The sequence below is a fragment of the Streptomyces macrosporus genome (assembly GCF_039533145.1).
Taxonomy (GTDB): domain Bacteria; phylum Actinomycetota; class Actinomycetes; order Streptomycetales; family Streptomycetaceae; genus Streptomyces; species Streptomyces macrosporus.
Genome location: NZ_BAAASZ010000020.1, coordinates 674,024 through 720,602 on the forward strand (window position 1 = coordinate 674,024; position 46,579 = coordinate 720,602).

Consider the following 46,579-nt stretch of genomic DNA (forward strand, 5'->3'; position numbering starts at 1 on the left):
TACCACGACGTCCTCTTCGCCCACCAGCCGGAGGAGATCGACGACGCCTTCGCCGACAAGGACCGGCTCCTGGAGCTGGCGAAGCAGGTGAAGGGGCTGAGCGGCCCGGACTTCACCCGCTGCGTGCGCGAGGACGAACACCGGGAGTGGGTGGAGCGCTCCAACGAGGCGTTCCTCGCCTCGGGCCACGACTCCACGCCCACCGTCCTGCTGGACGGCGAGGACCTCTACGGCGACCCGAGCGCCCCACTGACCCCGGAGAAGCTGACGGAGAAGGTCGAGGCGGCGGCCCGGAAGGCGTGACACCGGGTGACACCGGCCGTACGGGCGGGGTGGCGCGCGCCACGCGGGTGCGTTACGGACCCGTTGCCGGGCAGGCTGCCGCCGCCCGCGCCCGGCACGGTAGCGTTCGTGGAGCCATGGACACCCTTGCCTTCATCCCCAGCCCATCGTCCGGCGAGATCCTCCTCGGACCGATCCCGCTGCGGGGCTACGCGTTCTGCATCATCGTCGGCGTCTTCGTCGCCGTCTGGCTCGGCGGGAAGCGCTGGATCGCCCGTGGCGGACAGCCCGGGACGGTCGCCGACATCGCCGTGTGGGCGGTGCCGTTCGGCCTGGTCGGAGGCCGCCTGTACCACGTCGTCACCGACTACCAGCTCTACTTCGGCGAGGGCCGGAACTGGGTCGACGCCTTCAAGATCTGGGAGGGCGGCCTCGGCATCTGGGGAGCGATCGCGCTCGGCGCGGTGGGCGCCTGGATCGGCTGCCGCAGGCGGGGCATCCCGCTGCCCGCGTACGCGGACGCCATCGCGCCCGGCATCGCGATCGCCCAGGCCATCGGCCGGTGGGGCAACTGGTTCAACCAGGAGCTGTACGGGCGTCCCACGGACCTGCCGTGGGCGGTGAAGATCGACAACGGCATCGACACCGGCACCTTCCACCCCACCTTCCTGTACGAGTCGCTGTGGTGCGTGGGCGTCGCCCTGCTGGTGATCTGGGCGGACCGCCGCTTCCGCCTGGGGCACGGCCGGGCGTTCGCCCTGTACGTCGCCGCGTACACGGTGGGGCGCTTCTGGATCGAGTACCTGCGGATCGACCAAGCCCACGAGTTCTGGGGCCTGCGCCTGAACAACTGGACCTCGATCGTCGTCTTCCTGGGCGCGGTGGCCTACATCGTGATCTCGGCCAGGCTCCGTCCGGGCCGCGAGGACGTGGTGGAGCCCCGGGCGGCGAAGGCCGCCGACCCGGAGGACGTGACGGACGCCGAGGACGCCGAGGACGCCGAGGGCGCCGACCCGGAGGGCGCGAAGGCCGCGGACCCGGAGGCCGCGAAGGGCACGAAGGACCCGGAGGCCGTGAAGGACGCGGAGGAGACCGCCACCGAGGACGGGAAGTCCTCGGGAAACGGTGACGGAAAGCCCGCCTCCACCAAGCGCTGAGCGCCCCGCCACGGCCCCGGCCCGCCTTCCGGCGGAGCCGGGGCCGTCCGCGTATCCGAGGAAAACCGCAGCTCAGAGAGGTAAGTACGGCCTTCCTTGCCGGCGCGGGCGGATCTTCGGGCGTACGGTCGAGAGGGTTCGACCGAACCCGGAGACAGCGAATGAGGAAGCGAACGGGGAGGGGTGGAGCGGATGTCGCCCAGGGCCGGAGACGATACCGAGATCACGCTGCGGCCCGGAGCGCCGAACTCGGCCCACACCGCCAACCACACCCACCGCGACGTCAGCGGAGGCTGGCTGCGTCCGGCGGTCTTCGGCGCCATGGACGGTCTGGTGTCCAACCTCGCCCTGATGACGGGCGTCGCGGGCGGCGACGTGGAGCGGCACGTCATCGTCATCACCGGCCTGGCCGGACTCGCCTCCGGAGCGTTCTCCATGGCCGCCGGCGAGTACACCTCGGTGGCCTCCCAGCGCGATCTGGTCGTGGCCGAACTGGAGGTCGAGCGGCGCGAGCTGAGGCACAACCCCGAGGACGAGCGCCGCGAACTCGTCGCGCTGTACCGGGGTCGGGGCCTGCCGCACGAGCTGGCGGAGGAGGTCGCCGAGCACCTGTCCAAGAACCCCGAGCAGGCGCTGGAGATCCACGCCCGCGAGGAGTTGGGCGTGGACCCGGGCGAGCTGCCGTCGCCGATGATCGCCGCCGTCTCCTCCTTCGGCTCCTTCGCCGTGGGCGCCCTGCTGCCCGTCCTGCCCTACCTCCTGGGGGCCTCCGCGCTGTGGCCCGCCGTGGTGGTCGCCCTGCTGGGGCTGTTCCTGTGCGGCGCGGTGGTGTCGAAGGTGACCGCGCGGCCGTGGTGGTACAGCGGGCTGCGGCAGCTCCTCCTGGGCGGCGCGGCGGCCGCCGTCACCTACGGGCTCGGTACCCTGTTCGGAGTGGCCGTGGGGTGACCCACGGCTCGGAGGGGTCCGGATGTGACCCGTTTCACTCCCGAACGGGTGGTATCCGTGTTACCCGGCGGTTTCAATCGTGTCACCGCAGGGCATGAGACCGGAGCGCTTCTGGCAGTGTCGCCGGCGCCACCCCGACCCCCACACCGGTCTCGAAACCGTACAGGCGGGTCCGCCCCCGCCAGAGTGTCCACATGATGGACCGAATGTCCATGCTTCGGAAAAGCGGCCATCATGTAACCTGCACGAAAATTTGTACGCAGAGGGCCAACGTCGTCCCTCGGCACGGAGCACTTGCCACGACGACGACGGGAGAGCCGATGCGTGCTGCGCCCCTGACGGCCCACCCTGCCAAGCAGGGAATGTACGACCCGCGCAATGAGCACGACGCCTGTGGCGTCGGCTTCGTGGCGACCCTCACCGGAGAGGCGAGCCACCGCCTGGTCGAGCAGGCCCTCACCGTCCTGCGCAACCTGGAGCACCGCGGCGCCACCGGCTCCGAGCCGGACTCCGGCGACGGCGCGGGCATCCTGGTCCAGATCCCGGACGCCTTCTTCCGCGAGGCCACCGACTTCGACCTCCCCGACGCGGGCGCGTACGCCGTGGGCACGGCCTTCCTCCCGGTGGACGAGGCGGAGGCGGCCGACGCCGTCTCGCGCGTCGAGAAGATCGCCGCCGAGGAGAGCCTGACCGTCCTGGGCTGGCGCGAGGTCCCGGTCGCCCCCGACCTGCTCGGCGCGACCGCCCGCTCCACCATGCCCGCCTTCCGCCAGGTCTTCGTCTCCACGGAGGGCGCCGACACCGGCCTCGCCCTGGACCGCAAGGCGTTCGTGCTGCGCAAGCGCGTCGAGCGGGAGACCGGCGTCTACTTCCCCTCGCTCTCCGCGCGGACCATCGTCTACAAGGGCATGCTCACCACCGGGCAGCTCGAGCCCTTCTTCCCCGACCTGTCGGACCGCCGCTTCGCCTCCGCCATCGCGCTGGTGCACTCGCGGTTCTCGACCAACACCTTCCCGAGCTGGCCGCTGGCCCACCCCTACCGCTTCGTCGCGCACAACGGCGAGATCAACACCGTCAAGGGCAACCGCAACTGGATGCGGGCCCGGGAGTCCCAGCTGGTCTCCGACCTGTTCGGCGACAAGGACCTGGAGCGGATCTTCCCCATCTGCACCCCGGACGCCTCCGACTCGGCCTCCTTCGACGAGGTGCTGGAACTGCTCCACCTCGGCGGCCGCTCGCTGCCGCACGCGGTGCTGATGATGGTCCCCGAGGCGTGGGAGAACCACCCCTCCATGGACCCGGCCCGCCGCGCCTTCTACCAGTACCACTCCACGATGATGGAGCCCTGGGACGGCCCCGCCTGCGTCACCTTCACCGACGGCACCCAGGTCGGCGCCGTCCTGGACCGCAACGGCCTGCGCCCGGGACGCTACTGGGTCACCGACGACGGACTGGTCGTCCTCTCCTCCGAGGTCGGCGTCCTCGACATCGACCAGGACAAGGTCGTCCGCAAGGGCCGCCTCCAGCCCGGCCGCATGTTCCTGGTGGACACCGCCGAGCACCGCATCATCGAGGACGACGAGATCAAGGACAGGCTCGCCTCCGAGCACCCCTACCAGGAGTGGCTGGAGGCCGGGATCATCGAGCTCGGCGACCTCCCCGAGCGCGAGCACGTCGTCCACACCCACGCCTCGGTCACCCGCCGCCAGCAGACCTTCGGCTACACCGAGGAGGAGCTGCGCGTCCTCCTCGCCCCGATGGCCCGCACCGGCGCCGAGCCGATCGGCTCGATGGGCACCGACTCGCCCATCGCCGCGCTCTCGACGCGCCCGCGGCTGATCTTCGACTACTTCACCCAGCTCTTCGCGCAGGTCACCAACCCGCCGCTGGACGCCATCCGCGAGGAACTCGTCACCTCGCTGATCTCCTCGCTCGGCCCCCAGGGCAACCTGCTGGAGCCCACCGCGGCCTCCTGCCGCAGCGTCACCCTGCCCTTCCCGGTGATCGACAACGACGAACTGGCCAAGCTCGTCCACATCAACGCCGACGGCGACATGCCCGGCATGAAGGCCGTCACCCTCTCCGGCCTCTACCGCGTGAGCGGAGGCGGAAAGGCCCTGGCCGACCGGATCGACGAGATCTGCGCCGAGGCCGACGCCGCCATCGCCGACGGCGCCCGGCTGATCGTCCTGTCCGACCGCCACTCCGACGCCGAGCACGCTCCCATCCCGTCGCTGCTGCTCACCTCCGCGGTGCACCACCACCTCATCCGCACCAAGCAGCGCACCCAGGTGGGCCTGCTGGTCGAGGCCGGCGACGTCCGCGAGGTCCACCACGTCGCCCTGCTCATCGGCTACGGCGCCGCGGCCGTCAACCCCTACCTGGCCATGGAGTCGGTCGAGGACCTGGTCCGCGCGGGCACCTTCCTGCCCGCCGACACGGACCCCGAGACCGCCATCCGGAACCTGATCAAGGCGCTCGGCAAGGGCGTGCTGAAGGTGATGTCCAAGATGGGCATCTCCACCGTCGCCTCCTACCGCGGCGCCCAGGTCTTCGAGGCCATCGGCCTGGACGAGGAGTTCGTCGACACCTACTTCCACGGCACCGCCACCAAGATCGGCGGCGCGGGGCTGGACGTCATCGCCGCCGAGGTCGCCGCCCGCCACGCCAAGGCCTACCCGCCCTCGGGCATCGCCCCGGCCCACCGCAGGCTGGAGATCGGCGGCGAGTACCAGTGGCGCCGCGAGGGCGAACCGCACCTGTTCGACCCGGAGACGGTCTTCCGCCTCCAGCACGCCACCCGCAACCGCCGCTACGACATCTTCAAGCAGTACACCCAGCGCGTGGACGAGCAGTCCGAGCGCCTGATGACCCTGCGCGGGCTGTTCTCCTTCAAGTCCGACCGGCCCTCGATCCCGGTCGAGGAGGTCGAGCCCGTCTCGGAGATCGTCAAGCGGTTCTCCACCGGAGCCATGTCCTACGGCTCCATCTCCCAGGAGGCGCACGAGACCCTCGCCATCGCCATGAACCGGCTGGGCGCCAAGTCCAACACCGGCGAGGGCGGCGAGGACCCCGAGCGGCTGTACGACCCGGCCCGCCGCTCGTCGATCAAGCAGGTCGCCTCCGGCCGCTTCGGCGTCACCAGCGAGTACCTGGTCAACGCCGACGACATCCAGATCAAGATGGCCCAGGGCGCCAAGCCCGGCGAGGGCGGTCAGCTCCCCGGCCCCAAGGTCTACCCGTGGGTGGCCAAGACCCGGCACTCCACCCCCGGCGTCGGGCTCATCTCCCCGCCGCCCCACCACGACATCTACTCCATCGAGGACCTCGCCCAGCTCATCCACGACCTGAAGAACGCCAACCCCGCCGCCCGCATCCACGTGAAGCTGGTCTCCGAGGTCGGCGTCGGCACGGTCGCGGCGGGCGTGTCCAAGGCCCACGCGGACGTCGTGCTGATCTCCGGCCACGACGGCGGCACCGGAGCCTCCCCGCTCACCTCGCTCAAGCACGCGGGCGGCCCCTGGGAGCTGGGCCTGGCCGAGACCCAGCAGACGCTGCTCCTCAACGGCCTGCGCGACCGCATCGTCGTCCAGACCGACGGCCAGCTCAAGACCGGCCGCGACGTGGTGATCGCCGCCCTCCTCGGCGCCGAGGAGTACGGCTTCGCCACCGCCCCGCTGGTCGTCTCCGGCTGCGTGATGATGCGCGTGTGCCACCTGGACACCTGCCCGGTCGGCATCGCCACCCAGAACCCGGTGCTGCGCGAGCGCTTCACCGGCAAGCCCGAGTTCGTGGTGAACTTCTTCGAGTTCATCGCCGAGGAGGTCCGCGAACTCCTCGCCGAACTGGGCTTCCGCTCCCTGGACGAGGCCATCGGCCACGCCGAGGTCCTCGACGTCGGCCGCGCGGTGGACCACTGGAAGGCCCAGGGCCTGGACCTGGCCCCGCTGCTCCACGTGCCCGACCTCCCCGAGGGCGCCGCGCGCCACCGGGTCGTCGCCCAGGACCACGGCCTGGAGAAGGCCCTGGACAACCAGCTGATCAAGCTCGCCGCCGACGCCCTGTCGGCCGACACCGCCGAGGCCGCCCAGCCGGTGCGCGCCCAGGTGCCCATCCGCAACGTCAACCGCACGGTGGGCACCATGCTGGGCCACGAGGTGACGAGGAAGTTCGGCGGCGCGGGCCTGCCCGACGACACCATCGACATCACCTTCACCGGCTCCGCCGGCCAGTCCTTCGGCGCCTTCCTGCCGCGCGGCGTCACCCTCCGCCTGGAAGGCGACGCCAACGACTACGTCGGCAAGGGCCTGTCGGGCGGACGCATCATCGTCCGCCCCGACCGGAACGCCTCCCACCTGGCCGAGTACTCCACCATCGCCGGCAACACCCTCGCCTACGGCGCCACCGGCGGCGAGATGTTCCTGCGCGGCAGCGTCGGCGAACGCTTCTGCGTCCGCAACTCCGGCGCACTGGTCGTCTCCGAGGGCGTGGGCGACCACGGCTGCGAGTACATGACCGGCGGCGCGGCCGTCGTCCTGGGCCCCACGGGACGCAACTTCGGCGCCGGCATGTCCGGCGGCACCGCGTACGTCGTCGACCTGGACGCCGACAACGTCAACCCCGACGTCGCCGGCGCCGTCGAACCCCTCGACGAGACGGACCGGCAGTGGCTGCACGACGTCGTGCGCCGCCACCGGGAGGAGACCGGCTCCACCGTCGCCGAGGCGCTGCTCGCCGACTGGGACAGCGCCGTCGAACGCTTCAGCAAGATCATGCCGACCACGTACAAGGCAGTGCTCGCCGCCAAGGACGCCGCCGAGCGAGCCGGACTGTCGGAGTCCGAGACCCACGAGAAGATGATGGAGGCGGCGACCAATGGCTGACCCCAAGGGCTTCCTGACCACCGATCGCGAGGTCGCCCGGACCCGCCCCGTGGAGGAGCGGGTCAAGGACTGGAACGAGGTGTACGTCCCCGGCTCCCTGCTGCCGATCATCGGCAAGCAGGCCGGCCGGTGCATGGACTGCGGCATCCCGTTCTGCCACAACGGCTGCCCGCTGGGGAACCTCATCCCCGAGTGGAACGACTACGCCTGGCGCGGCGACTGGCAGGCCGCCGGCGAGCGCCTCCACGCCACCAACAACTTCCCGGAGTTCACCGGGCGGCTGTGCCCGGCGCCGTGCGAGTCCGCCTGCGTGCTGGGCATCAGCCAACCGCCGGTGACCATCAAGAACGTCGAGGTCACCATCATCGACAAGGCCTGGGAGGCCGGCGGCGTCACCCCGCAGCCGCCCGAGCGGCTGTCGGGCAAGACCGTCGCCGTCATCGGCTCCGGCCCCGCCGGCCTGGCCGCCGCCCAGCAGCTCACCCGCGCCGGCCACACGGTCGCCGTCTACGAGCGCGCCGACCGCATCGGCGGACTGCTGCGCTACGGCATCCCCGAGTTCAAGATGGAGAAGCGGCACATCAACCGCCGCGTCGAGCAGATGCGCGCGGAGGGCACCAAGTTCCGCACCGGCGTGGAGATCGGCCGTGACCTCGACGCCGCCGACCTGCGCAAGCGCTACGACGCGGTCGTCATCGCCGCCGGCTCCACCACCCCCCGCGACCTGCCCGTGCCCGGCCGTGAACTCAAGGGCATCCACCAGGCGATGGAGTACCTGCCGCTGGCCAACAAGGTCCAGGAGGGCGACTACGTCACCTCCCCGATCTCGGCCGAGGGCAAGCACGTCGTCGTCATCGGCGGCGGCGACACCGGCGCCGACTGCGTCGGAACCGCCCACCGCCAGGGCGCCCTCTCCGTCACCCAGCTGGAGATCATGCCCCGCCCCGGCGAGGAGCGGAACCCGGTGACCCAGCCGTGGCCGACCTTCCCCATGCTCTACAAGGTCACCTCCGCGCACGAGGAGGGCGGCGAGCGGCTGTACTCCGTCTCCACCACCCACTTCGAGGGCGACGAGGACGGCAACGTGCAGTTCCTGCACCTGGTCGAGGTCGAGTTCAAGGACGGGAGGTTCGAGCCGAAGCCCGGCAGCGAGAACAAGATCCCCGCCCAGCTCGTCACCCTGGCCATGGGCTTCACCGGCATCGACAGGACCAACGGCCTGGTCGAACAGCTCGGCCTGGAACTGGACGCGCGCGGCAACGTGGCCCGCGACGCGGACTTCCAGACCAACGTCCCCGGCGTGTTCGTCGCCGGAGACGCCGGCCGCGGCCAGTCGCTGATCGTGTGGGCCATCGCCGAGGGACGTTCCGCGGCCCGCGCCGTGGACCGCTACCTGACCGGCGCCAGCTCCCTGCCCGCCCCCATCAGGCCGACGGACCGCGCGCTGACGGTCTGACGGCCCCCGATCACCCGCCGGGTGCCGCGCGGCACGGCCCGCGGCACCCGGCGGGGCTACCCGCGGCGCCGACCCCCTCCCCGACCGGGTGTCGGCGCCGCGGCACGCCCGGCCCCGGCCCCTCGGGCACCCGGTCAGCCGTCCTGCGCCAACCGCGCCGGGAAACCGCCCGTGGCCACCGGACCCCAGCGCTCCGGCGTGATCCGCAGCAGCGACTTCCCCTGCCGCACCATCGCCTCCCGGTACTCGTCCCAGTCCGGGTGCTCGCCCGCGATGACCCGGAAGTACTCCACCAGCGGCTCCACCGCCTCGGGCACGTCCAGAACCTCCGCGGTGCCGTCGACCTGCACCCACGGTCCGTTCCAGTCGTCCGACAGCACGATCACGCTGACGGCCGGATCACGGCGGGCGTTGCGGGTCTTCGCCCGCTCCGGGTACGTCGAGATCACGATCCGCCCCTCGCCGTCCACCCCGCACGACACCGGCGACCCCTGAGGGGAGCCGTCGGCGCGGCGGGTGAGCAGGATCGCCCGGTGGCGAGGGCGCACGAAGTCCAGCAGTTCGTCGAGTCCGACACGGGTGTTGCGGGCGATGGAAGGGCTCATGGTCCGATCCTAGGAGCCGGGGCACGGACCGCCACCGCGTCCCCGCCGCCCGCCCCGCCTCAGGTGTCGCACTCCAGGACGGTGCGGCACAGCCCGCACCGCGCCCGCACCCGCCCGCGCACCGGCACCCGGATGCGCTGCAGGCACGTCGGGCAGGGGAACGACACCCGCAGCGGCGAGCACGAGTCGAAGACGTAGCCGCCCTCGGCGTCCCGGGGAGGGAACGGCGTCTCCTCCGGATGCGTCCGCGCGTACCGCCGGTCCCGGGCGTACCGGTGCCGCCCCGCCCACCCGCAGGCCGTCAGCGGCGGCCGCCGCGCGTCCCGAAGCGCCACCTCCCGCCCCCGCGCGTACGCCTCGTACGCCTGCGGACTGGTGAACCACAGCGCCGGGTCCTCCCCGAACAGCTCCGCCCGCTTGGCCAGCACGTAACCGAACTCCTCCGGCGTCAGGTAGCCCAGCTTCTGCGAGGTCAGGTCGTCCTCCCGGAAGGCGTCCAGCAGCAGCCACCCCGCCCCCAGGTACGCCGTCGCCGTGTCGGTGAGGATCTCGTTGTCCCGCAACCCGGGAAAGGACAGCCCCAGACGGTGCAGGTACACGTGCATCACCTCGTGCGCCAGCGCCGCCCCGATGTCACGGCGGTGGCTCTTGAAACGCGAGTTCAGCTCCACGAAGTACTCCGGCCCCGCCGCCGGCTCCACGTTCGCCGCGTGCTCCATGTCGCGGAAGCTCACCACCAGCCGCGCCTCCGGCAACCGCAGGTGCCGCACCAGCACCCGCGCCACCCGCTGCGCGCCCGCGTACAGCTCGTCGGCGTCCGCGAACGCCACGTCGCCCGCGGCGACACTGGTGTCGAAGGTGCGGACGGTCTCGTACGACAACCTCCGGTACAGCGCCGTGATCGACGCCCGCACCGTCGGAAGGTGCGGGAAACCGTGCTCGACGGGACTGCGCACACCCCCGTGACCACCACCGCGCACCGCCATGCGCCCACCGCCTCCCGTGGGTCGTCGGGCCGCCTGATGCCCACTGTACGGCGGCGGCACCCCGTGGCCGAGCGCGCACGCGGAAGCGCATAGAGTCGGTGACCATGACCGACAGTGAGATCGACCCGGCGGTGTACGCCGAGCTCACCCGGCTGCGCGACAGCATCGACAACATCGACGCGGCCGTGGTGCACATGCTCGCCGAACGCTTCAAGTGCACCCAGCAGGTCGGCCGCCTCAAGGCCGAGCACAACCTGCCCCCCGCCGACCCCGCCCGCGAGGCCCGCCAGATCGCCCGCCTGCGCGGCCTCGCCGAGAGCGCCAAACTCGACCCCGCGTTCGCCGAGAAACTGCTCAACTTCATCATCGCCGAGGTCATCCGCCACCACGAACGGATCGCGGAGGACACCCAGACGGGCGACGAGAGACGAGGGGAGTAGCCCCGCGCCCCGAACCCCGAGCCGGGCGGAGGCGACCGCCCACAACTCCCGTGCGCGCCACCGGGCGCGTACGGCAGCATGAACGCCATGCCCGCACTGACCCGCGACGAGGCCCGCCACCGCGCCCGTCTCCTCGACGTCCAGCAGTACGCCGTCGACCTCGACCTCACCCGCGGCGAGGAGGTCTTCGGCTCCACCACCACCGTCCGCTTCACCACCCGCGAAGCCGGCGACACCTTCGTCGAGGTACGGCCCCACACCCTCCACCGGGCCGTCCTCGACGGGCACGACCTCGACCCGGGCACCCTCGCCGACGGACGCCTGCCCCTGACCGGCCTGGAGGCGGGCGACCACGAACTGCGCGTCGAGGCCGACATGCCCTACAGCCGCACCGGCGAGGGCATGCACCGCTTCACCGACCCCGCCGACGGCCGCACCTACCTCTACACCATGTGCTTCCAGAACGAGGCCCCCCTCGTCTTCGCGGCCTTCGACCAGCCCGACCTCAAAGCCCCCTTCGCCGTCACCGTCACCGCGCCCGAGGAGTGGACCGTCCTCGGCAACGGCGTCGCCCGCCGCGTCGAGGGCGAACCCGGCCGCTGGGAGTGCGCCACCACCCCGCCCCTGAGCACCTACTTCGTCGCCGTGGCCGCCGGCCCCTGGCACTCGGTGCGCACCGAACACGCCGGCATCCCCTTCGGCCTGCACGTACGGCAGTCCCTCGCCTCCCACCTCGACGCCGACGCGGACGAACTCCTCGACATCACCCGCCGCTGCTTCGACCGCTACCACGAGATCTTCGACGAGCCCTACCCCTTCGACTCCTACGACCAGGCGTTCGTCCCCGAGTTCAACGCCGGCGCCATGGAGAACCCCGGACTGGTCACCCTCCGCGACGAGTACGTGTTCCGCTCCGCCGTCACCGACACCCAGCGGCAGACCCGAGGCGTGACCATCGCCCACGAGATGGCCCACATGTGGTTCGGCGACCTGGTCACCCTCCGCTGGTGGGACGACATCTGGCTCAACGAGTCCTTCGCCGAGTACATGGGCTACCAGATCCTCGCCGAGGCCACCGGCTTCACCGACACCTGGACCGACTTCGCGATCCGCCGCAAGGCCTGGGGCTACGACGCCGACCAGCGCCCCTCCACCCACCCCGTCGCCCCCGAACCCGACGCGGTGCCCGACACCGCCTCCGCCCTCCTCAACTTCGACGGCATCTCCTACGCCAAGGGCGCCGGCGCCCTGCGCCAACTCGTCGCCTGGCTCGGCGAGAAAACCTTCCTCGCCGGCGTCAACGACCACTTCACCCGCCACCGCTTCGGCAACGCCGACCTCGCCGACCTCGTCGACTCCCTGACCCGCGCCTCCGGCCGCGACGTCCGCGCCTGGGCCGACCGCTGGCTGCGCACCAGCGGCGTCGACACCCTCGCCCCCACCCTCGCCGAGGACACCACCGGCCGGCCCCCGCGCCTGGAGATCGCCCACACCGGCAACCGCCCCCACCGCATCGCCGTCGGCCTGTACGACCTGGCCGGCGACGGAAGCGGAACCCTGGTGCCGCGCGAACCCCTGGAGATCGACCTGGCCGCCGACGCCGACCGGCACACCCACCCCGTCGACGGCCCCCGCCCCGACCTCGTCCTCCTCAACGACCGCGACCTGACCTACGCCAAGGTCCGCCTCGACGAGGATTCCTGGCGGACCGTACGGCACCACCTGTCCGGCCTGCCCGACCCGCTGACCCGCGCCACCGTCTGGAACGCCGCCCGCGACATGGTCCGCGACGGCGAACTGCCGCCCGGCGACTACCTGGACACCGCCCGCGCCCACCTCCCCCGGGAAACCGACAACGCCGTCGTCGCCGGCGTCCTGGACTTCGCCCGCCACCAACTCGCCGACCACTACCTGCCACCACGGCGACGCACCGCCGCGCTGGAGACGCTCACCGACCTCGCCCACGCCCTGCTGGAGAACACACCGGCCGACGGAGGGGGCGGCGGAGTGCACCTGACCGCCGTACGCACCCTCGTCGACAGCGCCACGACCCCCGACGACCTCCACCGCTGGTGGACCACCGGCACCCTCCCCGGCGGCCGCCCCCTCGACCACGAACTGCGCTGGCGGCTGCTCCACCGCCTCGCCGTCCTCGGCGCCGTCGGACCCGCCGACATCGACGCCGCCCTCGAAGCCGACCCCAGCGCCGCCGGCACCGAGGGCGCCGCCCGCTGCCGCGCCGCCCTCCCGGACCCCGACGCCAAGGCCGCCGCCTGGCAGGCCCTGTTCGACGAGTCCGACACCCTCTCCAACTACCTGTTCAAAGCCACCTTCCAGGGCTTCTGGCACCCCGAACACCACGATCTGCTGAAGGACTACGTCCCCCGCTACTTCGAACAGGCTCCCGCCCTCGCCGCCCGCCGCGGCGCGGCCATGGCCGAGAACCTCGCCCGGTACGGCTTCCCCCGTCCCTTCACCGACCCCGCCACCCTGGCCCTGGGGGAGCGCTGCCTGGCGGACCCCACCCTCGTCCCCGCCCTGCGCCGCCCACTCGCCGACGAACTCGACGACCTCGCCCGCGCCCTGCGGGTGCGGAAGGCGCACTGACCCACCGAAGGCGCCGGGGCCCCGTCCGACACGGACGGGGCCCCGGCGCCTTCGGGCCGTTCATCGCTCGTCGGCGCACGGATCGCTTTTCAGGAACTCCTCGCGGTACGCGATGACGAACTTTTCCATGGCTTCTTCGCCGGCGGTGTTCTCGCCCGCCTTGACCACGAGGAAAAGATCCCGGTCGCCCCCCTTTTCGGTGCATCGCACAGTGGCCACTGCGCCTTTATCCGAGTACACGTAGGACTTGTCCGTGGCCTCGTGCTCCGGTTGCACATAGGCATGCCTGAGAGCGAAACGCCGTGTGGACCAACCCGGCTCCCAACTCTCCCGGCCGATCCGGAAGACATCCTTCCCGTCCACCGACACCTCGCAGGACCAGATGATGGTGGCCGTTTCGTCCTCCGCCTGGTGGATCCGCTTCCCCGGAGGCATGAAAGGTGCGAGCAGATCCGTACCGACATTCACGCCGCACAAAGACTCCGGTATGGAGTACTCCCTCTTCTCATTCCCGCTCTCCCCGCAACTGGTCAGCGACAGGAGCAGAACGGCCGTCAACGAGAGGAGTGAGCTTCTCGACCCGATGTCCCCTGCCCTCACGATGCGTCTCCGGAGGCTTCCCGCATGGATCCCTCGCCATAGCTGTTGCCTGCCTGGGTAGTTGCCGCTTCCCTGATGTCCAAGGCGGTATCGGAATTGGTTCCGGAGTGGTTGAGGAGCGCCCGTCCGACGATTTCATCGATCGCATCGATGGTGGCGTCCGCCCGGGCCTCGCTCATGATGCCCGCGATCACGGCACCGGGAGCGACCGCGTTGCTGATCCTCTGCTCCAGGGCCACTGTCGACCGACTCTCTCCGTTCACGACTTCGTGCACCATCATCGACGTGTACGCCTGCTGGGCACTGGTGATGGAGGCGTACGCGTCCGGGTCCTGGCCCACCTCGACGAGGAACCGCTGCACCTGGCCGGAGTCCTCGAAGACCGCCGGCACCCCCTTGACCGGAAAGTGGTCCGACGAGGCGTCGTCTCCGTACATCACCCGCTGGAAGTCGCCCATGTAATCGGCGGTGATGTTGCCGAGGCTGTCCCGCAGGGCATGGAGCGGACCCGTCTTCAGGTCCTCCAGTTCCTCGTCCCCCATGTTCTCGTTGCGGCGAATCGACTCGGGATGGTCACCGAAGTACGCCACCAGACGCTCGGTGGGCTTCGCGCCCTTCTCCGTGTGCTCGACCGGCTTGGTCGACTCGCTGTCGTACGCGCGCCCGGTGGCCGCGGCCTCCAGCGCGTGGCCGAGCGCGCCGGGGCCGTGGCAGATGCGTCTTCTTGTCCGGATCGGTGACCGTGGCCAGGGCGACCCCCACGTCGCGCTGGAGATCCCGGGCCGCCGAGCCGTCGATTTCCTCCGCCGTGCGATCAGCCGGTTGATCCGGCGCTCCAAGTCTTCGGGGTTCTTCCGCTGTTGCTCGGTGTCTCGTCTGCGCCTCGATCTCCTTGTCCTGCTTGGCGTAGGACTTCGCGCTGTAGTCGAGGTGGTTGGAGATGTGCGCGCAGGACTGCAGCAGCGTCTTGACCTGGGACTCCCACATACCGACGGTGACGCCGAGTTCCTCGCCCAGGGTGAAGTTGCTCTTCTTCAGGGTGGAGGCGGCGGTGTCGCTGGACTCGCGGGCGGTGTCGCCGTCCTTCCGCGGACGGCCGAACAACTCGTACGCGTCGTGACCGATCGCCCCCAGCTCGTCCTGGACGACCGACAGGTCGGACGATCCTCCACCGCCGCCCGGGTCGGCCTTGTTCAACCGCATCCGGGCACCCTCCTGGTTCGAGGCTTTGGCCACCAGGGCGGCCCACTCCTCGTCGAACGACATGCGTCTTCCCCCTGCCGCCTCCGACTACCAACGGTAGTCAGAACCTGGCAGTCCGAGGTGACGCGGGTCCGCCGTACCCCCGGGCAGCCCCGGGGGTACGGCGGCCGACGGCCCGGAACGTCCGGCGGCGGCCCGGGCCGCACCGGGCCGCCGCGGCCGGACCCCTCAGAACACCGGAACCCCGTCGCGCACCAGGCGCCACTCCACCGAGGCGAACCGCGCCGGGTCGATCTCCCCGGTCGCCCGCACCCACGTGATGATCGTGTTGCGGATCTCCTCCGAGTTCGCCCACACCTGCCGGGCCGACGCGATGTGGGGGAAGTTCCCGCCCCCGTTCGCCCGGTAGTTGTTCACCGCCAGCACGAACCGGTCCTCGTCCGCCACCGCGCGCCCCTCGAACGTCAGACCCGTGATCCGCGACCCCGGCTCCCGCGCGATGTCGATGTCGTACGAGACGCCCCGCACCGCGTCGTAGTTGTAGTCCGGGATGCCGCCCGCGTTCGTCAACGTCGCCGGGTCCACCTCGCCCCCCGCCGGCACCCGCGCGAAGTAGCGAGCCGAGAACTCCAGGTAGTCCCGCAACTGCGCGCCCGTGATCAGCCGCGCCTCCAGAGTGTTCTCGAAGGTGTACAGCCCCGCCACGTCCCGGATCGTCACCTCGCCCGCCGGGATCACCGCCGACCGCGAGAAGCACGCCGCCTGTGACAGCACCGGCAGCTCCGCGTACTCCGTGCCCGCCAGCGCCTCGCGCACCGTCTCGGCCTGCACGAAGTTGATCAGGTCGATGATCGGGGTGTCCCGACAGGGCGCCTCGGCCGACGACATCGGCTCGACGGACGTCCCGACGACCTGGTTGACATAGGCGACGACCTTCGCGTGCTCGTCCCCCAGCAGCCGCGTGATCGCCGGGTCCTCCTCGACCTCGTTGGAGTTCAGCACCGTCGCCGAGACCGACTCCACCTCCCAGCGGCCCCGCTCCCACACCAGGTCGAAGTCGAAGACGCTCAGCCGCTGCCCCCACTTCAGCGGCTCCGACAGCACCACCTCGCGCCCCGTCTCCGCGTTCACCACCCGGTGCTCGGCGATCTCGGCGTGCGCGTGGCCCACCAGGATCGCGTCGATCCCCGGCACCTTCTCCGCCACCAGCGCCGCCGCGTTCTCCACGTGCGGCACCTGGTCCCCGTAGGAGGACGTGCCGCCGGTGCCCGAGTGCGCCGAGACGATCACCACGTCCGCGCCCATCGACCGCAGCCGGGGCACCCAGAACGCCGCCTGCTCCTCCAGGCCGGGGAACGTCATCTTCCCCTGCACGTGCGCCTTGTCCCAGACGGCGATCCCCGGGTTGGTCAGCCCCAGCACCGCCACCCGCACGTCCCGGCCGCGCGGGGTGCGCAGCCGGCCCATCCAGTACGGCGGGAAGGCCGGGCGGCCGGACGCGGCGTCCAGGGCGTTCGCCGCCAGCAGCGGGAAGTCGCACTGCTCCTCGAACTTCCGCAGCAGCGGAATCCCGTAGTTGAACTCGTGATTGCCCAGGGCCGCCGCGTCGTAGCCGATCGCGTTCATCGCCCGTGCCATCGGATGCACCGGACCGTTCTCACCGGTGATCGGGTCGATCTTGGCGTAGTAGTACGACAGTTGGGTGCCCTGAATGGTGTCGCCCGCGTCGATCAGGAGGGTGTTGTCGCGGCCCTTCTCCCGGCGTATGCGCTTCACCAGCGTCGATATCTTGGCGAGCCCGATGTCGTTGTGGCTCTTGTCGTCGTACTCGGCGTCGGTGAAGTAGTCCCAGTTGAAGACGTTGCCGTGCAGGTCCGTCGTCCCCAGCACGGTGAAGGAGTACCGCTTGGTCGACCTCCTCCCGTCCCGGTCGTCCCCGTGGGCCTCGGCGGGCGCGGCCGCGGCACCCGCCAGGGCGAGTCCCGCCCCGGTCGCGGCGGTCCGGCCCAGGAATCTTCTGCGGTCGAGCGGCATCTGACGTTCTCCTCGGATCGTGGGGCGACGCGTGCGGGGCGGCCCGAACCGCGTACGGCAACGCGCGTAGAGTCCGTCCCGGAAGCCTCGTCTGTCAACAAGCGTTCCTCGCGGCCCGCTTGGGAGGCCGCGGCCCCGCGTCTCCGCGCGGCGGTCCGACCGCTCCGCATTTCACCGGTGGAATATGCCGCCGGGAGAACCGGAAATGCTCATCAGAGCGCTCCCCCGCCCATTTCAAAGTTGTGAACGGCCTTATGGATAACGGGCGTTGAACAGTGGAGTTCCCACAGTTCCCTACCCGCCGGTACGCCCTAGGCTCGACACCATGCGCCGCGCGAAAATCGTCTGCACACTCGGACCCGCCACCGAGTCGTACGAGCAGATCAAGATGCTCGTGGAAGCCGGAATGGACGTCGCCCGACTCAACCTCAGCCACGGCGGCCACGCCGAGCACGAGGAGCGCTACCACCGCGTGCGCCGGGCGGCCGAAGCGGCCGGCCGCAGCGTCGGCGTCCTCGCCGACCTTCAAGGCCCGAAGATCCGGCTCGGACGATTCCGCGAAGGCCCCGTACTCCTTGAACGCGGTGACGAGTTCACCATCACCACCGAGGACGTCGAGGGCGACCGCGAACAGTGCGGCACCACCTACGAAGGACTCGCCGACGACGTCTCCCCCGGAGAGACCATCCTCGTCGACGACGGCCGCGTCGCCCTGGAGGTCACCGCCGTCGACGGCCCCCGCGTCCGCACCAAGGTCACCGAAGGCGGCGTGGTCTCCGACCACAAGGGCCTCAACCTCCCCGGCGTCGCCGTCTCCGTGCCCGCCCTCTCCGAGAAGGACGTCGAGGACCTGCGCTGGGCGCTGCGCACGGGCGTGGACGTCATCGCCCTCTCCTTCGTCCGCAGCGGACGCGACATCGCCGACGTCCACCGCGTCATGAAGGAGGAGGGCCGCCACCTCCCCGTCATAGCCAAGATCGAGAAACCCCAGGCGGTGGAGAACCTCCACGACATCGTCGCCGCCTTCGACGGCCTCATGGTCGCCCGCGGCGACCTCGGCGTCGAAATGCCCCTGGAAACCGTCCCGATGGTGCAGAAACGCGCCATCGCGCTCGCCCGGCGCAACGCCAAACCGGTCATCGTCGCCACCCAGATGCTCGACTCGATGATCGACTCCTCCCGGCCCACCCGCGCCGAGGTCTCCGACGTGGCCAACGCCGTCATGGACGGGACCGACGCCGTGATGCTCTCCGGCGAGACCAGCGTCGGCAAACACCCCGTCGAGACGGTCAAGACCATGGGGAAGATCGTCGTCGCCGCCGAGGAGGACATGCTCGCCAAGGGCCTCCCCCCGCTCACCGAGAGCGGAAAACCCCGCACCCAGGGCGGCGCCGTGGCCCGCGCCGCGGCCGAGATGGGCGACTTCCTCGGCGCGAAGTTCCTCGTCGCCTTCACCCAGTCCGGGGACACCGTCCGCCGCCTGTCCCGCTACCGCTCGCCCATCCCCGTCCTCGCCTTCACCCCGGACCCCTCCACCCGCGCCCAACTCACCCTCACCTGGGGCGTGGAGACCTTCCTCGGGCCCACCGTGCAGAGCACCGACGAGATGGTCCGGCAGGTCGACGAGCAGCTCCTGAAGATCGGACGCTGCCAGGAGGGGGACAAGGTGATCATCACCGCCGGCTCCCCGCCCGGGGTCCCCGGCACCACCAACATGGTCCGCGTCCACCACATCGGAGAGGGACCCGCCCTCCGGTGACCCCACCCCAGGGACAGGGAGTCCCGGTCGCCGTCTCGCGCCAACGGCGACCGGGACTCCCCTCGAACTCGCGCGGCGCGGCTCAGCGCTTCGGGCCGATGTGCGCGTCCATCAGCGCCACGGACGCCCGGCGGGCCACGGAGACGTCGCACACTCCCGTGCGGCGACGCGCCGTTCGCCACTCGACGCCGACTCTGTCGAGGGCTTCGGTGTACAGGCGCAGGATGTCCCGGGACTTGTTGGCGAACAAATACCGCGGATACACGTAACGCTTCCGTTCGCCTCCGACGAGCCGGACCGTCCAATTGGCGACACGACAGCCGTCGGAGTGGACGAGCCCTCGAATCAGTTCCCAGGGGTGTTTCTCGACGATCCGCCGCTGCCAGGATTCGAGCGTGATGCGCCGCTCGTGTTTCCTTCCCGGCCCGTGCTGGGGAAACAGGCATTCCAGATGCCGGGAGTAGACCTTCACGTTGCGGCAGCCGGTCTTGCGGACGCGGCACACGGAGTTCCCGGGGAAAACCGCTCGCATCGCCTTCTCGCAGGCGTCGATCAGCTCCGGCCAGTCGTCCGAGCAGGTGATCATCAGATTCGGCACCCGGTGTCCCGAATACCGGACGATGTGGCCGTCTCCGAGATAGAGGCCGAGGAGGTACGCGTACGCTCTCTCGTCGAGTTCCCTGCCGTCGCAACGGGGGCAGGAGGGGGTCGGACGTCCGGGGAGGGCTCCCCGTCGGGCGCGCTCCGTGTGCAGCCAGTAGCCGACGGTTCCCTTGGGGACGTTCAGCCGACGGGCCACCTCGGCGTTTCTCATGCCTGCTCGGAGGAGGGTCAGGGCTTTCTCGCGAACCTCGGTGCCGTGGAACTCCATGGCACTACTGTGTGTGGTCGTCCCTGTTCACGAAGCGAAACGGCGAGGATTCACGAGAACGTGAGAATCCGCCTACGGTGCGATACGAGTGCCGGGTGCGGGATTCGAACCCGCAAGTCCTCTCGGACAGATGTGTTTGAGACATCCGCGTATGCCAGTTCCGCCAACCCGGCCAGACCGTCGCCCCGTGAGTGTACCGGGTAAACGGCCGTGCCATCAGCTGGGTAGTCTCGGAAGTCCCATCTTGGCCGGAAGACGAGGAGCCCAGTGAGCACCGCGGACATCCCCGAGCCCATCAGCAGCGACAACGGCGACGGCGGCGCCGGCGAGCGGGCGCACGTCCCGCCGGAGACGACGAGGGTCGTCATCGCCGAGGACGAGGCGCTGATCCGGCTGGACCTCAAGGAGATGCTGGAGGAGGAGGGCTACACCGTCGTCGGGGAGGCGGGGGACGGGCAGACCGCCGTGGAGCTGGCCCGGGAACACCGCCCCGACCTGGTGATCCTGGACGTGAAGATGCCCGTGCTGGACGGGATCTCGGCGGCCGAGAAGATCGCGGAGGAGTCCATCGCCCCGGTGCTGATGCTGACCGCGTTCTCGCAGCGCGAGCTGGTGGAGCGGGCGCGCGACGCGGGGGCGATGGCGTACCTGGTGAAGCCGTTCAGCAAGAGCGACGTGGTGCCGGCCATCGAGATGGCGGTGTCGCGGTTCAACGAGATGAAGGTGTTGTCGGAGGAGGTCGCCGACCTCACGCAGCGGCTGGAGACGCGGAAGCTGGTGGACCGGGCGAAGGGCCTGTTGCAGACGGAGTACGGGCTGACCGAGCCGGCCGCGTTCCGGTGGATCCAGAAGACCTCGATGGACCGCCGGCTGTCGATGCGGCAGGTGGCGGAGGCCGTGATCCAGGACGCCGAGGAGAAGAAGCGGCAGCGGTGACGTCGGCCCCGTGCCGTGGCCGCCGGCGCGGCGGCCACGGGGTTCGCCCGCGAGGGGGTGTCGTGGGCCGGCGGCCGTCGTGAGGGCGTCGTCCGTGGTGTGACGCGAGGGGGCGGATCGGTCGCGGAGGGGTGGGTCGGGGGGCTGTTCCGGCGGTGGTCGGGCGTGGGCCGGTGAGCGGGAAGAGCCGGAGAGGGGCCCGAGAAGGGCCGGGGAGGGGCCGGGGAAGGCGGAGAAACCCGGAGGAAAGGGACGCCGCCCGGCCCGTGTGCCGCTTCGAGCGGGTCGTGTGCCGAGATCGTCGGCGTTTCAAGTGGTCCGGCCTTTGATGATCTCTCCGTTTCTGTCCGGTCTCCGGTAAGGAGTGTTCTGTTTCCGGCGCATGGCACAGGTCACAGGGCGATCACATCTGTTCCTCTCACCTGTTTGGTCGGCTTCCTGGGCAATAGATTCCGGGCCACGCCGCACATGTGTACGTGCGGATCGCGTCGCCGGAGGTACGGCGATCGTCGTGATCTGAGCGGGCTCCAGGGGGTTCCACGTGCTCAACAAGACCATCGTCAAGCTGGCCATTCCCATGGCCGTTGGCGCGCTCGCGCTCACGGGGTGCGGCGGGGACAGCGGGAGCGGGGGCGACACCTACAAGATCGCTTTCCAGGGCCCTCTCTCCGGCGACAACGTCCAGCTCGGCCAGAACATGGAGAACGGCATCAAGCTGGCCATCGAGCAGGCGAACGCCTCGGGCGATCTCGGCTTCGAACTCGAGTACATGCCGGTCGACGACCAGGGTCTGCCGGACAAGGCCACGGCCGCCGCGCAGAAGGCGATCGACGACACGGACGTCGTCGCGGTGATCGGTCCGGCGTTCTCCGGTCCGGCGGACACCGCCGCCGAGGTGTACGGGGCGGCCGGGCTGGCCGCGGTGTCGTCGTCGGCGACGCGTCCGGACCTGACGACCAAGGGCTACGAGACGTTCCTGCGGGCGGTGCCGAACGACAGCGCCCAGGGTGCCGGGATGGCGAAGTACCTGGCGAACAAGGTCAAGGCCGAGAAGGTCGTGGTGGTCGACGACAAGACCGACTACGGCATCGGCCTGGCGGACGTGGCGGAGAAGGATCTGAAGGCCGCGGGCGTCGACGTGGTGCGCCAGAGCGTTCCGCAGAAGACCCCGGACTACAGCGCCGCGGCGAAGAACGTGGTCAAGAACAAGCCGGACGCCCTGATCTACGCCGGTTACTACCAGGACGCGGGTCCGTTCGCGAAGAAGCTGGACGAGGCGGGCTTCGACGGGGTGGCGGTGTCGGGTGACGGCACCAACGACGCGCAGTTCATCGAGCTGGCGGGCGACGCCTCGGACCAGTGGTTCCTGACCTGCCCGTGCACGGACGCCACCAAGGAGGACGCGACGAAGAAGTTCGCCGCGGACTACGAGAAGGAGTACAAGCAGGCTCCGGGCACGTACTCGGCCGAGTCCTTCGACGCCGCCAACATGATCATCGAGGAGATCAAGAAGCTCCACAAGGACGGTGGCGTGGAGCGTCAGGCCCTGGTGGACGCGCTGCGCGCGGTGAAGTACAAGGGCATCACGAAGGAGTTCTCCTTCGACGACAAGGGCGAGTTCACCAACCAGACCATCTACCTGTACCAGGTCAAGGGTGACGCCATCGAGTACCAGGGCAGCATCGACGAGCTGGCGGGCTGAGCCGGCCGGCGCTTCCGACCGGTCGGCGCGGCGGTCCCACGGCCGCGCCGACCGGTGTGACACCCGGCGGACGCCCCTCGGGCGCGCGTCCGTCCCCGTGAACCTCAAAGCCGCTTGTCTCCGGTGCTGAACGCACGGCCCGGCGGCGCATTCCCACAAGGAAGACAGTTCGATGTCCCTCAGTGAGTTCTGGGACTTCCTCGTCCTAGGGGTGGTGCTCGGCAGTCTCTACGCCGTCATCGCCATCGGCTACACGCTGGTCTACGGCGTGCTCCAACTTCTGAACTTCGCGCACAGCGAGGTGTTCATGTTCGGCGGTTACGGTGGCCTGCTGGCCCTGACCGCCGTGATTCCCGAGGAGACGCCCTCGGGTATGAGTTCGGTCGTCTACGTGGCGATCGGCATGTCGGCGGGCGCCGCGCTGGGCGGGGCGGTGGCCTTCGGTCTGGAACGCGTGGCGTACCGGCCGCTGCGCAGGCGCAACTCGCCCCGGCTCGTGTTCCTGATCACCGCGATCGGCGCGTCGTTCTTCCTGTACAACCTGGCGGGCAAGCTGTTCGGCCGCAACCCGGCGCCGATCCCGTCGATGTACGAGAACGGGACGGCGGTGTCCGTCTTCGGCGCGGAGCTGACCGTCACGCAGGTGCTGATCCTGGTGTCCGCGGTCGTGATGATGGTCGGCCTGGACTACGTGGTGAACCGCACGAAGATGGGTTCGGGCATCCGCGCGGTGGCGCAGGACCCGGAGGTCGCGGCGCTGATGGGCGTGGACATCGACAAGGTGGTGTCCCGGACGTTCGTGCTCGGCGGTCTGCTCGGCGGTGCGGCCGGCTTCCTCTTCGGCACCAACAGCCAGGTCGTGTACACGATGGGCTTCCTGCCCGGCATCACGGCGTTCGCGGCGGCGGTGCTGGGCGGCATCGGCAACGTGCGCGGCGCGATGCTCGGCGGTCTGGTGCTGGGCGTGGTGGAGACCATGACGGTGGCGCTGTGGGGTGACGACTGGCGTTACGTCGGAGCCTTCGTGGTGCTGGTGCTGGTGCTGATGGTCCGTCCGACCGGCATTCTCGGCGAGCGTCTGGGGAGGACGGCATGAGCATGAAGACCTCGACCCCGGCGAAGACCCCGGAGGGCGTCCCGGCGGCACTGTCGGCGGCGGCCCGGCTGCGGAAGGTGCACTGGTACCAGGAGCCGCGCTGGCGGCGGCTGGGCGCGCTGTTGGCGCTGGCGGTGACCCTCACGCTCATGACGGGCGAGGAGGGCAACACCCGGGACCTGTTCATGGCGCTGCGGGAGGACTTCACCGGGCCCGGACTGTGGATCTGGGTGGGAGTCGCGGTGGTGGTCTGGGCGGTGCGGGAGTTCCTCGCCGAGCAGACCGGCAGCGCGGTGAAGCGGGGCAGGGAGACCGTGTCGGGTCCGGTCGCCTCGCTGCGCGGCGTGTGGGAGGCGAACGCCTCCGTGCGGGTCGGCGTGCTGGTGGCCCTGCTGGCGCTGGCGGTGTTGGGTCCGCTGGGCCTGGAGCGGTACTGGCAGCAGGTGCTGGTGGACCAGATCGCGATCTTCGTGCTGCTGGCGATCGGTCTGAACGTGGTGATCGGCTGGGCGGGTCTGCTGGACCTGGGCTTCATCGCGTTCTTCGCGATCGGCGCGTACAGCGCGGCGTACTGGACGGGTGCGTTGCCGGTCCAGCCGCCGGTGGCGCTGAACAACTTCCTGGTGCTGCCGATCGCGGTGCTGACCTGCCTGGTGGCGGGTGTGATCCTGGGTGCGCCGACGCTGCGGCTGCGCGGTGACTACCTGGCGATCGTGACGCTGGGCTTCCACGAGATCGTCTACCTGATGGCGAAGAACGCCGAGGGCCTGACGGAGGGCGTGCGCGGTGTCAAGGTCGAGCGGTTCAGCGTCGACCTGGGCTTCTTCTCCTACGAGTGGGGGCTGGACCCGATGCCGTACTACTGGCTGCTGATCGGGTTCGTCGTGCTGGCGATCTTCCTGTTCCTGCGGCTGGAGCACTCCAAGGTGGGCCGGGCGTGGACCGCGATCCGCGAGGACGAGGTGGCGGCGGCGGCCACGGGCGTGAACACGGTCCGCTACAAGCTGATGGCGTTCGCGATCGGTGCGTCGACCTCCGGTGTGGCCGGTGTGGCGTACGCGAGCAAGGTGGGCTACTTCAACCCGGAGAACTTCGCGATCCTGCTCTCCGTGCTGGTGCTGGCCTACGTCATCTTCGGCGGCATGGGGTCGATCCCCGGGGTGCTGGTCGGAGCGGCGTTCCTGGTGTGGCTGCCGGAGTACCTGCGGGAGTGGGTGGACCCCAAGGACCGCTACATGTACCTGGGGGCCCTGCTCGTCATCATGATGATCTACCGGCCGCAGGGCGTGTGGCCCTCCCGTCGCCGCAAGCGTGAGCTGAAGATGGCGGAGTCGGGGCTCGGCGGAGCCGACGCGACCGGCCCGGCGGAAGGCAGGCAGCAGTGACCACCGAGGTGACGAAGACGGACCGGGTGCCGGCGGGCGACGCCGGGCCGGGGGACCTGGTGCTGGAGACGTCGGGCGTGACGCTGCGGTTCGGCGGTCTGACGAGTCTGGACAACGTCGAGCTGCGGATGCGGCGCGGTGAGGTCCTGGCGGTCATCGGACCCAACGGCGCCGGGAAGACGTCGCTGTTCAACTCGCTGACCGGCGCGTACGTCCCGCAGGAAGGGAAGATCGTCTTCCGTCCGCGGCGCGGCGGGGAGCACTCGCTGCTGGGCGCCAAGCCGCATGTGGTGAGCCGGTTGGGCCTGGCGCGCACCTTCCAGAACATCCGGCTGTTCGGCGCGCTGACGGCGCTGGAGAACGTCAAGATCGCGGCGGAGACGCGGCTGAAGGCGGACCCGGTGTCGATCATGCTGGGGCTGCCGAACGCGCGGAAGGCGGAGCGCGCCAGCGACCGCAGGGCGCACGAGGTGCTGTCGTTCGTCGGTCTGCTCGACAGGATCAACGAGCTGGCGGGGGCGCTGAGCTACGGCGACCAGCGGCGGCTGGAGATCGCGCGGGCGCTGGCGACCGATCCGGAGGTGCTGCTGCTGGACGAGCCGGCGGCGGGCACCAACCCGACGGAGAAGCTGGAGCTGGAGGAGCTGATCCGGCGGATCAACACCGAGCTGGGCGTGAGCGTGCTGCTGATCGAGCACGACATGCGGCTGGTGATGTCGGTGGCGGACCGGGTGATGGTGCTCAACTTCGGCAAGAAGATCGCCGAGGGGTCCCCGTCGGAGGTGCAGCGGGACCCGGCGGTGATCGAGGCGTACCTGGGGTCCGTGACCGAGGAGGACGAGGCCGCGGTGGCGGAGGTGGTCGCCGAGGCGGAGGCGGTCGCCGAAGCGGAGGCGGCGGCGGCCGGGACCGACGGGACCGGCTCCGGTGACGACCCCGGCGGCGAGCCCGGTGACGCCCCCGGCGCGGACGCCGGCGGGCCGAAGGCGCAGGACACGGAGGAACGCGAGTGAGCGGCACCACGCAGACGAAGAAGGAGCCGGAGCGCGGCGCGTCCACCTCCCCGGTGGTGCTCGAACTCCGTGACCTGCACGTGTTCTACGGCGCCATCGAGGCGCTCAAGGGCGTCAACCTGACGGTCCGCCGGGGAGAGGTCGTCGCCCTGCTCGGCGCCAACGGCGCGGGGAAGTCGACCACGCTGCGCACGGCCTCCGGGATGATCGCCCCGCGCGCGGGCCAGGTGCTGCTCCACGGGGAGCGGGTCGACGGCATCAAGTCGCACGATCTGGTGCGGTTCGGCATCGGCCACGTCCCCGAGGGGCGCGGGGTCTTCCCGCGGATGACGGTCCGGGAGAACCTCCAGATGGGGGCGTACCGGTTCAGGTCCGTCGACAAGGAGGACATGGACCGGGTGTTCACGCTCTTCCCACGGCTGGGGGAGCGCAAGAGCCAGCTCGGCGGGACGCTCTCCGGCGGTGAGCAGCAGATGCTGGCGATCGGCCGCGCGCTGATGGGCAAGCCGGAGATCCTGCTGCTGGACGAGCCGTCGATGGGTCTGGCGCCGCTGATCGTGCAGCAGATCTTCGAGATCATCAAGGAGATCAACGAGCAGGGCACCACGGTGCTGCTGGTGGAGCAGAACGCCTCGCAGGCGCTCCGGATGGCCGACCGCGGGTACGTGCTGGAGACGGGCTCGGTGGCGATGGAGGGCGGAGCGGCCGAGCTGCTGTCCGACCCCCGGGTCCGGGCGGCCTATCTGGGCGAGGGCGCCGCGTAGCGTCCCCGACCCGCGACCCGCGCGACGGTGCCGCGGCGGCGAGTGTGCCGCCGCGGCACCGTCGTGCGCGGGGGCCGGCGTCCGGGCGCGGGCGGGGGCCGTGGGAGCACCCCGCGACGGACGGGGCCCTTCCGCGGGGTCAGCTGTAGGCGCCCTCCGGGGCGTCGCGCAGCAGGCAGGTCAGACGGGCGGAGCACACGCGGCGGCCCTGCTCGTCGGTGATGGTGATCTCGTACGTGGTGGTGGACCGGCCGCGGTGCAGCGGGGTGGCGGTGCCGGTGACGACCCCGGAGCGCAGCCCGCGGTGGTGGGTGCAGTTGAGGTCCACGCCGACGGCGATCTTGCCCGGTCCGCCGTGGAGCATGGCGCCGACGGAGCCGAGGGTCTCGGCCAGGACGGCGGAGGCGCCGCCGTGCAGCAGCCCGTACGGCTGGGTGTTGCCCTCGACGGGGAGGGTGCCGACGACCTTCTCGGGGGAGGCCTCCAGGATGGTCAGGCCCATGCGTTCGCCCAGGTGCCCGGCGGAGAACAGGGAGGGCAGGTCGATGCCGAGCCCGGCCCACTGGTCGATGATCTCCTGGGGGAACGTGGTGGTGGTCGGCTCGCCCATGGGCTCACGGCTCCGATCGTCGTGTCGGTGCTGGCGCACCGCCTCCGGTGGGTGATGGATGTGCTCTACACCGTCTTACCAGAGGCCGACGGGGGCGCCTCGGACGGGGTGAGGCGGATCACCACGGACTTGCTGGCGGGGGTGTTGCTGGTCTCGGCGGTGGCGTCGAGGGGGACCAGGACGTTGGTCTCGGGGAAGTAGGCGGCGGCGCACCCGCGGGCGGTGGGGTAGTGGACGACGCGGAAACCGGGCGCGGTGCGCTCGCGTCCGTCCTCCCACTCGCTGGTGAGGTCGGCGTGGGAGCCGTCGGGCAGGCCCAGTTCGGCGGCGTCGTCGGGGTGGACGAGGACCACGCGGCGGCCCCCCTCGATGCCGCGGTAGCGGTCGTCGAGGCCGTAGATCGTGGTGTTGTACTGGTCGTGGGAGCGCAGGGTCTGCAACAGCAGGCGGCCGGGCGGGACGCGCGGCCACTCCACGGGCGCGGCGGTGAAGTTGGCCTTGCCGGTGGCGGTGGGGAAGCGGCGCTCGTCGCGCGGGGCGTGGGGGAGCGCGAAGCCGCCGGGGCGGGCGACGCGGGCGTTGAAGTCCGTGAAGCCGGGGACGACGCGGGCGATGCGGTCGCGGATCGCGGCGTAGTCGGCCTCGAACTCCTCCCAGGGGACGGGGTGGTCGGGGCCCAGGACGCGGCGGGCCAGCCGGCAGACGATGGCGGGCTCCGACAGCAGGTGGTCGCTCGCCGGGGCCAGGCGTCCGCGCGAGGCGTGGACCATGCCCATGGAGTCCTCGACGGTGACGAACTGCTCGCCGGAGGCCTGCACGTCGCGCTCGGTGCGGCCGAGGGTGGGCAGGATCAGGGCGCGGGCGCCGGTGACGCAGTGGGAGCGGTTGAGCTTGGTGGACACGTGCACGGTCAGCCGGGCCCGGCGCATCGCGGCCTCGGTGACCTCGGTGTCGGGGGAGGCGGCGACGAAGTTGCCGCCCAGGGCGAAGAACACCTTCGCCTTCCCGTCGCGCAGGGCGCGGATGGCGTTCACGACGTCCAGGCCGTGCTCGCGCGGCATGGGGACGCCGAACTCCTCCTCCAGGGCGTCCAGCAGGGCGGGCGCGGGCTTCTCGACGATGCCCATGGTGCGGTCGCCCTGGACGTTGCTGTGGCCGCGCACCGGGCAGACGCCGGCGCCGGGGCGGCCGACGGCGCCGCGCAGCAGCAGGAGGTTGACGATCTCGCGGATGGTGGGCACGGCGTGCCGGTGCTGGGTCAGGCCCATGGCCCAGCACACGACGGTGCGCTCCGAGGCGAGGACCAGCTCGGCGGCGCGGTCGATGTCGGCCGGGTCCAGCCCGGTGGCGCGCAGCACCTCCTCGGGGTCGCCGGCGCGGACGGCCGCCGCGAACTCCTCGAACCCGTGGGTGTGTTCGCGGACGAATTCCTCGTCCACCCCGCCCTCGGCCGCCAGGACGCGGCGGCACAGCTCGCGGAAGAGCGCCTGGTCGCCGCCGATGCGGATCTGGAGGAACAGGTCGGTCAGCGGGGTGCCGCCGCCGACCAGGCCGCGCAGGGTCTGCGGGTTGTCGAACCGCTCCAGGCCCGCCTCGGGCAGCGGGTTGACGGTGATGATCCGCGCGCCGTTCCGCTTGGCCCGCTCCAGGGCGGAGAGCATCCGCGGGTGGTTGGTGCCCGGGTTCTGCCCGGCGACGATGATCAGGTCGGCGCGGTGGAGGTCCTCCAGCAGCACGCTGCCCTTGCCGACGCCGAGGGTCTCGGTGAGTGCCGCGCCGGAGGACTCGTGGCACAGGTTGGAGCAGTCGGGCAGGTTGTTGGTGCCGAAGGAGCGGGCGAAGAGCTGGTAGAGGAAGGCGGCCTCGTTGCTCGTGCGGCCGGAGGTGTAGAAGAGGGCCTCGTCGGGGGAGTCGAGGGCGCGCAGCTCCTCGGCGACGATGTCGAAGGCCCGCTCCCAGTCGACCGGTTCGTAGTGGTCGGAGCCCTCCGCCAGGTACATCGGGTGGGTGAGCCGTCCCTGCTGGCCCAGCCAGTACCCCGAGCGGTCGGCGAGCTCGGAGACGGGGTGCTCGGCGAAGAAGGCGGGGGTGACCCGCCGCAGGGTGGCCTCCTCGGCGACGGCCTTGGCGCCGTTCTCGCAGAACTCCGCGGTGTGCCGGCGCTCCGGCTCGGGCCAGGCGCAGCCGGGGCAGTCGAAGCCGTCCGCCTGGTTGACCCTGAGCAGGGTCAGCGCGGTGCGCCGCGCCCCCATCTGCCGCTGTGCCACGCGCAGGGAGTGGGCGACGGCGGGCAGCCCGGCGGCGGAGTGCCGCGGGGCGCTGACCCGAGGAGCGTCCTGGACGGGGTCGACCTGGGGCGGCTTGCGCTTCATGACCGACGATCCTGCCACGCACCGCCGACATGCGACACCGCGCGGGACGGCCGGAAACGATTGTCGGCGGTGCGTGGCAGGATCGGGGCGTGGCCAACAAAGCATCGACAGCGACCGCAACACCGACAGAGCCGGCAGCGCCGTCCGCGCCGGCGGAGAAGCGCCTGCTCCTGCTGGACGGGCACTCCCTCGCCTACCGGGCGTTCTTCGCGCTGCCCGAGGAGAACTTCTCCACCACCACGGGCCAGCCGACGAACGCCGTCTACGGTTTCGCCTCGATGCTGGCGAACACGCTGCGTGACGAGGAGCCCACCCACCTCGCCGTCGCCTTCGACGTCTCGCGCACGACCTGGCGCACGCACGAGTTCGCCGAGTACAAGGCGAACCGCTCCAAGACCCCCGACAGCTTCAAGGGCCAGGTCGAGCTGATCGGCGAGCTGCTGGACGCGATGAACGTGCGGCGGTTCGCGGTGGAGGGCTTCGAGGCCGACGACATCATCGCCACCCTGGCCACACAGGCGGAGGCCGAGGGGTTCCGGGTGTCGATCGTCACCGGCGACCGCGACTCCTTCCAGCTGGTCAGCGACGCGGTCACGGTGCTGTATCCCACCCGCGGGGTGTCGGAGCTGACCCGCTTCACCCCCGAGAAGGTGGAGGAGAAGTACGGTCTGACGCCCCGGCAGTACCCGGACTTCGCCGCGCTGCGCGGCGACCCGTCGGACAACCTCCCCGGCATCCCCGGGGTGGGCGAGAAGACGGCCGCGAAGTGGATCAGGCAGTTCGGCTCCCTGGACGAGCTGCTGGAGCGCTCGGACGAGGTCAAGGGCAAGGTCGGGGAGAAGCTCCGCGAGCACCTGGACTCCGTCAGGCTCAACCGGCGCCTGACGGCCCTGGTGCACGACGTGGAGCTGCCGGCCGCCCCGGCGGACCTGGCGCGGGCGCCGTACGACCGCCGGGCGCTGGAGGTGGTGCTGGACGCGCTGGAGTTCCGCAACACCGGCTTCCGCGACCGGCTGTACGCCGTGGATCCGGGCGCGGCCGAGGAGGAGACGGCCCCGGAGGACGGGGTGGAGATCGACGGCACGATCCTGGGCACGGGCGAGCTGGCGCCCTGGCTGGCCGAGCACGCCGCGCCCGGCGCCGGCCCGCTGGGGGTGGCCACCGTCGACACCTGGAAGCTGGGCACGGGCGGCGTCGCCGAGATCGCCCTGGCCACCGCCGCGGGCCCGGCCGTGTGGTTCGACCCGGCGCAGCTGGACGAGGCCGACGAGAAGGCGTTCGCCGCGTGGACCGCCGACGAGAAGCGGCCGAAGGTGATGCACGACGCCAAGGCGACGATGCGGGTCTTCGCCGAGCACGGCTGGCGCGTCGGCGGCGTGACGATGGACACCGCGCTCGCCGCCTACCTGGTGCAGCCCGGCCGCCGTTCCTTCGCGCTGGACGCCCTGTCGGTGGAGTTCCTGGGCCGCGAGCCGGCCCGGCCGGCCGAGAGCAGCGGACAGCTCGCCCTCGGCGCGGACGAGGAGGCCGAGGCGGACGCGCTGATGAGCCGCGCCCGCACCATCCTCGACCTGGGCGGGGCGCTGTCCGGGCGGCTTCGGGAGGTCGGCGCGGCCGACCTGCTCAGGGACGTGGAGCTGCCGACCTCCGAGTTGCTGGCGCGGATGGAGCGCGCCGGCATCGCCGCGGACCGGGCGTGGCTGGAGAACATGGAGCAGCAGTTCGCGGCGGCCGTCCAGCAGGCGGTGCGGGAGGCGCACGCCTCGGTGGGCCACGAGTTCAACCTCGGCTCGCCCAAGCAGCTCCAGGAGGTCCTCTTCGGCGAGCTGGGCCTGCCGAAGACGAAGCGGACCAAGACCGGCTACACCACCGACGCGGACGCGCTGGCGTGGCTGGCGGCGCAGACCGAGCACGAACTGCCGGTGATCATGCTGCGTTACCGCGAGCAGTCCAAGCTGCGCACCACCGTCGAGGGCCTGATCAAGACGATCGCCGCCGACGGCCGCATCCACACCACCTTCAACCAGACGGTCGCCGCGACCGGGCGGCTGTCCTCGACCGACCCGAACCTGCAGAACATCCCCGTGCGCACCGACGAGGGCCGGGCCATCCGCCGGGGCTTCGTGGTCGGCGAGGGCTACGAGTCGCTGCTGACGGCCGACTACAGCCAGATCGAACTGCGGGTGATGGCCCACCTGTCGGAGGACGAGGGCCTGATCGAGGCGTTCACCTCCGGCGAGGACCTGCACACCACGGCCGCCTCCCAGGTCTTCGGCGTGCCCAAGGACCGGGTGGACCCGGAGATGCGCCGCAGGATCAAGGCGATGTCCTACGGGCTGGCCTACGGGCTGTCGGCCTTCGGCCTGTCGCAGCAGCTCGGCATCACCGCCGACGAGGCGCGCAGGCTGATGGACGCCTACTTCGAGCGCTTCGGCGGGGTGCGCGACTACCTGCAGCGGGTCGTGGAGGAGGCGCGGGTCACCGGCTACACCGAGACCATCCTGGGCCGCCGCCGCTACCTGCCCGACCTCAACAGCGACAACCGCCAGCGGCGGGAGATGGCCGAGCGGATGGCGCTCAACGCCCCGATCCAGGGCACCGCCGCGGACATCGTGAAGATCGCCATGCTGAGGGTGGACCGGGCGCTGGGCGAGGCGGGGCTGCGCACCAGGATGCTGCTCCAGGTGCACGACGAGATCGTGCTGGAGGTCGCGCCGGGGGAGCGGGAGGCCGTGGAGGAGCTGGTGCGGCGGGAGATGGCCGGGGCCGTCGAGCTGCGGGCGCCGCTGGACGTGTCCGTCGGCTCCGGCGAGAACTGGGAGAACGCCGCCCACTGAACCGGCTCCGCCCGCCGCGGCGGGCCGCGAACGGCCGTGTGCCGCGCGGACGGTGGGGAAACCGTACCGGCGGCACACGGCGGCGAGCGGCGGTGAACGTCCGGTGGAGCGGCCGTGTCCATCGTGAAGCCGGGCCGCGACGCGGTGGATCGGGTGCCGAACTTGCCGTAGTGTCACGTCCGTTGCCGCTCGCGGGGGAGCGGAGCGGCCGGAACACCGGGCACACCGGGCAGGGCGCGGAGGGCACGTGCCGCGCGGCAGACGGAACGGCAGTGTGGAGGGGTCTGGCAGATGACGGCTCGACTCGGGGGCAAGGGGCTCGGAGGCAGGGTCCGCAGGGGCGTGACCAGCACCGCGATCGCGGCGGCGGCGATGGCCGCCCTCACCGCGTCGCAGGGGCCGGGCCTGGAGTTCGTCCAGCCCGGCGGCAAGGACGCCACCACCTCCCCGGAGGCGCCCGACCTCCCCGCCGACGGCAACTCCCCCTACCACACCGAACTCCCGCCGCTGGTGAAGCCGGACAAGCCCGGCTCCTCCCGCGACCTGCCGGGCGTCGACGGCCCCACCGAGGCGGGCATACCCGCCACCGTCCTGGCCGCCTACAAGAAGGCGGAGCGGACGCTGAACGACGAGCGGCCCGGCTGCAACCTCCCCTGGCAACTCCTCGCCGCGATCGGCAAGGTGGAGTCCGGACAGGCCCGCGGCGGCGCGGTGGACGCCCAGGGCACCACCCTCGAGCCGATCCTGGGCCCCGCCCTCAACGGGGTCGGCTTCGCGCACATATCGGACACCGACGACGGCGCCTACGACGGCGACACCCGGTACGACCGGGCCGTCGGACCGATGCAGTTCATCCCGTCCACCTGGGCCGGCTGGGGCGCGGACGGCAACGGCGACGGCCGCAAGGACCCCAACAACATCTACGACGCCGCGCTCGCCGCCGGCCGCTACCTGTGCGCGGGCGGCCGGGACCTGTCGAAGCCGGCCGACCTGGAACGGGCGATCCTCAGCTACAACCACTCGCGGGACTACCTGCGGACCGTGCTGTCCTGGCTGGAGTTCTACCGCAAGGGCGTCCACGAGGTCCCCGACGGCGAGGGCGTGCTGCCGGAGAGCCCCGGCGCGGGCAACGAGTCCAGGCCCGCGCGGCCGGCCACCGAGCCGACCACCGGCTCCACCTCCCGCCCGCAGGACGGCGACGGCTCCAAGGGCGGCAAGGACGGCAAGGACGACGGGGAGGACGGGAAGCCCTCGCCGCGGCCCACCGTCTCCGCGAGCGGCAGCGTCAGGCCCAAGCCCACCGAGACGTCGAAGCCGACCGAGCCCGGCACCCCCTCGCCCACCGGGACGTCGAAGCCCACCGAGCCCGGCGACCCCACCCCCTCGCCGACCTGCCCGACCGACCCGGAGCCGGAGCCCACCGAGACCGGCGAGCCCACCGCCTCGCCCACCCCGACCCCGACCCCCACGCCCACGCCCACCGGGACGGACGGCACCGAGGAGCCGGAAAAGCCCGGCGAGACCGAGACCCCCGAGGACCCCTGCGGCGATCCGGAGGACGGCGACAAGGACGGCGACAAGGAGGGGGACGACGAGAAGGAGCCGGCCCCCGTCCCGTCCGCCAGCGGCAGCGTCGCCGGCCTGCTGGGACGGTCGGGCGAGTAGACCGACCGGCCCCGGCCCGCGCACCCGCACCGGCCCCGGCCGCCCCGCCGACCACGGCGGGGCGGCCGGGGCCGTCGGCCGTCAGCGGCCGGAGGCCCGCCCGCCGCGCGCCCCGGTCGTGCGCCGCGTGGGCTCCGCGGTCGTCGGGTCCTCGGGCCAGGGGTGCTTGGGGTAGCGGCCGCGCAGCTCCGCCCGCACCGAGCGGTAGCCGTCCCGCCAGAACGACGCCAGGTCCGTCGTCACGGCGGCGGGCCGCCCCGCGGGCGACAGCAGGTGCACCAGCAGCGGGACGCGTCCGCCGGCCAGACGCGGCGCCTCCCGCCAGCCGAACAGCTCCTGGAGCTTGACCGCGAGCACCGGCCGCTCCCCGCCGTAGTCCACCCGTATCCGCGACCCGGAGGGCACCTCGATCCGCTCCGGAGCCAGCTCCTCCAGCCGGGCGGCGTCCCCCGTGGCCCACGGCAGCAGGGCGGTCAGCAGCCGCCCGGCGTCCAGCCGCTCCAGGTCGGCCCGCCGCCGCGCGCCCTCCAGGGCCGGGCCCAGCCACTCCTCCGCCCGCGCCGCCAGCGCTCCGTCCGACACGTCCGGCCACGGCTCGCCCAACTCCCGGTGGAGGAAGGCCAGCCGTTCCCGCAGCGAGCGCGCCTCCCGCGTCCAGCGCAGCAGACCCGGCCCCTCGCGCCGCAGCCCGTCCAGCAGCGCGGCCCGCACCAGCGCCGGATCGGGCTCCGGGAGAGGTGAGGAGGACAGCTCGATCGCGCCCAGCCGCTCCACGCGCCGGGCGACCACGTCGCCGGCGCCGCCGTGCCGCCCGTCGGACCAGCGCACCTCCTCCTCGCGGACGTACAGCGCCCCGGCGGCCCGGCGCGCGGTGTCCTCGTCGATCACCGCGGCCAGCCGCACCCGCGCGGAGGCCGACCCCACCGGGCGGTCCGCGACGGCGACGGCCAGCCAGGGCACGTCCCGCAGCCCGGAGCCGGGGGCGAGTTCGGCGCGCGTCCCGGAGGCCATCGGACACGTCCGCTCGCCGCGGGAGCGCGCCACCCGCTCGGGGAAGGCCAGCGCCACCACCAGGCCCGCGGCGGCGTCGTCCGGCAGGCCCGACGAGCCCGGCGAGCCGGTCGGCTCCGCCGCCCGTCCCCGTCCGTCCTCCGGCAGGAGGTCCACCAGGCGCCGCGCCTCCGCGCGCCATCGGGCGGCGTACGCGTCCGCGCCGCGGCGCGCGGCACGCCAGGCGGCCGCCACCTCGTCGCCGTACTCCCGGGGCGGCTCCTCGGCCAACAGCGCCACGACCTCCGCCGCCCGCCGGGCCCCCACCAGGGGCGCCCCGTCCAGCAGGGCGCGGGCCAGCCGGGGGTGGAGGCCCAGGCGGGCCATCGCCTCCCCGCGCCCGGTCGCCCGCCCGGACCCGTCCACGGCGCCGATCGCGCGCAGCGTCTCGCGGGCCGCGGCCATCGCCCCGTCCGGGGGCGGGTCGGGCAGCGCCAGGCCGCGCGCGTCCGGATCGCCCCAGCAGGCGGCGCGCAGGGCGAACGCCGTGAGGTCCGCGACCGCGATCTCGGGGGAGGGGAACCGCGGCAGTCGCCCGTGCTCGGCCTCCGACCAGCAGCGGTACACCGTGCCCGGCGCCTCGCGCCCGGCCCGGCCCGCGCGCTGCTCGGCCGACGCCCGCGAGGCCCGTACCGTCGTCAGGGCGCTCAGGCCGCGGGCGTGGTCGGTGCGCGGCTCGCGGGCCAGGCCCGAGTCCACCACCACCCGCACCCCGGGGACGGTCAGGCTGGACTCGGCGACCGCCGTGGCCAGCACCACCCGGCGGCGCCCGGCGGAACCGGCCAGCACCGCGTCCTGGACGGCGGCCGGGGCCCGTCCGTGCACCTGGAGCACCTCGGCGTCCACACCGCCGTCCAGGAGGGCGGCCACCCTCGCGATCTCCCCGACGCCGGGCAGGAAGCACAGCACGTCGCCGCTCTCCTCCCGCAGCGCCCGCCGCACCACGGCCGCGACGTGCTCCAGCAGGGCGGGGTCCACCCACGTCCCGTGCGCGGGGCGCACCGGACGGTGTCCGGGGGGAGGCGCCCACACCACCCGCACCGGGTGGGTCGCCCCGGGCGTCTCCACCACGGGCGCGTCCAGCAGTCGCGCCCAGCCCTCGGCGTCGGTGGTGGCCGAGGCGGCGACCAGGCGCAGGTCGGGACGGAGCGTCGCCCGCACGTCCAGCAGGAAGGCGGCGGCGGTGTCCGCGTCCAGGTGCCTCTCGTGGCACTCGTCCAGCACCACCACGTCGACCCCGGGCAGCTCCGGGTCGCGCTGGAGGCGCTGGAGCAGCACCCCGGTGGTCACCACCTCCACCGCGCACTCCGGACCCACCGCGCGCTCGCCGCGCACGGTGAACCCGATCCGGCCGCCCACGCCCTCGCCCAGCAGCCAGGCCATCCGCCGCGCCGCGGCCCGCACCGCGATGCGGCGCGGCTCGGCCACCACCACGCGCCGGACGGGACGGGGGCGGCCGGGGTCCTCGGAGGACGTCAGGCCTGCCAGGGCCAAGGGCACCAGCGTGGTCTTGCCCGTGCCGGGCGGCGCGCACAGCACCGCCGCCCCGCGCGTGGTCAGGGCGTCCTCCAGGGCGGGCAGGACGGAACGTACGGGCAGCCGGTGGAGGGCGTCGGTCCGCAGGGGCATGCCCCTATCCTCGCAGCGCTCCCCGGGCCTCAGTCGCGCTCGCAGACGAAGATCGCCGTGCCCGGGATCAGCCGTCCGCGCAGCGGCGACCAGCCGCCCCACACCTGCCGGTTCCCCTCGGGCCACTCCGGTTCGACCAGGTCCACCAGGCGGAACCCGGCGGCGACGACGTCGCGCACCCGGTCGCCGAGCGTGCGGTGGTGCTCGACGTAGACGGCCCGCCCGTGCTCGTCCTGCTCCACGTAGGGCGTGCGGTCGAAGTAGGAGGAGTGGACCGTCAGCCCCTCGACGCCCGGCTCGTCGGGGAAGGCCCAGCGGATCGGGTGCGTGACGGAGAAGACCCAGCGCCCGCCCGGCCGCAGGACGCGGTGCACCTCGCGCAGCACCCCCAGCGGGTCGGCGACGAAGGGCAGCGCGCCGTAGGCGGAGCACGCCAGGTCGAAGGAGCCGTCGGCGAAGGGCAGGGCGCCGGCGTCGGCCTGGACGAGGGGGAACGCCGGAGCGTCGGGGGACGCCTGCGCGATGCGCAGCGCGTGCTGGAGCTGCCGGTGCGAGACGTCCAGCGCCACCGGCCGGGCGCCGCGGGCCGCCAGCCAGCGCGAGCACTGGGCCGCCCCGGAGCCGACCTCCAGCACGGACCGCCCGGCCAGTTCCTCCGCCGGGCCCAACAGACGGGCCCGTTCCTCGTCCAGCCCCTCGGGGCCCCACACGAAGCGGTCGTCGCCGAGGAAGTCCCCGTGCTCGCGCTGGTAGTCGTCCGCGTTCCGGTCCCACCACAGGCGGCTGGCCCGGACGCTCTCCGTGCGACCGGCCTCGCGGCGCGTGACCTCTGGTTCGTTCTCTTGGTTCATGCTGCCCGTCGTCGTAGCCTGCGGTCGGAAGTCGTGGCCCGCGGCCGGCGGGCGCGCCGGAGACCCGTGGCCTCCCGGGGCGCCGCGGACGTGGTGGGAAAGTACGAGGAAGGCCCCGGAAGAGCCTCCGAAAGCGGTGACATCCGCCGGTTATGAGGCTTAAGTTCCTCGTGTCCTCGTTCGTACATTGACCCTGCCCGGCCGCCCCCGTATGCTACAAGTTGCGCTGCGGGCCTGCGCGCCTCGGACGGAGCAGGTCGCGCTCGCATCTGTTGTATGTCCCCTCGGTTGTCGAGGTGCTTGTGATTTCCTCGGAGATCTTCACAGAAGCACCTCTCAGGCTGTCCGGCTTCGGCAGTGCGATAAGGGCTCTCGGCGTAGCAGTACCTACGACTTCAATGTCCGTACCGGAGCCCTTTTCCACATGACGAGCAGCACCGAGACCACCGTGACCACCCCGCAGGTTGCGGTTAACGACATCGGTTCCGAGGAAGCCTTCCTCGCCGCGATCGACGAGACGATCAAGTACTTCAACGACGGCGACATCGTCGACGGCGTCATCGTGAAGGTCGACCGGGACGAGGTCCTGCTCGACATCGGCTACAAGACCGAGGGTGTCATCCCTTCCCGTGAGCTGTCGATCAAGCACGATGTCGACCCGAACGAGGTCGTCGCCGTCGGTGACGAGATCGAGGCCCTGGTCCTCCAGAAGGAGGACAAGGAGGGCCGCCTGATCCTCTCGAAGAAGCGTGCCCAGTACGAGCGTGCCTGGGGCACCATCGAGAAGATCAAGGAAGAGGACGGCATCGTCACCGGTACCGTCATCGAGGTCGTCAAGGGCGGCCTGATCCTCGACATCGGCCTGCGCGGCTTCCTCCCGGCCTCCCTGGTCGAGATGCGTCGTGTCCGCGACCTCCAGCCGTACGTCGGCAAGGAGCTCGAGGCCAAGATCATCGAGCTGGACAAGAACCGCAACAACGTGGTTCTCTCCCGCCGCGCCTGGCTGGAGCAGACCCAGAGCGAGGTCCGCCAGACCTTCCTCACCACCCTGCAGAAGGGCCAGGTGCGCTCGGGTGTCGTCTCCTCGATCGTCAACTTCGGCGCCTTCGTGGACCTCGGCGGCGTCGACGGTCTGGTCCACGTCTCCGAGCTGTCCTGGAAGCACATCGACCACCCGTCCGAGGTCGTCGAGGTCGGCCAGGAGGTCACCGTCGAGGTCCTGGACGTCGACATGGACCGCGAGCGGGTCTCCCTGTCGCTGAAGGCGACGCAGGAGGACCCGTGGCAGCAGTTCGCCCGGACCCACCAGATCGGCCAGGTCGTCCCCGGCAAGGTCACCAAGCTCGTGCCGTTCGGTGCGTTCGTCCGCGTGGACGAGGGCATCGAGGGTCTGGTCCACATCTCCGAGCTGGCCGAGCGCCACGTGGAGATCCCGGAGCAGGTCGTCCAGGTCAACGACGAGATCTTCGTCAAGGTCATCGACATCGACCTGGAGCGCCGCCGCATCAGCCTCTCGCTGAAGCAGGCCAACGAGGCCTTCGGCCCCGACCCGCTGGCGGCCGAGTTCGACCCGACCCTGTACGGCATGGCCGCGTCCTACGACGAGCAGGGCAACTACATCTACCCCGAGGGCTTCGACCCGGAGGCCAACGACTGGCTGCCCGGCTACGAGAAGCAGCGCGAGGAGTGGGAGCGCCAGTACGCCGAGGCGCAGCAGCGCTTCGAGCAGCACCAGGCGCAGGTCCTCAAGTCCCGCGAGGCCGACGCGCAGGCGGAGGCCGAGGGCGCCGGCGGTGCCGGCGGCCAGCAGGGTGCCGGCGGTGGCTCGTACTCCTCGGAGTCGGGCGACAACTCCGGTGCGCTGGCCTCGGACGAGGCCCTGGCGGCCCTCCGCGAGAAGCTCGCGGGCGGCCAGAGCTGACCCGACGGGTCGGCTGCCGGTCCGGCACCGGATCGGCACGCGACAACGCCTGAACAGGGCCCGCTCCCGTTTCCCGGGAGCGGGCCCTGCGGCGTTTCCACCGGAGCCCCGCCGGACGGACCGGTCCGCCGGACGTGGCACGATGCGTGATCGGGCCGGTGATCACCGGCCCCGGCACCCCCCGCGCCGGGAGGCCCTCCGGCCGCCCGACCGCGGGGAATGCGCGCTCGGCGGCGGACGTTGCCGACAGACAAGGAGCGATACAAAGGAGCGGCAGCAGTGCTGGATCCGCAGGGTCTGTACGAGTGGGAACCGACCGGCCTGAAGGAGGCCGAGGCGGCCGCCGGCGAACCCGGCAGCGCCGGACTCGTCCTGCTCTACCACTTCGAGGGCTTCATCGACGCCGGGGAGACCGGCGGGCAGATCGTCACGCGGCTGCTGGACCGCCAGCCGCACCTGACCGTCGCCCGCTTCGACGTGGACCGTCTCGTCGACTACCGCGCCCGCCGCCCCGTGATGACCTTCCGGCGCGACCGGTGGGTGTCCTACGACCGGCCCCGGCTGGAGCTGCGGCTGCTGCGGGACGCCACCGGAACCCCCTTCCTGCTGCTCGCCGGACCCGAGCCGGACGTGGAGTGGGAGAGGTTCGTCGCCGCCGTGGGCCAGATGGTCGAACGGCTCGGCGTGCGGCTGGCGGTCACCTTCCACGGCATCCCCATGGGCGTCCCGCACACCCGCCCCGTCGGTCTCACCCCCCACGGCAACCGCCCGGACCTCACCCCCGTGCGCCAGGGCCCCTTCGAGGAGGCCCAGGTGCCCGGCAGCGCCGCCGCGCTGCTGGAGCTGCGGCTGGCCGAGTCCGGCCACGACGTGCTGGGCTTCGCCGCGCACGTGCCGCACTACGTGGCCCGCTCCACCTACCCCGACGCCGCCCTGGTGGTCGTCGAGTCCATCACCGCGGCCACCGGCCTGGTCCTGCCGGAGGTCGCCCACACGCTGCGCTCGGACGCCCACCGCGTCCAGGACGAGATCGAACGGCAACTGGCCGAGGGGGACGGCGAGCTGGTGGCGGTCGTCCGCGGCCTGGAGCAGCAGTACGACGCCATGGCCGGGGCCGAGACCCGCGGCAGCCTGGTCGCCGAGCCCGTGGAACTGCCGTCCGCCGACGAGCTGGGCGAGGTCTTCGAGCGCTTCCTCGCCGAGCGCGAGAACGGCGACGGCGCCGATCTGGACGGCGGGAGCACCGCGGACGGACCCGAGGGCGGCGCCCGCCCCTGAGGAGCGTTCCGGGCCGGGGCCGTGGCCCCGCAGGCCAGGGCGACCGCCGCCGGGCGGCCTGCGGGGCTCGGATAAGGTGAGGGAGGCCGTGGCGGGCGGGGTCCGCCGCGGCGGACCGCCCCGCGTACGGAGCGGGGCGCGAGCGGGCACCGGACGGGTGGAGGCGCGACCATGCTCTCCGTGGGGCTGACGGGCGGAATCGGCGCGGGCAAGAGCGAGGTGTCCCGTCTCCTCGCCGCGTACGGTGCCGTGATCATCGACGCCGACCGGATCGCCCGCGAGGTCGTGGAGCCCGGCACCCCCGGGCTCGCCGCCGTGGTCGCCGAGTTCGGCGAGGAGGTCCTCGCCCCGGACGGCACGCTCGACCGTCCCCGCCTCGGCTCCATCGTCTTCAACGACCCGGAGAGGCGGAAGGCCCTCAACGCGATCGTCCACCCGCTGGTCGGCGCCCGTTCCGCCGAACTCCAGGAGGCGGCCGGCGAGGACGCGGTCGTCGTCCACGACGTGCCGCTGCTGACCGAGAACGGCCTCGCCCCCCTGTACGACCTGGTGATCGTCGTCGACGCCTCCCCCGAGACCCAGCTCGACCGCCTGGTGCGCCTGCGCGGCATGGACGAGGCGGACGCCCGCGCCCGGATGGCCGCCCAGGCCACGCGCGAGCAGCGGCTGGCCGTCGCGGACATCGTCATCGACAACGACGGCCCGCTGGAGAAGCTGGAGCCCCAGGTCGCGGAGGTCTGGCGGCGGCTGGGCGAACGGGCTCGCGAGACCGGCCGCGCTTGACCCGGCGGCGGGGCGGGAAGACTCCCCGCACGGGGAATATGCCCGCGCGTCGGGGCGTTCCCGTGGGGCACCACGACGTCCGCGACACCTTTCCGGACACCTTTCCGGGGAAGTCGCGTGGCGCCCCGGAACCACAACCCGTACCCGAGGACCGCGGCCCGCGGCGGACACGAACGCGGAGGGACGCGGACAAGGAGGCGCCGACGTGCCCGAGGCCACGCCCGAGACCCATGTGATCCAGTTCCGCGCCGCCGAGCAGCTGCTCGCGGCCCGCGACCCCAGGGGCGCGCTGAAGCTCCTGGAGTCGGTGGTCGCCGCCTTCCCGGAGAAGACCTCCGTCCGACTGCTGCGGGCCCGGGCCTTCTTCCTCAGCGCCCAGCTGCGCGCCGCCGAGGAGGAGTTCCAGGTCGTCCTGGAGCGCGAGCCGGACAACTCCTTCGCGCACTACGCCCTCGGCCGCACCCTGGAGCGCGCGGGCCGGGACGACGAGGCGCTGCGCCACTTCCGCCTCGCCGCGGCGCTGGACCCCCGCCCGGACTTCTGGGAGGCGGCCCGCTTCGGCGACCACGCCGCCTGAGGCCGCCCCCGGCGGTCCGCCGCCCCCGACACGGCCGGGGCACGGCCGGGGCGTGATCAGGGCATGGTCAGCCCCAGCGAGCCGGTCGTGAAGAACGCCCCCTCCACCCACTGACCGGGCGCCGGATCGTGGGGGAGCTGGGCGTCGGCGGCGGCGACGTCCACCTCGATCCCACCGAGCGTCCGCACCCGCAGCCGGTGGAAGACCCCGCCGCCGACCTCGTTCTCGGCGCGCTCGGCGGCCACCACCTCGCCCGCGAACAGCGCGTGCGCCGTCGGCCGCCACTCCGGTCCGGCGTCGTCCGGGCGGAACAGCCCGGAGGGGACGAGGAAGTTCGGCGCGAACCGCGGCCTCCGGTCGCCCTGCGCCGCGTCGTACGCCGCCGCGTCCGCGTGCAGCTCGATCCGCTCGGCCAGGGCGCTCAGCCGCAGGTGCCCCTCGGTGGGCGCGCCGGCCTCCCTCCGGCCCAGCGCGCGCAGCTCCGCGCGGTCGATCAGCTCCACCGGCAGCGGACACAGCATCTCCCCGCCCTCGCCGTCCAACAGCTCCACGTGCGCGGTCCCGTCCGGCGCCGCCGCGATCCCGCGCACCGGCACCGGCGTCCCCCGGGGCACCAGGCACGGCAGGACGTACGTCAGCGCCCCCTTGGCGTCGATCTCCAGTTCGACGCGCGTGCCGCCCGCGCCCGTCCACACCACCCGCACGGCCCCGCCGCCGACGGGCTCGGCCCGGCCGAGCCCGTACAGTCGGCGGAGCAACGCGCCGTACTCCCGCCGGTCGCGCACCTCGAACCCGATGGCACCGAAGCGACTGGCCATGACGGACCACCCCCGTGAAGAACGATCACCGTGACGGTCGTCCACCGTCCCGCTCGCTCCGCCGGGCGGCAACGGGTTTTCCGTCGGGCAGGGGCGGAATCATGGGCATGGGCGGGCGCCGACGGCCCGCCCGTCCCTCCGACCCCCTGGACCGCCCGTGACATCCGAAGCCCGCCGCCCGTCCCGCCGCGCCGCGCCGGCCGCCGCCCTGGCGCTCCTGCTCGCCCTGACCGGCTGCACCGGGGAGGGAGGCGGGACCGCCGACGCCTCCGCGGAACCGGGCCGGGAGGGCACGGCCCTGGAGGCGGTCTCCTCCCTCACCGTCAAGGGCCGCGCCCCGAGGACCGGATACGACCGCGACGACTTCGGATCGGCCTGGATCGACACCGACGACAACGGCTGCGGCACCCGCGACGACATCCTCCGGCGCGACCTGACGGACGTCTCGCTGCGCTCCGACGGCTGCGAGGTGCTCTCCGGAACCCTGGAGGAGGACCCGTACACCGGCCGCACCGTGACCTTCCGGCGCGGGAGCAGCCGGGTCGACATCGACCACGTCGTCGCCCTCTCCGACGCCTGGCAGAAGGGCGCCGCCGACTGGCCCGAGAGACGCCGCGTCGCCTTCGCCAACGACCCGCTCAACCTCCTCGCCGTCTCCGCCGCCGCGAACCGCGGGAAGGGCGACGGCGACGCGGCCACCTGGCTGCCCGCCGACAAGTCCTTCCGGTGCCCCTACGTGGCCCGTCAGGTCGCGGTGAAGGAGAAGTACGGGCTGTGGGTCACCCGCGCCGAACGCGCGGCCATGGTCCGCGTGTTGACCACCTGCCCCGACGAGCCCCTGCCGGTCGGGTGACGGGCGCCCGCCCCGACGGCACGGAAGCGGGGCACCGCCCCTCCTCCCGGAGGAGGTCCCGGGCCTCAGGAGACCGCGGGAGGCACCGGGTAGCCGCACAGCCGCCGGCAGACGACGGCCCGGCCGGAACCCGACCGGTGACCGGCTCCGACCACCGGTCGTCCGGCGTGCTCCCTCCCGCGTGCCGGACGGCACCGGGCCCGGTCCGGCCGTGGACGTGACGACTCGTTGAGGCGGCAGAGGCGGGGCGGCGCTTGGGACGCGAAGCGGGGGGATGGGAACACCCTCACACCGTATCGGCCCCGCCCCGTTCGGGGCACGCCCTGTGAGCACCCGCACATCCGCCTGACGCCGCGACACCTCGGCCGCGCGCCCGCGCCTCGACGCCCGCGGAGGTCACGGGTACCTCCGCGCGCCGACGGCGAGGACGGTCGGGGCGGGGGAGCCGCTCTCCGCGAACCGTTCGAGGGTCAATCCCGCGTCGAGGAACGTGTGGAGCAGGTCGGGCAGGGGGCGGTGCGCGGTGCCGGCCCCGCCGGCCTCGGCCCGCGCGTCCCGGTCCGTCCGCCGGCCGGGGCGGGGCACCACCGCGCCGGGCACGGCGCGGTCGGCGGCGCTCCGGCACGAGCAGGGGTGCGCGCCGACGTGGACGAGCACCCCGCCGGGCCGCAGCACCCGGGCCGCCTCGCGCAGCAGCGCCGGACGGTCGGGCGCGCGGGTCGCCACCGCGAGCACGGCCGGGACGGAGCCGGAGCGCAGCGGCAGGCGCCCGGCGTCGGCCCGCACGACCGGCAGGCGGTCGCGGGCGCGGCGCGGTGTCCCGGCGGAGACGTCGACGCCGACCGGGGTCCAGCCCAGCGCGCGGACGGCGTCGGTGTGGAAGCCGGCGCCGAGGCCGAACTCCAGGCAGACGCCGCTGCCCTCGCCGAGGAGGTCGTGCAGCAGACGGCCCAGGGCGTCCGGGGCCGGGCCGTCGCCGTCGCCGTCGCCGGGCTCGGGCAAGAGCCGCCGCGCGGCGGGGACGTCCTCCTCGTACCGGTCCGCGATCTCGTCGTACGCCGCCGTCGGCGTCATCGGCCTCTCCCCGGGTCGTTCCGTCCGACCTCTCTACGTGCCGGGGAAGTCGGGACGCTCCGGATTCCGCTCACGGCGGAACCGACGGACGTCCGGCGCCCCGGATCAGCCCGACGCCTGGCCCCCCGGCCGGGTCTCGCTCGGGCGGACGATCACGAACCCCTCGCCGTCCAGCCGGAGTTGGGCGGCCTCCCCGGAACCGCCGCGGAGCATCGAGCCGAAGCTCTGCGAACGGTGCAGGGACGTGGCGAGGTGGGTGCTCCAGCCGACGACCGCGTCGGTGTCGACGAAGACGGGCTGCTGCGGGGAGACGGGGATGACGACAGGGGCGCCCTCGCAGACCACGCCCAGCCTGCCCTGCCCGGTGAAGACGCTGTTGAACAGGCCGCCACCGGCCATGCCCGCCCCCTTGACGACCCTTATCTCGTAGCCGAGGCTCGCGTCGAAGCACAGCACGTTGCGCCCGTTGAGGGTGAGGCTGTCGCCGGGCTCGAAGTCCACGACGAAACAGTTGGCGGCCTCGTGGGCGAACCACGCCTCGCCCCGGCCGCGGACGGTCATCAGGGGCAGCCCCTCGCCGGTGACGGTCCGTTTGAGGAAGTTCCCCACCCCCTGCCCCTTCTTCTCGAACCGCAGATCGCCGCGGAAGGCGATCATCGACCCCTGCCGGGCGTAGCACTCGCCGTCCACCACGTACCTGATCGACTTCGGGTTCTGCAGGGACATCCCCGGCGCGTCGGCCGGCCGGACCGTGTTCTCGGAAGCGAAGAGATCACTGCGCATGGGCGTATGCTCCCGGAACCCCACCGGCCCGCCAAGGCACCACACGCGGGACCGCGCGGCGGCGGGGGACGTCTCCGGGCCGCCCCGTCCGCCGCCGACGGCCGGGCGCACCGCGTGGGACGCGGGCGGTACCGCTAGCGTGGGCCCATGGCGATGGACGAGGTGCGGACGGTCGACGGACTCCGGGAGAGCCCGGGGAGGTGGGGCCCGACGGCGACCGTCGAGGTGCGGGCGGACGAGGTGGGGCCCGTGCGGACGACCTACGCGCCCGACCCGGACGGCGACCCCGACCCCGGCGAGATCGTGTGGACCTGGGTGCCCTACGAGGAGGGGGACGGGCGCGGCAAGGACCGGCCCGTCCTCGTCGTGGCCCGCGAGACGACCGGCACCCTGCTGGCCGTACAGCTCTCCAGCAGACCCCGGGACGGGCGCCGCGACTGGCTGCCGATGGGCTCCGGGCCGTGGGACCGGTCCGGACGCGACTCGTGGGTGGACCTGGACCGTGTGCTGCGGGTCCACCCGTCGGGGATGCGGCGCGAGGCGTGCGCGTTGGACCGGGCGCGGTTCAACGCGGTCGTGCACCGCCTCCGGCAACTGTACGGCTGGCACTGACCCGTCCACGCCCGACGGACCGTCGACCCACGACTCAGGAGGCACCTGTGGAGGACCGGCTCAGCCCCATGCCCGAGGACTGGCGGCGCGCGCTCGCGATCGTCGCCCACCCGGACGACCTGGAGTACGGGGCGGGCGG

The 46,579-nt window shown here is 72.3% G+C and carries 36 protein-coding genes, 1 tRNA gene and 1 pseudogene (1 of these 38 only partly in view); 23 read left to right on the top strand and 15 right to left on the bottom strand.

Features of this window, described 5'->3' with window-relative positions; all coding sequences use genetic code 11:
- The 5 genes from ABD335_RS15040 to ABD335_RS15060 form a co-directional block, all read left to right on the top strand.
- A protein-coding gene (locus ABD335_RS15040) for a DsbA family protein (RefSeq protein WP_344322897.1) crosses the window boundary here: on the top strand, positions 1-303 show its final stretch. 459 nt of this gene lie to the left of the window's left edge; 303 of the gene's 762 nt are visible here — the last part of the coding sequence; the start codon falls outside the window, past its left edge; its stop codon occupies positions 301-303.
- Between the two features lie 116 nt (positions 304-419).
- A complete protein-coding gene (lgt, locus tag ABD335_RS15045; RefSeq protein WP_344322899.1) occupies positions 420-1,439 on the top strand; it encodes a prolipoprotein diacylglyceryl transferase in 1,020 nt (339 codons plus the stop codon).
- A gap of 192 nt (positions 1,440-1,631) precedes the next feature.
- Positions 1,632-2,387: a VIT1/CCC1 transporter family protein gene (locus ABD335_RS15050; protein WP_344322902.1), complete on the top strand. Its 756-nt coding sequence runs from the start codon at positions 1,632-1,634 to the stop codon at positions 2,385-2,387.
- 320 nt (positions 2,388-2,707) lie between these two features.
- Positions 2,708-7,270: a glutamate synthase large subunit gene (gene gltB, locus ABD335_RS15055; protein WP_344322904.1), complete on the top strand. Its 4,563-nt coding sequence runs from the start codon at positions 2,708-2,710 to the stop codon at positions 7,268-7,270.
- A complete protein-coding gene (locus ABD335_RS15060; protein ID WP_344322906.1) occupies positions 7,263-8,726 on the top strand; it encodes a glutamate synthase subunit beta in 1,464 nt (487 codons plus the stop codon). The genes gltB and ABD335_RS15060 overlap by 8 nt, the downstream gene beginning before the upstream one ends.
- A gap of 134 nt (positions 8,727-8,860) precedes the next feature.
- Here the strand turns inward: ABD335_RS15060 and ABD335_RS15065 are convergent, their stop codons facing one another.
- Positions 8,861-9,331, bottom strand: a complete 471-nt coding sequence (locus tag ABD335_RS15065) for a PPOX class F420-dependent oxidoreductase (RefSeq protein ID WP_344322908.1) — start codon at positions 9,329-9,331, stop codon at positions 8,861-8,863.
- 59 nt (positions 9,332-9,390) lie between these two features.
- Positions 9,391-10,287 (bottom strand): hypothetical protein, encoded by an 897-nt coding sequence (locus ABD335_RS15070; RefSeq protein ID WP_425583635.1) that lies wholly within the window; start codon positions 10,285-10,287, stop codon positions 9,391-9,393.
- A 134-nt stretch (positions 10,288-10,421) separates the two neighbouring features.
- Here ABD335_RS15070 and ABD335_RS15075 point away from each other — a divergent pair, with 134 nt between their 5' ends.
- Positions 10,422-10,757 (top strand): chorismate mutase, encoded by a 336-nt coding sequence (locus ABD335_RS15075; protein ID WP_344322913.1) that lies wholly within the window; start codon positions 10,422-10,424, stop codon positions 10,755-10,757.
- An 87-nt stretch (positions 10,758-10,844) separates the two neighbouring features.
- Positions 10,845-13,364, top strand: coding sequence for an aminopeptidase N (pepN, locus tag ABD335_RS15080; RefSeq protein WP_344322915.1), 2,520 nt, complete (start codon positions 10,845-10,847; stop codon positions 13,362-13,364).
- Between the two features lie 60 nt (positions 13,365-13,424).
- Here the strand turns inward: pepN and ABD335_RS15085 are convergent, their stop codons facing one another.
- The 4 genes from ABD335_RS15085 to ABD335_RS15100 all read right to left on the bottom strand — a co-directional run bounded on the left by ABD335_RS15085 (position 13,425) and on the right by ABD335_RS15100 (position 17,201).
- Positions 13,425-13,964, bottom strand: coding sequence for a hypothetical protein (locus tag ABD335_RS15085; RefSeq protein WP_344322917.1), 540 nt, complete (start codon positions 13,962-13,964; stop codon positions 13,425-13,427).
- Positions 13,961-14,554: a hypothetical protein gene (locus ABD335_RS15090; protein ID WP_344322919.1), complete on the bottom strand. Its 594-nt coding sequence runs from the start codon at positions 14,552-14,554 to the stop codon at positions 13,961-13,963. Before ABD335_RS15090 ends, ABD335_RS15085 begins: the two co-directional genes overlap by 4 nt.
- A complete protein-coding gene (locus ABD335_RS15095; protein WP_344322921.1) occupies positions 14,538-15,230 on the bottom strand; it encodes a hypothetical protein in 693 nt (230 codons plus the stop codon). Before ABD335_RS15095 ends, ABD335_RS15090 begins: the two co-directional genes overlap by 17 nt.
- Positions 15,231-15,395: 165 nt before the next feature.
- A complete protein-coding gene (locus ABD335_RS15100; RefSeq protein WP_344322924.1) occupies positions 15,396-17,201 on the bottom strand; it encodes a bifunctional metallophosphatase/5'-nucleotidase in 1,806 nt (601 codons plus the stop codon).
- A gap of 325 nt (positions 17,202-17,526) precedes the next feature.
- Between ABD335_RS15100 and pyk the strand changes: the two genes are divergently transcribed.
- Positions 17,527-18,960, top strand: a complete 1,434-nt coding sequence (gene pyk, locus ABD335_RS15105; RefSeq protein WP_344322926.1) for a pyruvate kinase — start codon at positions 17,527-17,529, stop codon at positions 18,958-18,960.
- An 82-nt stretch (positions 18,961-19,042) separates the two neighbouring features.
- Here the strand turns inward: pyk and ABD335_RS15110 are convergent, their stop codons facing one another.
- Together ABD335_RS15110 and ABD335_RS15115 are read right to left on the bottom strand one after the other, a co-directional pair.
- A complete protein-coding gene (locus ABD335_RS15110; RefSeq protein WP_344322928.1) occupies positions 19,043-19,831 on the bottom strand; it encodes a helix-turn-helix domain-containing protein in 789 nt (262 codons plus the stop codon).
- Between the two features lie 89 nt (positions 19,832-19,920).
- Positions 19,921-20,004, bottom strand: a tRNA-Leu gene (locus ABD335_RS15115).
- Between the two features lie 121 nt (positions 20,005-20,125).
- Between ABD335_RS15115 and ABD335_RS15120 the strand changes: the two genes are divergently transcribed.
- The 6 genes from ABD335_RS15120 (at position 20,126) to ABD335_RS15145 (ending at position 26,727) form a co-directional block, all read left to right on the top strand.
- Complete coding sequence (locus ABD335_RS15120; RefSeq protein WP_425583646.1) at positions 20,126-20,767, top strand: ANTAR domain-containing response regulator; 642 nt, start codon at positions 20,126-20,128, stop codon at positions 20,765-20,767.
- 541 nt (positions 20,768-21,308) lie between these two features.
- Entirely contained in the window at positions 21,309-22,469 is a 1,161-nt protein-coding gene (locus tag ABD335_RS15125; protein WP_344322934.1) for a branched-chain amino acid ABC transporter substrate-binding protein, read from the top strand.
- A gap of 172 nt (positions 22,470-22,641) precedes the next feature.
- On the top strand, positions 22,642-23,565 hold the full coding sequence (locus ABD335_RS15130; protein ID WP_344322936.1) for a branched-chain amino acid ABC transporter permease: 924 nt from the start codon (positions 22,642-22,644) through the stop codon (positions 23,563-23,565).
- A complete protein-coding gene (locus ABD335_RS15135; protein ID WP_344322938.1) occupies positions 23,562-24,950 on the top strand; it encodes a branched-chain amino acid ABC transporter permease in 1,389 nt (462 codons plus the stop codon). Before ABD335_RS15130 ends, ABD335_RS15135 begins: the two co-directional genes overlap by 4 nt.
- Positions 24,947-25,963 (top strand): ABC transporter ATP-binding protein, encoded by a 1,017-nt coding sequence (locus ABD335_RS15140; RefSeq protein ID WP_344322940.1) that lies wholly within the window; start codon positions 24,947-24,949, stop codon positions 25,961-25,963. Before ABD335_RS15135 ends, ABD335_RS15140 begins: the two co-directional genes overlap by 4 nt.
- A complete protein-coding gene (locus ABD335_RS15145) occupies positions 25,960-26,727 on the top strand; it encodes an ABC transporter ATP-binding protein (RefSeq protein WP_344322942.1) in 768 nt (255 codons plus the stop codon). Before ABD335_RS15140 ends, ABD335_RS15145 begins: the two co-directional genes overlap by 4 nt.
- A 139-nt stretch (positions 26,728-26,866) precedes the next feature.
- Here ABD335_RS15145 and ABD335_RS15150 read toward each other — a convergent pair whose 3' ends face one another.
- Positions 26,867-27,337: a PaaI family thioesterase gene (locus ABD335_RS15150; protein WP_344322945.1), complete on the bottom strand. Its 471-nt coding sequence runs from the start codon at positions 27,335-27,337 to the stop codon at positions 26,867-26,869.
- Positions 27,338-27,402: 65 nt separating this feature from the next.
- Positions 27,403-29,709, bottom strand: coding sequence for an FdhF/YdeP family oxidoreductase (locus ABD335_RS15155; protein ID WP_344322947.1), 2,307 nt, complete (start codon positions 29,707-29,709; stop codon positions 27,403-27,405).
- Between the two features lie 89 nt (positions 29,710-29,798).
- Between ABD335_RS15155 and polA the strand changes: the two genes are divergently transcribed.
- Both polA and ABD335_RS15165 read left to right on the top strand, forming a co-directional pair.
- Positions 29,799-32,546 (top strand): DNA polymerase I, encoded by a 2,748-nt coding sequence (gene polA, locus ABD335_RS15160; protein ID WP_425583636.1) that lies wholly within the window; start codon positions 29,799-29,801, stop codon positions 32,544-32,546.
- Positions 32,547-32,837: 291 nt separating this feature from the next.
- The gene (locus tag ABD335_RS15165; protein WP_344322950.1) at positions 32,838-34,211 is read left to right on the top strand and encodes a lytic transglycosylase domain-containing protein; all 1,374 of its coding nucleotides are present in this window, start codon (positions 32,838-32,840) and stop codon (positions 34,209-34,211) included.
- Positions 34,212-34,292: 81 nt separating this feature from the next.
- Here the strand turns inward: ABD335_RS15165 and hrpB are convergent, their stop codons facing one another.
- Together hrpB and ABD335_RS15175 are read right to left on the bottom strand one after the other, a co-directional pair.
- Positions 34,293-36,890, bottom strand: coding sequence for an ATP-dependent helicase HrpB (gene hrpB / locus ABD335_RS15170; RefSeq protein ID WP_344322952.1), 2,598 nt, complete (start codon positions 36,888-36,890; stop codon positions 34,293-34,295).
- A gap of 29 nt (positions 36,891-36,919) precedes the next feature.
- A complete protein-coding gene (locus ABD335_RS15175; protein ID WP_344322955.1) occupies positions 36,920-37,741 on the bottom strand; it encodes a class I SAM-dependent methyltransferase in 822 nt (273 codons plus the stop codon).
- A gap of 424 nt (positions 37,742-38,165) precedes the next feature.
- Here ABD335_RS15175 and rpsA point away from each other — a divergent pair, with 424 nt between their 5' ends.
- From rpsA to ABD335_RS15195, 4 genes are all read left to right on the top strand, one after another.
- Entirely contained in the window at positions 38,166-39,662 is a 1,497-nt protein-coding gene (gene rpsA / locus ABD335_RS15180) for a 30S ribosomal protein S1 (protein ID WP_344322957.1), read from the top strand.
- 279 nt (positions 39,663-39,941) lie between these two features.
- Positions 39,942-40,940, top strand: a complete 999-nt coding sequence (locus ABD335_RS15185; RefSeq protein ID WP_344322959.1) for a PAC2 family protein — start codon at positions 39,942-39,944, stop codon at positions 40,938-40,940.
- A 171-nt stretch (positions 40,941-41,111) separates the two neighbouring features.
- Positions 41,112-41,723 (top strand): dephospho-CoA kinase, encoded by a 612-nt coding sequence (gene coaE, locus ABD335_RS15190; protein ID WP_344322961.1) that lies wholly within the window; start codon positions 41,112-41,114, stop codon positions 41,721-41,723.
- Positions 41,724-41,928: 205 nt separating this feature from the next.
- Complete coding sequence (locus tag ABD335_RS15195) at positions 41,929-42,300, top strand: tetratricopeptide repeat protein (RefSeq protein ID WP_344322963.1); 372 nt, start codon at positions 41,929-41,931, stop codon at positions 42,298-42,300.
- Positions 42,301-42,356: 56 nt separating this feature from the next.
- On the opposite strand, the gene ABD335_RS15200 is transcribed toward ABD335_RS15195, so the two are convergent.
- A complete protein-coding gene (locus ABD335_RS15200) occupies positions 42,357-43,118 on the bottom strand; it encodes a hypothetical protein (protein ID WP_344322966.1) in 762 nt (253 codons plus the stop codon).
- Between the two features lie 157 nt (positions 43,119-43,275).
- Here ABD335_RS15200 and ABD335_RS15205 point away from each other — a divergent pair, with 157 nt between their 5' ends.
- Positions 43,276-43,971 (top strand): HNH endonuclease family protein, encoded by a 696-nt coding sequence (locus ABD335_RS15205; RefSeq protein WP_425583637.1) that lies wholly within the window; start codon positions 43,276-43,278, stop codon positions 43,969-43,971.
- A gap of 396 nt (positions 43,972-44,367) precedes the next feature.
- Here ABD335_RS15205 and ABD335_RS15210 read toward each other — a convergent pair whose 3' ends face one another.
- Positions 44,368-45,045 carry a class I SAM-dependent methyltransferase gene (locus ABD335_RS15210; RefSeq protein ID WP_344322967.1) on the bottom strand — a complete coding sequence of 226 codons (678 nt, stop codon included), beginning with the start codon at positions 45,043-45,045 and terminating at the stop codon, positions 44,368-44,370.
- A 105-nt stretch (positions 45,046-45,150) separates the two neighbouring features.
- Positions 45,151-45,828, bottom strand: a complete 678-nt coding sequence (locus ABD335_RS15215; protein WP_344322969.1) for an AIM24 family protein — start codon at positions 45,826-45,828, stop codon at positions 45,151-45,153.
- Between the two features lie 147 nt (positions 45,829-45,975).
- On the opposite strand from ABD335_RS15215, the gene ABD335_RS15220 reads away from it, so the two are divergent.
- Positions 45,976-46,440 carry a type II toxin-antitoxin system PemK/MazF family toxin gene (locus ABD335_RS15220; protein ID WP_344322971.1) on the top strand — a complete coding sequence of 155 codons (465 nt, stop codon included), beginning with the start codon at positions 45,976-45,978 and terminating at the stop codon, positions 46,438-46,440.
- Positions 46,371-46,579, top strand: a pseudogene (locus ABD335_RS30805) (hypothetical protein); the annotation flags it as partial. The gene ABD335_RS15220 and the pseudogene ABD335_RS30805, both read left to right, overlap by 70 nt.

Coding starts and splice junctions, on each gene's coding strand:
- ABD335_RS15110 (WP_344322928.1), bottom strand. CDS start 19,831: ATGGAGTTCCACGGCACCGAGGTTCGCGAGAAAGCCCTGACCCTCCTC.
- pyk (WP_344322926.1), top strand. CDS start 17,527: ATGCGCCGCGCGAAAATCGTCTGCACACTCGGACCCGCCACCGAGTCG.
- ABD335_RS15130 (WP_344322936.1), top strand. CDS start 22,642: ATGTCCCTCAGTGAGTTCTGGGACTTCCTCGTCCTAGGGGTGGTGCTC.
- ABD335_RS15165 (WP_344322950.1), top strand. CDS start 32,838: ATGACGGCTCGACTCGGGGGCAAGGGGCTCGGAGGCAGGGTCCGCAGG.
- ABD335_RS15220 (WP_344322971.1), top strand. CDS start 45,976: ATGGCGATGGACGAGGTGCGGACGGTCGACGGACTCCGGGAGAGCCCG.
- gltB (WP_344322904.1), top strand. CDS start 2,708: ATGCGTGCTGCGCCCCTGACGGCCCACCCTGCCAAGCAGGGAATGTAC.
- ABD335_RS15060 (WP_344322906.1), top strand. CDS start 7,263: ATGGCTGACCCCAAGGGCTTCCTGACCACCGATCGCGAGGTCGCCCGG.
- hrpB (WP_344322952.1), bottom strand. CDS start 36,890: ATGCCCCTGCGGACCGACGCCCTCCACCGGCTGCCCGTACGTTCCGTC.
- coaE (WP_344322961.1), top strand. CDS start 41,112: ATGCTCTCCGTGGGGCTGACGGGCGGAATCGGCGCGGGCAAGAGCGAG.
- ABD335_RS15175 (WP_344322955.1), bottom strand. CDS start 37,741: ATGAACCAAGAGAACGAACCAGAGGTCACGCGCCGCGAGGCCGGTCGC.
- ABD335_RS15075 (WP_344322913.1), top strand. CDS start 10,422: ATGACCGACAGTGAGATCGACCCGGCGGTGTACGCCGAGCTCACCCGG.
- pepN (WP_344322915.1), top strand. CDS start 10,845: ATGCCCGCACTGACCCGCGACGAGGCCCGCCACCGCGCCCGTCTCCTC.
- ABD335_RS15095 (WP_344322921.1), bottom strand. CDS start 15,230: ATGTCGTTCGACGAGGAGTGGGCCGCCCTGGTGGCCAAAGCCTCGAAC.
- ABD335_RS15050 (WP_344322902.1), top strand. CDS start 1,632: ATGTCGCCCAGGGCCGGAGACGATACCGAGATCACGCTGCGGCCCGGA.
- ABD335_RS15065 (WP_344322908.1), bottom strand. CDS start 9,331: ATGAGCCCTTCCATCGCCCGCAACACCCGTGTCGGACTCGACGAACTG.
- lgt (WP_344322899.1), top strand. CDS start 420: ATGGACACCCTTGCCTTCATCCCCAGCCCATCGTCCGGCGAGATCCTC.
- ABD335_RS15150 (WP_344322945.1), bottom strand. CDS start 27,337: ATGGGCGAGCCGACCACCACCACGTTCCCCCAGGAGATCATCGACCAG.
- ABD335_RS15135 (WP_344322938.1), top strand. CDS start 23,562: ATGAGCATGAAGACCTCGACCCCGGCGAAGACCCCGGAGGGCGTCCCG.
- ABD335_RS15210 (WP_344322967.1), bottom strand. CDS start 45,045: ATGACGCCGACGGCGGCGTACGACGAGATCGCGGACCGGTACGAGGAG.
- ABD335_RS15100 (WP_344322924.1), bottom strand. CDS start 17,201: ATGCCGCTCGACCGCAGAAGATTCCTGGGCCGGACCGCCGCGACCGGG.
- ABD335_RS15200 (WP_344322966.1), bottom strand. CDS start 43,118: ATGGCCAGTCGCTTCGGTGCCATCGGGTTCGAGGTGCGCGACCGGCGG.
- ABD335_RS15155 (WP_344322947.1), bottom strand. CDS start 29,709: ATGAAGCGCAAGCCGCCCCAGGTCGACCCCGTCCAGGACGCTCCTCGG.
- rpsA (WP_344322957.1), top strand. CDS start 38,166: ATGACGAGCAGCACCGAGACCACCGTGACCACCCCGCAGGTTGCGGTT.
- ABD335_RS15215 (WP_344322969.1), bottom strand. CDS start 45,828: ATGCGCAGTGATCTCTTCGCTTCCGAGAACACGGTCCGGCCGGCCGAC.